This is a genomic window from Nonomuraea sp. JJY05, from assembly GCF_043496855.1.
In the GTDB taxonomy this organism is placed as follows: Bacteria; Actinomycetota; Actinomycetes; order Streptosporangiales; family Streptosporangiaceae; genus Nonomuraea.
This window is the reverse complement of the sequence record NZ_JBIEIS010000017.1, coordinates 1-57,056: the sequence shown is the minus strand read 5'-3', so window position 1 is coordinate 57,056 and position 57,056 is coordinate 1. Positions and strand designations below refer to the sequence as shown.

The 57,056-nt window shown below is 70.4% G+C and carries 51 protein-coding genes (1 of these 51 running past the window's edge); 23 read left to right on the top strand and 28 right to left on the bottom strand.

Going from position 1 to position 57,056, the window contains the following annotated elements; all coding sequences use genetic code 11:
* The 3 genes from ACFKCF_RS26840 to ACFKCF_RS26830 form a co-directional block, all read right to left on the bottom strand.
* Positions 1-297, bottom strand: the start of a protein-coding gene (locus tag ACFKCF_RS26840; protein WP_394497726.1) for a hypothetical protein. The gene continues 927 nt to the left of window position 1, outside the view; the window shows 297 of its 1,224 coding nt (coding positions 1-297); it begins with the start codon at positions 295-297; its stop codon lies beyond the left edge, outside the window.
* The gene (locus tag ACFKCF_RS26835; RefSeq protein WP_394497724.1) at positions 294-809 is read right to left on the bottom strand and encodes a SigE family RNA polymerase sigma factor; all 516 of its coding nucleotides are present in this window, start codon (positions 807-809) and stop codon (positions 294-296) included. Before ACFKCF_RS26835 ends, ACFKCF_RS26840 begins: the two co-directional genes overlap by 4 nt.
* Before the next feature lie 121 nt (positions 810-930).
* Positions 931-2,400 (bottom strand): IucA/IucC family C-terminal-domain containing protein, encoded by a 1,470-nt coding sequence (locus ACFKCF_RS26830; RefSeq protein WP_394497723.1) that lies wholly within the window; start codon positions 2,398-2,400, stop codon positions 931-933.
* A 147-nt stretch (positions 2,401-2,547) separates the two neighbouring features.
* On the opposite strand from ACFKCF_RS26830, the gene ACFKCF_RS26825 reads away from it, so the two are divergent.
* Positions 2,548-4,059, top strand: a complete 1,512-nt coding sequence (locus ACFKCF_RS26825; protein ID WP_394497721.1) for an IucA/IucC family protein — start codon at positions 2,548-2,550, stop codon at positions 4,057-4,059.
* Between the two features lie 19 nt (positions 4,060-4,078).
* Here ACFKCF_RS26825 and ACFKCF_RS26820 read toward each other — a convergent pair whose 3' ends face one another.
* Complete coding sequence (locus ACFKCF_RS26820; RefSeq protein WP_394497720.1) at positions 4,079-5,167, bottom strand: exo-alpha-sialidase; 1,089 nt, start codon at positions 5,165-5,167, stop codon at positions 4,079-4,081.
* A gap of 167 nt (positions 5,168-5,334) precedes the next feature.
* Between ACFKCF_RS26820 and ACFKCF_RS26815 the strand changes: the two genes are divergently transcribed.
* Positions 5,335-6,741 carry a dihydrolipoyl dehydrogenase family protein gene (locus tag ACFKCF_RS26815; protein ID WP_394497718.1) on the top strand — a complete coding sequence of 469 codons (1,407 nt, stop codon included), beginning with the start codon at positions 5,335-5,337 and terminating at the stop codon, positions 6,739-6,741.
* Between the two features lie 27 nt (positions 6,742-6,768).
* On the opposite strand, the gene ACFKCF_RS26810 is transcribed toward ACFKCF_RS26815, so the two are convergent.
* From ACFKCF_RS26810 to ACFKCF_RS26795, 4 genes are read right to left on the bottom strand one after another with little or no spacing between them, the layout of a single operon-like run.
* Positions 6,769-7,170 carry an STAS domain-containing protein gene (locus ACFKCF_RS26810; protein WP_394497716.1) on the bottom strand — a complete coding sequence of 134 codons (402 nt, stop codon included), beginning with the start codon at positions 7,168-7,170 and terminating at the stop codon, positions 6,769-6,771.
* Between the two features lie 42 nt (positions 7,171-7,212).
* Entirely contained in the window at positions 7,213-7,734 is a 522-nt protein-coding gene (locus ACFKCF_RS26805) for a MarR family winged helix-turn-helix transcriptional regulator (protein ID WP_394497715.1), read from the bottom strand.
* 41 nt (positions 7,735-7,775) lie between these two features.
* The gene (locus ACFKCF_RS26800; protein ID WP_394497714.1) at positions 7,776-8,774 is read right to left on the bottom strand and encodes a hypothetical protein; all 999 of its coding nucleotides are present in this window, start codon (positions 8,772-8,774) and stop codon (positions 7,776-7,778) included.
* A complete protein-coding gene (locus tag ACFKCF_RS26795; protein ID WP_394497713.1) occupies positions 8,771-10,027 on the bottom strand; it encodes a hypothetical protein in 1,257 nt (418 codons plus the stop codon). The genes ACFKCF_RS26800 and ACFKCF_RS26795 overlap by 4 nt, the downstream gene beginning before the upstream one ends.
* A gap of 333 nt (positions 10,028-10,360) precedes the next feature.
* Between ACFKCF_RS26795 and ACFKCF_RS26790 the strand changes: the two genes are divergently transcribed.
* The 5 genes from ACFKCF_RS26790 to ACFKCF_RS26770 all read left to right on the top strand — a co-directional run bounded on the left by ACFKCF_RS26790 (position 10,361) and on the right by ACFKCF_RS26770 (position 16,761).
* A complete protein-coding gene (locus ACFKCF_RS26790; RefSeq protein ID WP_394497712.1) occupies positions 10,361-12,502 on the top strand; it encodes a transglycosylase domain-containing protein in 2,142 nt (713 codons plus the stop codon).
* 202 nt (positions 12,503-12,704) lie between these two features.
* On the top strand, positions 12,705-13,676 hold the full coding sequence (locus ACFKCF_RS26785) for a LacI family DNA-binding transcriptional regulator (protein WP_394497710.1): 972 nt from the start codon (positions 12,705-12,707) through the stop codon (positions 13,674-13,676).
* Entirely contained in the window at positions 13,663-14,925 is a 1,263-nt protein-coding gene (locus ACFKCF_RS26780; protein WP_394497709.1) for a serine/threonine-protein kinase, read from the top strand. Before ACFKCF_RS26785 ends, ACFKCF_RS26780 begins: the two co-directional genes overlap by 14 nt.
* Before the next feature lie 244 nt (positions 14,926-15,169).
* A complete protein-coding gene (locus ACFKCF_RS26775) occupies positions 15,170-16,237 on the top strand; it encodes a lytic polysaccharide monooxygenase (RefSeq protein WP_394497707.1) in 1,068 nt (355 codons plus the stop codon).
* Positions 16,234-16,761 carry a hypothetical protein gene (locus ACFKCF_RS26770; protein WP_394497705.1) on the top strand — a complete coding sequence of 176 codons (528 nt, stop codon included), beginning with the start codon at positions 16,234-16,236 and terminating at the stop codon, positions 16,759-16,761. Before ACFKCF_RS26775 ends, ACFKCF_RS26770 begins: the two co-directional genes overlap by 4 nt.
* Before the next feature lie 300 nt (positions 16,762-17,061).
* On the opposite strand, the gene ACFKCF_RS26765 is transcribed toward ACFKCF_RS26770, so the two are convergent.
* From ACFKCF_RS26765 to ACFKCF_RS26755, 3 genes are all read right to left on the bottom strand, one after another.
* The gene (locus ACFKCF_RS26765; RefSeq protein ID WP_394497704.1) at positions 17,062-18,645 is read right to left on the bottom strand and encodes a cellulase family glycosylhydrolase; all 1,584 of its coding nucleotides are present in this window, start codon (positions 18,643-18,645) and stop codon (positions 17,062-17,064) included.
* A 66-nt stretch (positions 18,646-18,711) separates the two neighbouring features.
* Positions 18,712-21,273 (bottom strand): glycoside hydrolase family 9 protein, encoded by a 2,562-nt coding sequence (locus ACFKCF_RS26760; RefSeq protein ID WP_394497987.1) that lies wholly within the window; start codon positions 21,271-21,273, stop codon positions 18,712-18,714.
* Complete coding sequence (locus ACFKCF_RS26755; protein WP_394497702.1) at positions 21,216-24,089, bottom strand: glycoside hydrolase family 48 protein; 2,874 nt, start codon at positions 24,087-24,089, stop codon at positions 21,216-21,218. The genes ACFKCF_RS26760 and ACFKCF_RS26755 overlap by 58 nt, the downstream gene beginning before the upstream one ends.
* A gap of 339 nt (positions 24,090-24,428) precedes the next feature.
* Here ACFKCF_RS26755 and ACFKCF_RS26750 point away from each other — a divergent pair, with 339 nt between their 5' ends.
* Complete coding sequence (locus ACFKCF_RS26750) at positions 24,429-26,777, top strand: glycoside hydrolase family 6 protein (RefSeq protein ID WP_394497700.1); 2,349 nt, start codon at positions 24,429-24,431, stop codon at positions 26,775-26,777.
* A 134-nt stretch (positions 26,778-26,911) separates the two neighbouring features.
* On the opposite strand, the gene ACFKCF_RS26745 is transcribed toward ACFKCF_RS26750, so the two are convergent.
* The 5 genes from ACFKCF_RS26745 to ACFKCF_RS26725 all read right to left on the bottom strand — a co-directional run bounded on the left by ACFKCF_RS26745 (position 26,912) and on the right by ACFKCF_RS26725 (position 31,107).
* Positions 26,912-27,307, bottom strand: a complete 396-nt coding sequence (locus tag ACFKCF_RS26745; protein ID WP_394497698.1) for a DUF1992 domain-containing protein — start codon at positions 27,305-27,307, stop codon at positions 26,912-26,914.
* A 10-nt stretch (positions 27,308-27,317) separates the two neighbouring features.
* On the bottom strand, positions 27,318-28,217 hold the full coding sequence (gene folP, locus ACFKCF_RS26740; protein ID WP_394497697.1) for a dihydropteroate synthase: 900 nt from the start codon (positions 28,215-28,217) through the stop codon (positions 27,318-27,320).
* A 45-nt stretch (positions 28,218-28,262) separates the two neighbouring features.
* Positions 28,263-28,733, bottom strand: coding sequence for an ATP-binding protein (locus ACFKCF_RS26735; protein WP_394497695.1), 471 nt, complete (start codon positions 28,731-28,733; stop codon positions 28,263-28,265).
* Between the two features lie 84 nt (positions 28,734-28,817).
* Positions 28,818-29,873: an NAD-dependent epimerase/dehydratase family protein gene (locus ACFKCF_RS26730; protein WP_394497693.1), complete on the bottom strand. Its 1,056-nt coding sequence runs from the start codon at positions 29,871-29,873 to the stop codon at positions 28,818-28,820.
* A 52-nt stretch (positions 29,874-29,925) separates the two neighbouring features.
* Entirely contained in the window at positions 29,926-31,107 is a 1,182-nt protein-coding gene (locus ACFKCF_RS26725; protein WP_394497691.1) for a zinc-dependent alcohol dehydrogenase, read from the bottom strand.
* 194 nt (positions 31,108-31,301) lie between these two features.
* Here ACFKCF_RS26725 and ACFKCF_RS26720 point away from each other — a divergent pair, with 194 nt between their 5' ends.
* From ACFKCF_RS26720 to ACFKCF_RS26705, 4 genes are all read left to right on the top strand, one after another.
* Positions 31,302-32,351, top strand: coding sequence for a polyprenyl synthetase family protein (locus ACFKCF_RS26720; RefSeq protein WP_394497689.1), 1,050 nt, complete (start codon positions 31,302-31,304; stop codon positions 32,349-32,351).
* 11 nt (positions 32,352-32,362) lie between these two features.
* Entirely contained in the window at positions 32,363-33,304 is a 942-nt protein-coding gene (locus tag ACFKCF_RS26715) for a 4-hydroxy-3-methylbut-2-enyl diphosphate reductase (protein ID WP_394497687.1), read from the top strand.
* A 30-nt stretch (positions 33,305-33,334) separates the two neighbouring features.
* Positions 33,335-34,753, top strand: coding sequence for a family 2B encapsulin nanocompartment shell protein (locus ACFKCF_RS26710; RefSeq protein WP_394497685.1), 1,419 nt, complete (start codon positions 33,335-33,337; stop codon positions 34,751-34,753).
* A gap of 68 nt (positions 34,754-34,821) precedes the next feature.
* Positions 34,822-36,969: a germacradienol/geosmin synthase gene (locus ACFKCF_RS26705; RefSeq protein ID WP_394497683.1), complete on the top strand. Its 2,148-nt coding sequence runs from the start codon at positions 34,822-34,824 to the stop codon at positions 36,967-36,969.
* On the opposite strand, the gene ACFKCF_RS26700 is transcribed toward ACFKCF_RS26705, so the two are convergent.
* Both ACFKCF_RS26700 and ACFKCF_RS26695 read right to left on the bottom strand, forming a co-directional pair.
* A complete protein-coding gene (locus ACFKCF_RS26700; protein WP_394497681.1) occupies positions 36,954-37,295 on the bottom strand; it encodes an STAS domain-containing protein in 342 nt (113 codons plus the stop codon). The two genes, ACFKCF_RS26705 and ACFKCF_RS26700, sit on opposite strands and share 16 nt — an antisense overlap.
* 271 nt (positions 37,296-37,566) lie before the next feature.
* Positions 37,567-37,833, bottom strand: a complete 267-nt coding sequence (locus tag ACFKCF_RS26695; RefSeq protein ID WP_394497680.1) for a hypothetical protein — start codon at positions 37,831-37,833, stop codon at positions 37,567-37,569.
* Positions 37,834-38,261: 428 nt separating this feature from the next.
* On the opposite strand from ACFKCF_RS26695, the gene ACFKCF_RS26690 reads away from it, so the two are divergent.
* Positions 38,262-38,783: a C40 family peptidase gene (locus tag ACFKCF_RS26690; protein ID WP_394497678.1), complete on the top strand. Its 522-nt coding sequence runs from the start codon at positions 38,262-38,264 to the stop codon at positions 38,781-38,783.
* A gap of 179 nt (positions 38,784-38,962) precedes the next feature.
* Here the strand turns inward: ACFKCF_RS26690 and ACFKCF_RS26685 are convergent, their stop codons facing one another.
* Positions 38,963-39,229: a hypothetical protein gene (locus ACFKCF_RS26685; RefSeq protein ID WP_394497676.1), complete on the bottom strand. Its 267-nt coding sequence runs from the start codon at positions 39,227-39,229 to the stop codon at positions 38,963-38,965.
* A gap of 406 nt (positions 39,230-39,635) precedes the next feature.
* Between ACFKCF_RS26685 and ACFKCF_RS26680 the strand changes: the two genes are divergently transcribed.
* On the top strand, positions 39,636-40,100 hold the full coding sequence (locus ACFKCF_RS26680) for a hypothetical protein (RefSeq protein WP_394497675.1): 465 nt from the start codon (positions 39,636-39,638) through the stop codon (positions 40,098-40,100).
* Positions 40,101-40,312: 212 nt separating this feature from the next.
* On the opposite strand, the gene ACFKCF_RS26675 is transcribed toward ACFKCF_RS26680, so the two are convergent.
* Positions 40,313-40,759 (bottom strand): MarR family winged helix-turn-helix transcriptional regulator, encoded by a 447-nt coding sequence (locus tag ACFKCF_RS26675; protein WP_394497674.1) that lies wholly within the window; start codon positions 40,757-40,759, stop codon positions 40,313-40,315.
* Positions 40,756-41,373: a type 1 glutamine amidotransferase family protein gene (locus ACFKCF_RS26670; RefSeq protein WP_394497672.1), complete on the bottom strand. Its 618-nt coding sequence runs from the start codon at positions 41,371-41,373 to the stop codon at positions 40,756-40,758. Before ACFKCF_RS26670 ends, ACFKCF_RS26675 begins: the two co-directional genes overlap by 4 nt.
* A 61-nt stretch (positions 41,374-41,434) precedes the next feature.
* Between ACFKCF_RS26670 and ACFKCF_RS26665 the strand changes: the two genes are divergently transcribed.
* Complete coding sequence (locus ACFKCF_RS26665; protein ID WP_394497671.1) at positions 41,435-42,781, top strand: NERD domain-containing protein; 1,347 nt, start codon at positions 41,435-41,437, stop codon at positions 42,779-42,781.
* Positions 42,778-43,296 carry a GNAT family N-acetyltransferase gene (locus tag ACFKCF_RS26660; RefSeq protein WP_394497669.1) on the top strand — a complete coding sequence of 173 codons (519 nt, stop codon included), beginning with the start codon at positions 42,778-42,780 and terminating at the stop codon, positions 43,294-43,296. Before ACFKCF_RS26665 ends, ACFKCF_RS26660 begins: the two co-directional genes overlap by 4 nt.
* On the opposite strand, the gene ACFKCF_RS26655 is transcribed toward ACFKCF_RS26660, so the two are convergent.
* Positions 43,293-45,995, bottom strand: coding sequence for a BTAD domain-containing putative transcriptional regulator (locus ACFKCF_RS26655; RefSeq protein WP_394497667.1), 2,703 nt, complete (start codon positions 45,993-45,995; stop codon positions 43,293-43,295). The genes ACFKCF_RS26660 and ACFKCF_RS26655 overlap by 4 nt on opposite strands.
* Positions 45,996-46,103: 108 nt before the next feature.
* On the opposite strand from ACFKCF_RS26655, the gene ACFKCF_RS26650 reads away from it, so the two are divergent.
* Complete coding sequence (locus ACFKCF_RS26650; protein WP_394497665.1) at positions 46,104-47,000, top strand: M23 family metallopeptidase; 897 nt, start codon at positions 46,104-46,106, stop codon at positions 46,998-47,000.
* Positions 47,001-47,034: 34 nt separating this feature from the next.
* On the opposite strand, the gene ACFKCF_RS26645 is transcribed toward ACFKCF_RS26650, so the two are convergent.
* Positions 47,035-47,841, bottom strand: a complete 807-nt coding sequence (locus ACFKCF_RS26645; RefSeq protein ID WP_394497664.1) for an FKBP-type peptidyl-prolyl cis-trans isomerase — start codon at positions 47,839-47,841, stop codon at positions 47,035-47,037.
* A 114-nt stretch (positions 47,842-47,955) separates the two neighbouring features.
* Between ACFKCF_RS26645 and ACFKCF_RS26640 the strand changes: the two genes are divergently transcribed.
* Together ACFKCF_RS26640 and ACFKCF_RS26635 are read left to right on the top strand one after the other, a co-directional pair.
* Entirely contained in the window at positions 47,956-48,990 is a 1,035-nt protein-coding gene (locus tag ACFKCF_RS26640) for a DUF2293 domain-containing protein (protein WP_394497662.1), read from the top strand.
* The gene (locus tag ACFKCF_RS26635; protein WP_394497660.1) at positions 48,987-49,367 is read left to right on the top strand and encodes an MmcQ/YjbR family DNA-binding protein; all 381 of its coding nucleotides are present in this window, start codon (positions 48,987-48,989) and stop codon (positions 49,365-49,367) included. Before ACFKCF_RS26640 ends, ACFKCF_RS26635 begins: the two co-directional genes overlap by 4 nt.
* Here the strand turns inward: ACFKCF_RS26635 and kynU are convergent.
* Genes kynU through ACFKCF_RS26610 form a run of 5 tightly spaced genes read right to left on the bottom strand, consistent with a single transcriptional unit; the run spans position 49,360 to position 54,305 of the window.
* A complete protein-coding gene (kynU, locus tag ACFKCF_RS26630; protein ID WP_394497985.1) occupies positions 49,360-50,571 on the bottom strand; it encodes a kynureninase in 1,212 nt (403 codons plus the stop codon). The two genes, ACFKCF_RS26635 and kynU, sit on opposite strands and share 8 nt — an antisense overlap.
* On the bottom strand, positions 50,572-51,660 hold the full coding sequence (locus ACFKCF_RS26625; protein ID WP_394497659.1) for an ABC transporter substrate-binding protein: 1,089 nt from the start codon (positions 51,658-51,660) through the stop codon (positions 50,572-50,574).
* 17 nt (positions 51,661-51,677) lie between these two features.
* The gene (locus tag ACFKCF_RS26620) at positions 51,678-52,109 is read right to left on the bottom strand and encodes a RidA family protein (protein ID WP_394497657.1); all 432 of its coding nucleotides are present in this window, start codon (positions 52,107-52,109) and stop codon (positions 51,678-51,680) included.
* Positions 52,106-52,903 carry a 2-keto-4-pentenoate hydratase gene (locus tag ACFKCF_RS26615; protein ID WP_394497655.1) on the bottom strand — a complete coding sequence of 266 codons (798 nt, stop codon included), beginning with the start codon at positions 52,901-52,903 and terminating at the stop codon, positions 52,106-52,108. Before ACFKCF_RS26615 ends, ACFKCF_RS26620 begins: the two co-directional genes overlap by 4 nt.
* Positions 52,896-54,305: an aldehyde dehydrogenase family protein gene (locus ACFKCF_RS26610; RefSeq protein ID WP_394497653.1), complete on the bottom strand. Its 1,410-nt coding sequence runs from the start codon at positions 54,303-54,305 to the stop codon at positions 52,896-52,898. Before ACFKCF_RS26610 ends, ACFKCF_RS26615 begins: the two co-directional genes overlap by 8 nt.
* Positions 54,306-54,429: 124 nt before the next feature.
* Between ACFKCF_RS26610 and ACFKCF_RS26605 the strand changes: the two genes are divergently transcribed.
* The 4 genes from ACFKCF_RS26605 to ACFKCF_RS26590 all read left to right on the top strand — a co-directional run bounded on the left by ACFKCF_RS26605 (position 54,430) and on the right by ACFKCF_RS26590 (position 56,981).
* The gene (locus ACFKCF_RS26605) at positions 54,430-55,143 is read left to right on the top strand and encodes a dienelactone hydrolase family protein (protein ID WP_394497651.1); all 714 of its coding nucleotides are present in this window, start codon (positions 54,430-54,432) and stop codon (positions 55,141-55,143) included.
* A gap of 40 nt (positions 55,144-55,183) precedes the next feature.
* On the top strand, positions 55,184-55,726 hold the full coding sequence (locus ACFKCF_RS26600; protein WP_394497650.1) for a VanZ family protein: 543 nt from the start codon (positions 55,184-55,186) through the stop codon (positions 55,724-55,726).
* Positions 55,727-55,878: 152 nt separating this feature from the next.
* The gene (locus ACFKCF_RS26595; RefSeq protein ID WP_394497648.1) at positions 55,879-56,631 is read left to right on the top strand and encodes a GntR family transcriptional regulator; all 753 of its coding nucleotides are present in this window, start codon (positions 55,879-55,881) and stop codon (positions 56,629-56,631) included.
* Positions 56,632-56,741: 110 nt separating this feature from the next.
* Positions 56,742-56,981: a hypothetical protein gene (locus tag ACFKCF_RS26590; RefSeq protein WP_394497647.1), complete on the top strand. Its 240-nt coding sequence runs from the start codon at positions 56,742-56,744 to the stop codon at positions 56,979-56,981.
* Positions 56,982-57,056: the final 75 nt, after the last annotated feature.

Here is a 57,056-nt window from a genome sequence, read left to right as displayed (position 1 = left end):
CTTGACCGGCGGGCTGTGCTCCGTGTCGGTCCGCACGTCGCTCGGCGCGGGCGACGGGCGAGGGGGCAGCGTGACGCCGGTGGCCGCGTGCATGGTGGCCTGAGGGTCGCGAAGGGCGGGTGCCGCGCCGCGCAGGCCCACGGCGAACACGGTGATCGCCGCCACCAGCCCCGCGGCCAGCACCACCATGCCGACGGGCTTCCAGGCGCGCCTCCGTAGCGCCCGGTCCGCCAGATCGTGCGGCACCCTCGTCTCGTCGGCCCACTCCTGCAGCGTGTCCCGAAGCAAACGGGTCATTTGGCCACCTCCAGTTCCCTGGCCAGTTCGGGGGCGATCTCGCGGAGGCGGGCCAGCGACCTGTGCGCCGTGCTCCTGACGGTTCCGACGGAGCAGCCCAGCGCCCGCGCGACCTCCTGCTCGGGCAGGTCCTCGAAATACCGCAGCACCAGCACGGTGCGCTGCCGCGCCGTGAGCCGCGCCAGCGCCGACCGCAACACCATGCGCAGCTCGCTCTGGTGGTGGCGGTCCCGGTCCGCCAGCTCGGGCGGCGCCGCCTGCACGACCTCGCCGCGCCGCGTGCTCGCCCGCCACCAGCTGATCTGCTGGCGGTACATGATCTGTTTGGCGTACGCCTCAGGCGCCTCCACCCGCCGCCACCGGCTCGCCAGCTTCGCCAGCGCGGTCTGCACCAGGTCCTCGGCCGCGTGCTGGTCACCACCGGTGAGCAGGAACCCGAGTCGCATGAGTGCGGGGGAGCGCGCAGAGACGAACTCGCGGAAACGTTGCTCGTCCGCGGCGTCCACGATCACCTCCAGGGGATAGTCGTCACCCTCTCAGACGCCTCCCCGCCACCCCGCTATGCGCCCCCGCCCGCCTTCCGTGGAAAAGATCCCGCAGCGCCGCTGTAGGGGGCGGGCGCCCGGCGTCGGGTCACTGGGCCAGGGGGTTGGGGACGGCCACGCCTCGCATGTCGCCGCCCCCGGCGTTCAGCCAGCGCAGGAGCAGGTTGGCCTTGGCCGGGATGTGGGTGGCGGCCAGCAGATCGCGTAGCTCGTCCGGATCCCCGTGATCCTTGCCGCACCCCGTGAACACCGTCCTGGCCCGTGCCCACAGCTCGCCCCGCAGTCCCGGATGGCGCTCGGCCAGGGCTCCCGCGATCTCGCAGAGGTTGTTGGTCACCAGGCAGTACACCAGCCGCTCCCACGCCCGCGCGCTCCCGACGCCCTTCAGCGACGGGTGCCGCTCCGCGACGAGCTTGACCCCCTCGTGGTCGCGGAAGACGGCCTGCGCGGGAAGCCCGCGCTCGTCCACCGCGATCAGCACGTTCTGCAGGTGGCACTCCAGCACGACCCCATGGCGGAAATAGGCGTGCAGGAGCGGGGGCACCACGTGGTCGAGGTACCGTTCCCACCACACCAGCGCCAGTTCCTCGCCCAGCCCGTCGAGCGGGTTGCCGGGGAAACCCTCGCTGATTCCCGCCGCGAGCAGCACCGTCAGCCCCGGGCGCACGTGTTCGCGCAACCCGTCGCGGACGATCACCGCCAGCGCCTCCCCGCCGTCCCCGTCCAGCTCGGCGCTGCGGTAGCCGCGGTCGCGCAGCACGGCGGGCCGCGCCACGTGGTCAGGCAGGTCGTCGAACGCCTGTCCGACGACCTCGGCGACCACGGCCAGCCTGTTGAGGTCGCGCAGCCACAGCCGCCGGATGTCGTTCGTGATCCGCACGTCCAGGCTGAACTTGCAGAACAGGTCCAGCTCGGGCAGGTACACCGTACGGATCGACGAGGTCGGCGCCGCGAGGACCCGGGCGACGCCCACGTGGCGCAGCGGCGGGCCGCCCAGCAGCTCCACCTGCCAGGGATGAGCGGGCAGCAGGGCCAGGCCGCCGCCGGGAGGCGGTCCCAGCCGGTCGAGGGCGCCGGCCTCCCCCACCTCCACCAGCTGCTCGGCCGGCACGCCGAACAGCGGCAGCGCGAACCTCGCGTACGCCTCCGGAGAGTACGGGAGCCAGGCCCCGGGACCGGACCCGCCGCGGGCCTTGGGTGCGGGGTGGTAGCGATGGCCCGCGACCAGAGCCTGTTCGGAACGCAGGAAGAGGTCCGCGGGCGGCGTCGCGGCCCGCCTGGCGGCCAGCAGGGCGGCCATGACGTCCCGGCTGTGCATGATCTCGGCGGGCAGCGTGTCATTGTCGACCCCTGTCCCCGCGCGCAGTTCGGCGGCGGTCAGCGCGACCAGGTCGTCCAGGGAGAGCGGGCGCCAGCCGCCGGGAGTCCGCTGCTCGGCCCGGTCCGGGAACCGCCCGCCGGCGACGCGGAGGAGCTGGGCGGTCGCGGGCAGCAGGAAGGCGCCGGCGCACGCGGGCCGGGCCACTTCGCGGATCAGGCAGTTGAGCAGTGCCGTCATCGCGAGGTCCGCGGCGTCTGTCCATGCCTCTCGCGGGAGAGGAAGAAGGCCGTCGGTAGGTGCCATGGCGACCTTATCCCTACCCTTTGTCCCTATTGGTGCCAACAGGGTAGCCACTGGGCGTGTTTTCTGGAAATGGTGGGAATTATGAGGCGTTGGGAGGCGGAATTCGCGGCCGACCTTTCCCTGGTGCGCCCGGATCTGTCGGCGGCGTACCTCGCGGCCCTCCCGGACGCGCGGGCCGCCGTCCTCGGCCGCCTCTGGCGCAGCCTCCTGCACGAACCGCTCCCCGGGCTCGCGGGCAGGCGGGGACAGGCCCGCGTCGCGCTGGCGGACGGCCGCGTGCTCACCGGGCGGGCGCGGGAGCCGTACGACCTCGGCGGCGAGCCGGCGCTCTGGCTGGACGGCCATCCCCACACCCACCCCGCCGAGCTGCTGGCCGCCCTCGGCCTGCCCGGCACCGCCGGGCTGGTCGAGGACCTGGACAACAGCGTGGCCTCGCTGGCGCTGTCCCGCGCGGAGCCCGCCCGCGTCCCGGCCACCCCGGAGGAGTACGAGCAGAGCGTGGTGGACGGCCATCCGTACCACCCTGGCTGCCGCAGCCGCCCCGGCGTCTCCGTGGCTGAGCAGCTCGCCTACATGCCGGAGCACCGCGCCGTCGTCCACCTGGACCTGCTCGCGCTGCCCGCCGCGAACTGCCTGGTCTCGGGCCCGTGGCCGGCCGCACTCACGGACGGCGACCGGCTGCTGCTGCCCGTGCACCCCTGGCAGAGCGCCCACGTCCTGCCCGCGCTGGGCCTGCGACCGCACGTCACGGCCGCCGTCCCGGCCCGCCCGCTGATGTCCGTACGCACCCTCGCCCCCCTCGACGGCGGCCCGCACGTCAAGACGGCGTTCAGCACCCGGATGACCTCCGGCGTCAGGGACATCTCCCCCGGCTCGGTCCGCGACTGCGTCCACCTGTCGGACCTGCTCTCCACCCTGTCCGCCCGGCTGGGCGGGCGGCTCGGCATCGCCCGCTACCTGGCCGGCGCCGCCGGGAAGGTCGACGGCGAGCACAGCCCCGACGTGTCGGCCATGCTCCGCGAGCCGGCCGGGGGCGCGATCCCCGTCGGCGCCGTCACCCGCGCGACGGTGCGGGACCCGGCGGCCTGGCTGGCCGCGTTCGCCCGCCTGGTCTGGAGGGACACCCTGGGCCTGCTGGCGCTCGGCGTGGCGCTCGAGGCGCACGGCCAGAACCTGCTGGTCGAGCTCGACCGGGACGGCCTCCCGTGCCGGCTGGTCTACCGGGACCTGGCCGACGTCCGGATCAGCCCCGCCAGGCTCGCCCGCCACGGGATCGAGGTCCCGCCGGTCAGCGCCCGGCTGCTCACCGACGACCCCGGGACGCTGCACGCCAAGCTCTTCGGCGGGCTCGTCGGCACCACGTTCGGCAGCCTGATCGCGCTGTTCTGCCAGGGCGACCGGGCCGCCGAGTCCCGCCTCTGGGACCTCGTGGCCGCCGCCGCGCGCGACGCGTCCGGCGAGCTCGTGTGCGCCGAGGACCGCGGGGTCCTGTTCGGCCCGCACCTCACGGTCAAGGCGCACCTGCTCAGCCGCTTGGAGGGCGCGCCGCCCGGCGACAGCTGGACCAGGCTGCCCAACCCGCTCGGCGCGTGACGGCTCAGCGCTTGTCGGATCAGGGGGCGAGTTCGGCGACGGGGAGGCGGCGGAAGGCGATGCTCTCGTACGGGCCGAAGTCGCCGGTCTCGAACAGCAGGCCCACCGTGTCCCCGTCCACCCGGACCAGGTCGGAGTAGGCCGCCGGCAGCCCCGACACCGTGTGCGCGACCCGCCAGGTCACGCCCAGGTCGTCGCTGGCGCGTACCGTCATCAGCGCCCGCGCGTCCGGAGCGGCCGGCCCCGAGAACAGCAGCACGTCCGGCGACGAGCACCACAGCGTGCTGCCCTCCACCACCGGCCCCGTCAGCCCCGCCTGGGGCCTGAAGGGCAGCAGGAGGGTCTGGCCGCCGTCGGCCGAGTAGGCGTCGGCCCTGGTGCCGGGGGCCGTGGACTCGGTGCGCGTGTTGAGGTAGAGGCGCCCGTCCGGCAGCTCGGTGGCCGTGGTCTCGTTGACGTTGACGTAGCCGTCCGGATTGTCGTCGACGTAGCCGATGCGCCAGGTCTGGCCGCCGTCGTCGCTCAGCAGCCCGTGGCCTCCGTTGTACTTGCCTTCAGTCCCGTTGTCGGACCCGCCGGGCGGCAGCGAGTGGTTGGCGGGCACCACGATCCGCCCGCTGCGCAGCGCGACGGCGTGCCCGGGAGCGGTCGCGTACCAGCGCCACTCGGCGCGCTTCACGCTGCCGGTGATCTCGCGCGGCGCCTGCCACGTGACCCCGTCGTCCGAGCTGACCTGCACGAACACCCGCCGCCCGTCGGCCGCCGCCACCTGGCCGCGCCGGATCTTGTCCTCGGTGGCCTGCGGTCCCTGCCTGACGAAGACCAGCACGACCCGCCCGTCGGCCAGCGCCACGGGCGCGGGGTTGCCCGCGGTGCCCCGGCGCGGCTCCGTGGCGATCACCTGCAGCGCGCCCCAGGTCCTGCCGCCGTCCGTGGAACGCCTGAGCACGACGTCGATGTGGCCGGAGTCCCCGGCAGAGGCGTGCCGCCCCTCCGCGAACGCCAGCACGGTGCCCGCCTTCGTCACCACCGCCGCCGGGATCCGGTACGTGTGGTAGCCGTCCGTCCGCTGCCGGTACGGCACCGACGTCGGGTAACGATCCGCCATGCGGGCACGCTACGGCCGCCGGGTGAACGAGACGTGAAGACGAGTGTGACGGGCGGTGGAGGAGGGATGTAAGCGACAGAGGGGCCGCCCGACCGGCCTGGTCCCGGCATGGCCGGGCGGGCGGCATGAAAGAGTTCACCTCATAGGCGAGTGCTTCTGGAGGCGTGGTGGCTGACGAGTTCGATGTCATCGTGATCGGTGCCGGTCCCGCCGGTGAGAACGTCGTGGACCGGGCCGTCCGCGGCGGTCTGACCGCGGCGATCGTCGAGGAGCGGCTGGCCGGCGGCGAGTGCTCCTACTGGGCGTGCGTCCCGAGCAAGGCGCTGCTGCGGCCGGTCGACCTGATGGGCGAGGTGGCGCGGGTCCCCGGGCTGACGCTGGGGCCCGTCGACGTGGAGGCCGTGCTGGCCCGGCGCGACGAGGCCGTCTCCAACTACAACGACTCCGGGCAGGTGGGGTGGGTCGAGGGCGTGCCGGCCGAGTTCGTACGCGGGCACGGGCGGCTCGACGGCCCCAAGCGCGTCCGCGTCACCACCGAGGACGGCGGCGAACGGGTGCTGACGGCCCGGCAGGCCGTCGTCCTGGCCACCGGCAGCACGGCGGCGCTCCCCCCGGTCCCCGGACTGGTCGAGGCGGAGCCCTGGACCAGTCATGAGGTGACCGCCGCGCGCTCCGTCCCCGAGCGGCTGGCGGTGCTCGGCGGGGGCGTGGTCGCCTGTGAGATGGCCCAGGCCATGCACGGGCTCGGCGCGCGGCAGACGACCGTGCTGGTACGCGGCGGCGGGCTGCTGGCCAGGATGGAGCCGTTCGCGGGAGAGCTGCTGGCCGAGTCGTTCGCGGAGGCGGGCATCGAGGTGCGCACCCGCACCGACGCCGCCAGGATCGAGCGCCCCGAACGCGGCGGGAAGGTGACGGTCCACCTGTCCGAGGGACCCCCGGTGGAGGCCGACGAGCTGCTGGTCGCGACCGGCCGCCGGCCCGCGACCGGCGACCTCGGGCTGGGCACGGTCGGCCTGGCCGACGGGAAGTACGTCGAGGTGGACGACAGCATGCGGGCGACCGGCGTGGCCGACGGCTGGCTGTACGCGGTCGGCGACGTCAACGGGCGCGTGCTGCTCACCCACATGGGCAAGTACCAGGCCAGGGTCTGCGGTGACGTGATCGCCGCGCGGGCGCGTGGCGACGAGCTGCCCGCGATGCGGGACCTGGCGGGCGGGTTCGGCGCGCCGCAGGTCGTCTTCACCGACCCGCAGGTCTGCGCGGTCGGCAGGACCGAGGCGGCGGCCCGGGAGGACGGGTTCCGGGTGCGCGTGGTGGACTACGAGCTGGGGTCGGTCACCGGGGCTTACCTGCTGGGCGACGGCTACCGGGGCCGGGCCAGGGCCGTGGTGGACGAGGACAGGAAGGTGCTGCTCGGCGTCACGTTCGTCGGGCCGGGCACGGCCGAGCTGCTGCACGGCGCCACGATCGCGGTGACGGCCGAGGTGCCGCTGGAGCGCCTCTGGCACGCGGTCCCGTCCTTCCCGACGGTCAGCGAGGTGTGGCTGCGCCTGCTCGAGGCGTACGGCCTCTGATCCCCGCGCCACCGGGAGCGGGTGGGGTCAGGGGCGGGGACCGGGGGTCGAGAAGCGCGGGTGCGGGGAGCCGCGGGCTGCGTCGTGCAGCATCAGCTCCGCCACCGTCTCCTCGACGCTCTCCCGCAGCTCCACCCGCGACAGCAGGTCGGTCAGCCGCAGCACCGACAGCAGGTGGTCCGAAGGCCGGACCAGGATGATCCGGCCACTCCCCTGCTCCTCCATCCGCTGCATCGCCATCGCCAGCACCCCAATGACGGACGAGTCGTAAAAATCCAGATCAGCAAGATCGAATACGAGCACAGGACCCACGCTCCAGTCCCACACCGCTTTGATGCAGGCGCTGAAGCGAACCCGGCCCGCGTGGTCGAGCTCGCCCCCGGCGCGCAAGACCGTGCAATGGAGGTGCCGGATCGTCTCGATGTACAAGCCGTTCCTCACCTAAGGACGACTGCCCTCTGAGCGGCGATATCACGGATTATCGCTATTTTTTAGGAGCTCCGGCTGACCGAGCGGCCCGTCCAGCAGCTTGCGCAGGATCGCGGCGAGCGTCTCGGTGTCCTCGGGGGTGAGCGGAGAGGCCAGGTGGGCCAGGTTGGCGGCGTGCTCGGTGAGCGTCTCGTCGATGGTCCGCAGGCCCTCGTCGGTCAGCCGGACGTGGAAGCTGCGCCGATCGGCGGGGTCGAGGCTGCGCTCGACCAGCCCCGCCGCCTCCAGCCGGTCGAGCCGGTTGGTCATGCCGGCCCGGGACATCATCAGCACCGCCGACAGCTCCGACGGGATCAGCGTGTACGGCGGCCCGGCCCGGCGCAGCGCCGCCAGCACGTCGAACTCCCCCTGCCGCAGCCCGCGCTCGGTGAGAACCCGGTCGACCCGCGGCTCCAGGACGCGCATCACCTGGGCAAGCCGCCCGAAAACGCCCATGGCCGTCAGGTCGAGGTCAGGCCGCTCGCGTCGCCACTCCTCGATGATCCTCTCGACCGCGTCGCCCATGACCCCGCAGTTTATTCGAGCAGGGATAGTTCACACCCGTACTAGTGCGCGACGCCCGACTCCAGCGTCGGCACCGCGCCCAGGCACTGCCCCATGACCACCAGGTACGGAGAGTTCGTGGGGCTGGGCAGCGTGAGCTCGGTGATGTTGCCGTCCGTGCGCTGCTCGGGCAGCCCCACGTCCCCGTCCCTGATGCTGAAGACGCGCTCCACCGGCGGCGCCGCGATGCCCAGCAGCTTCCTGGTCGCGTGGCGCATCCAGCGCAGCTCGCTGTTGACCCGCCGCCACGTCGCGGGAATGAGGCTGGCCGGCTCCGCCTTCGTGCCCAGCCTGAGCGTGACGCGGCCGCTCGACCCGAACGTGTCCTTCAGCACCGGGTTGACCACGAACATGCCCGCGCGCAGCACGCGCGTGCCCTGCCGGCCGCGGTTGGCCAGGCCGCCCGCGCTGATCAGCGAGGACACCTCGCAGCGCAACCCGTCGAGCGTGTCGGGGTCGAAGTCCACCGCCGGCGGCTCCTCGAACACCACCTTGTCCAGCCGCAGCCCGGCCACACCGTCGGCCACGACGTGCCCCGACACGGCCTGGCGCACCTCCTCGGAGACCCCGTCGCCCTCCATGATGTCGAGCACCTCGACGCAGATCAGCCCGTCGTCGGGGATCTCCTCCGCCGTCAGGTCGAAGGCCACCTGGGCGTGCGCCCGCCGCCCCTTGAGCAGCACGCACTGGCGCAGCCGCCCCTGGGAGCGCACCTGAACCAGGCGCGGCTGCGGGACGACCACGTCGGTCTTGCCGGCGCACCAGCCGCTCGCGGACCGCTCGTCGGTCGACAGCGACACCAGCACCCGCAGCGGGCGCCCCTGCGCCGAGACCTTGAACCCGGCCAGCCCCGAGGTCTCGAACCTGCCCACGATCGAGCTGCCCCGCTGCAGCCTGTCGGTCACCTGCAGCGCGGCGATCTGGCCGCTGCGCACGTGGACGGGCGGGATCGCGGGGAGGATCAGCTGGTCCAGCTCGGTGGCGGATCCTGGGGTGCTCATGGGGTACTCCTCGTGAATGACGACTCTTCCGGCTCGTGGAAGCTGCTCATGGGGTCTTCGTCGTGACGGACGACATCGCCGAACCGCGGGAACCGATCAAAGGTGTTCCTGATGAACGGCCCCGCCGGGTCGTGGAAGTCGAACCGCGTGAGCATGGGTTCGCGCCTGGTCCACATGCGGGCGACCGCGCTGTAGAGAGGGTCGCCGTCGCGCTCCACGTGCCACAGGTTGACGGCCAGCGCCCGCGCGTAGTCGACGCCGTACTCCCAGTGCGGCAGGAGCTGGGTGGGCACGTCCGCGCCGCAGCGACGCAGCCAGAGCCACAGGCGGGCGCGGTCGCGCTGCTCGGGCTCGAGGATGGACTCGCCCTTCTCGTGCTTGGCGATGGCCTCGTCCAGCCACAGGCGGATGTCCGACGGGTCGCGTGCCACGTACGTGCCGCCGCAGGCGCTCCCCACCGACCAGCCCGCCTGGACGACCGGGATGCCGAACGCGGGCAGGTCGCTGTCGCCGAACGTGACGCACACGTCCGCCATGCTCCACAGGAGGTTCGTGGACAGGGCGCCCGTCACGCAGCGCACGCGGGAGTGCGGGTAGCCGACGGGGTCGAGGAACAGCCAGTTCGCCGACGGGTCCGACGAGGCGAAGTCCACCGTCGACTGGAACAGCTCGGTGTCCTCCCCCGGCGTGTGGCCGAAGACCGCGATGGTCGGCCGCTTCGGGTCCAGGCCCAGGCGGGCGCAGCCGTAGTCGCGCAGCTGGCGGCGCTCGGTCTCCGTGCGGATCTGGTAGCCGCTCTTGGCCCGCCAGGCCGTCCGCTCCGCGCCCGGCCTGATCGTGTCCCGGTACGGCCAGACGTGCCGCTCGAAGAACGCGCCCACCCTGGCGGGCAGCTCCTCGCGGAAGGAGCAGGGCCCCTGGTCGGGGAAGATCGCGTACGCCTTCAGCGACCCCGTCCCGTGGACGTGCACGACCGGGATGTCCCTGGTGACGTACGGATCCGCCCGGCTGGTGACCAGGGCGGCCGGCGGCACCCGCGGCCGCCCGTCCCCCTCGGCCCCGAACATCTCCGCCAGCCTCCGCCATTCCGGCTCGACCAGCGCGAACAGCCGCGCAGAGAGCAGCTCGCAAACCGCCTTCGCGACCATGAGCGTCCGTACCACGACTCTGATGTCCTGGTCGAACGCCTCGGCCACGACGCAGCTCTCACCGCTGGGGCTCTCGCCCCAATATGTCCTCGCAGCGGCGAGCAACCGATCGAAATGCTCGCCATCTCCGACACGACGCATAAGTCCCCCCACCACGACCGGCAGGAAACAGACATTGCCAGACGGGCGGACGCCCACCCCCGCGTCAACACGCTTCTTTGCCCGCACCTGGCAGAAACTGAAGATCGTCACACGTGCCACAGGCGCCCCACCCAGCACGATCCGGCGTTACGAGGCCAGAGCCGGAAAAATCCCGCTTCCCGCGCGAACAAAACCGCCTCAAGCGGCGTCCAAGCTTTTACCGAGAGCACGTCATGGCGGGGTTTAGGATGCACCCTAATGCCACGAGGGGGAGGTTTTACCACCATGGGTTCCCGTATGTCGAGTATCGCGCGCCTGACCGGGGCGGCGGCAGCGGCTGGTGTAGTGGCCGCGGCCATCGCGCTGCCCGCGGTCGGAGGCACCGGAGCGATGTTCGTCTCGGCATCTGAGGACCTGGGCCTCAAAGCGCGGGACCTCAAGGAGCCGCCCCTCGCGGAGAAGACGACGGTGCTCGACGTCAAGGGCAAGCCGATCGCGACGTTCTACGAGGAGTACCGCGAGAACGTCAAGCTCGACGACATCGCCGAGATCATGAAGACGGCCATCATCTCGATCGAGGACTACCGCTTCTACGAGCACGGCCCGATCGACATCGAGGGCACCATCCGCGCCCTGGCCAAGAACCTCACCTCGGGCGGCATCGCCCAGGGAGGCTCGTCCATCACCCAGCAGTACGTCAAGCAGGTGCTGCTCAACTCGGCCAGCACCACCAAGGAGAAGAACGCGGCCCTCGAGGCCAGCTACGCCCGCAAGCTCAACGAGCTGCGGTACGCGATGGCGATCGAGGAGAAGTACACCAAGAACGAGATCCTCGAGAAATACCTGAACATCGCGTACTTCGGCGCCCGGGCCTACGGCATCGAGGCGGCCGCCAAGCGCTTCTTCGGAGTGAAGGCCGCCGACCTGACCCTGCCCCAGGCCGCCACCTTGGCCGGCGCCGTGCAGGACCCGCTCCAGACCGACCCCAGCCGCGGCAAGGAGTTCAAGGAGCGGCTGCTGTCCCGGCGCAACGTCGTGCTCGACCGGATGGCCGAGCTGAAGAAGATCACGCCGGAGCAGGCCACCGAGGCCAAGGCCACCAAGCTCGGCTACAAGGGCACCCCGCTGCCGGGCGGCTGCGAGGCCAGCGACTACCCGTACTTCTGCATGTACGTCCGCAACGAGATCCTCAGCAACTCGGACTTCGGCAAGACGAAGAAGGCCAGGACCCAGTTCCTCAACCGGGGCGGCCTGACCATCCAGACCACGATCGACCCGAAGATGCAGAAGGCCGCCGAGCAGGCCATCAAGAAGCACGTGCACGCCTCCGACAACCCGGTCGCCTCCGAGGCGCTCGTCCAGCCGGGCACGGGCGCGATCAAGGCCATGGCCGCCAGCCGCAAGTACGGCACCAACAAGCGCAAGAACGAGATGTCCTACAACCTCGTCGCCAACGCGGTGCACGGCGGCGGCACCGGCTTCCAGGCGGGCTCGACGTTCAAGACGTTCACCCTGCTCACCGCCCTCAAGCAGGGCATGAAGATCAATGACGGGATCTCGGTGGGCAGCGGCTACCGCGCCCCCGCCTACTGGTCGTTCAAGAACTGCAAGGGCCAGAACATGGGCGAGCCCAGCTTCACCGTCACCAACGCCGAGGGCGGCGGCGGTGGCTTCAAGTCGCTGGCCACCGGCACCTGGGGCTCGGTCAACACCTTCTTCATGGCGCTGGAGCAGAAGGTGGGCCTGTGCAACGTGGTCAAGACGGCCAAGTCACTGGGCATCGAGCGCTCCGACGGGCTGCCCCTGCAGGAGTACGAGACGTTCACGCTCGGCATCAACGAGATGGACCCGGTGACCGTGGCCAACGCGTACGCCGCGATCGGCGCGCGCGGCAAATACTGCGAGCCGATGGCCATCTCCTCGATCAAGGACCGTGACGGCAAGGTCACGAACTACAAGCCCAAGTGCAAGCAGGCGCTCGACCCGGAGGTCGCCGACGCCGCCTCCAGCATCCTTTCCGGCGTGTTCACCAAGGGCACGATGAAGGGCGTCGGCGGCATCGGCCGGCCGGCCGCCGGCAAGACCGGCACCACGGACGAGCAGTCCACCGCCTGGTTCGCCGGGTTCACCCCCGACCTCGCGGGAGCGGTCAGCATCGGCGACCCGCGCGGCGCGGTGACGCACAAGCTGAACAACATCACCATCGGCGGCCGATACTACAGCTCGGTCTTCGGGGCCTCCATCCCCGGGCCGATCTGGAAGGACACCATGCTGTCCGCGCTCAAGGGCATCCCGGCGACGGACTTCACCCCGGTGAACACCGCGCGCTTCGGCGGCTGCGGGTCGAGCTGCCAGCCCCAGCAGCCGGTGCGCCCCCAGCCGGACGACACGGACGGCGGACTCGACGAGGCGCAGATCGGCACAACGGTGACCCAATGACCGGATACGGCGAAAACAGACACGCAAATATTGCGTGATCAACGTTCGGCACAAAAACAACTGTCGGTTAACAGGGCCTCTAGCTGAGCAAATTCGGAGTGCGTCCGTACAGTGGGACGCACTCCCAGCAAAGGCCCTATTAACAGCGACGAAACATTGGTAACGTGGGAGCGCTCCCAGGATCTTTTCCGCGAGGTGCTCCATGACCGAGCAGCCCACACTGGCACAGGTGGCGGCCGCTGCAGGGGTTTCCCCCGCGACCGCATCTCGAGTCCTCACGGGCTCGGTGCGGGTCAGTACCTCGACCCGCCGGCAAGTCTACGACGCCGTGTCCCGAATGGGATACGTCCGCCAACGAGCCCCCCGGGGAACGGCCGCCAAGACCATGGCCGACGGCGTCACGGTGGTGATCTGCGACCACCTCCCACGCCTGTTCTCCGAGCCCTACTACGCACGTCTCCTGTCCGCCGCAGGAGCCGTGATCGCCGAACACGGCACCCACCTCATGGTGACCACTGTCACGCCCACGTCGTCCGTACTGCCCGTGTTGTCCGGTGCGGTGCTGATCGTGGGCGCGCGTGAGCGCCATCCGCTGGCGATCAAGTTGTCCACCTCGGGCGTCCCGGTCCGCAACATCGGCCGCCCGCCACACGACCTCAAACTCCCGTACGCCGACGTGGACAACCTCGACGGCGGCCGCCAGGCGGCGGAGCACTTCCTGTTATCCGGCCGCCGAAACGTCGCCGCCATCGGCGGGCCACCGTCCTTACCCGGCGCGCGCGACCGATTAGAGGGCCTGGTACGCACCCTGCAGGCGGCCGGCGCGCCCGACGTGCCCGTGGCCTACGGGGACTTCACCGCGGCCTCCGGCACCCACGCCATGCAGTGGCTGTTACGCCACGCCCCAGGTCTGGACGCCGTCTTCGTCGCCTCGGACCTGATGGCGGCAGGCGCGATCCAGGCACTGCGCAGGGCCGGGCGCAAGGTGCCGGCGGACGTGGCGGTGATCGGGTTCGACGACGCCCCGGTCGCCAGGCACACCGTCCCGGCTCTGACCACCATCCGCCAGCCCGTCGAGGAGCTCGCCACCGTCGCCACCCGGCTGCTCCTGACGGGGGCCGCGGGGATCGACCCCGTACTCCCTACGGAACTGGTCGTCCGTGAGTCGGCTTGAGCCGGGGGACATACTGGCCCGCAGGTATCTGTTGCTGGATCCGCTGGCCCGCGGGGGCATGTCGGTCATCTGGCGTGCCTTCGACCAGTCGCTGCACCGGATGATCGCCGTCAAGGTGCTCACCGCCTCACTTCATGCCGGCGGCTGCGAGCGCATCAGCGCCCGCAGCGAGGCGCGCGCCGCCGCCCGGTTCATCCATCCCGACTCCATCGACATCTACGACTACGGCGAGACCGTCACCACGAACGGCGGTGTCGCCGCCTACGTGGTGATGCCGCTGCTCGACGGCACGCCGCTGGCCGAGCGCATCGAGCAGGGGCCGCTGCCGTGGACCGAGGCCGCGGCCATCGCGCTTCGGCTGGCCCGGGTCCTGATGGCCGGGCACGCCCGCGGCCTGGTCCACAGGGACGTCACGGCCGAGAACGTGCTGCTCACCGCCGACGGGCCCAAGCTGCTCGACTTCGGCATCGCGGCCTGGGCCGGTGACCCCGACGACGACCGCGGCACCCCTCCCTACGTCGCCCCCGAACGGCTGCTCGGCGCGCCGACCCATCCCGCGGTCGACGTGTACGCCCTCGGCGTGCTGCTGCACGCCATGCTCACCGGGCGAACGCCGTACCCAGAGACGACGTGGGAGGAGATCGAGGCGGCGCGCAGGACGTATCCCCCGCCGCGCGTCGCCGGCGTGCCGTACTCCGTGGCCTCGCTCTGCCAGCGCTGCCTGGCGGACCGGCCGGAACGGCGGCCGACCGCGGCCGAGATCGTCTCGGCGCTCACCTCCGCGCTCGGTGCGGCGAGCCTCGGGCGGCACGTGAGACGCGGCCTCACGGTCGCCGGTTCGGCGGCCGTCGCGCTCTCGGCCCTGCTGTGGTTCCAGCAGACGGGGCTCCAGCAGCAGCAACAACCGCCACAGCAGCCGCTGCCGGAGGTGGCGGTCAAGACGTCGCCGACCGCCAGGCTGATCGAGAGCACGCCGGCCACGGCGAGCACCATCGAGCAGGCCGTGAACGGCTTCAATACGGTGCTGGAGGCCAGGACGCCGTGCGGCGCGACCGACGCCGACGTGGTGCTGGACCTCAAACAGGTGCTGCACGCCGCGGTGGGACCGCACGGCCCGTCGGTGTCGCGGACGGACAACCTGCGGCAGAAGCTGTCCGACCGCTTCGGCGAGGGACGCCTCGCGCCCGCCTGCCTGAGCGAGCTGCAGGCCAGGCTGGACGACATCGACGCCGCGCTGGACCGGGATTGAGGAGGGGTACGGCAGCACCCGCCGTACCCCTCTAAGACGCGGTCCGTACCCCTCGCAAAGCACGCCGCGTGCCACATCCCCTGATGGGAGCGCTCCCAGCGTAGCGCCTGCACCGGCTACGACCAAGATCGAATGAAACTTTCACGGCCCGTTGTCGAGGTCGTGCGGCGCGTGATTCAATGCGCAGGCCGGGCGGGCTGCTCGTGGGGCAGGTTTCCTCAGTCGTCAGCGCAAGGGAATCCCCATGAGGTTATTCAAGTCGGCGGCGATCACCGCCGTCATGGTTCTGATCACGACTGTCTTGATGGTGCCCACGCAGGCACTGGCGCACGGGGTGTCGATGTTCCCCGGCGCGAGGACGTTCCTGTGCTGGCAGGACGGCCTGCGGGAGAACGGCCAGATCATCCCCTACAACCCCGCGTGCGCGGCGGCCGTCTCGCAGAGCGGCACGACCCCGCTGTACAACTGGTTCGCGGTGCTGCGCTCCGACGGCGCCGGCCGTACCTCCGGATTCATCCCCGACGGGCAGCTGTGCAGCGGCGGCACCGGCGGCCCCTACGACTTCTCGGCCTACAACGCGGTGCGCAGCGACTGGCCGCTGACGCACCTGACCGCAGGCGCGACCATCCAGATGCGGCACAGCAACTGGGCCAAGCACCCCGGCGCCTTCAACTACTACATCACCAAGAACGGCTGGAACCCCAACGGGCCGCTGAAGTGGTCCGACCTGGAGCCGTTCGGCAGCGTCACCAACCCGCCCGACACCGGCCCCGCCGGCGCGCTCAACTACTACTACTGGAACGCCCAGCTCCCGTCCGGCAAGACCGGCCGGCACATCATCTACACGCACTGGGTCCGCGCCGACAGCAACGAGAACTTCTACAGCTGCTCCGACGTCGTCTTCGACGGCGGCAAGGGTGAGGTCACCGGCGTCGGCCCGGGCCAGAGCACACCCACCGCCACCCCGACCGTGACCCCGACCGTGACGCCCACGGCCAACCCGGGCGCCTGCACCGCCACCTGGAAGGCCACCGACACCGGCTGGGCCGGCCACTTCCAGGGCGAGGTGACCGTGAAGAACACGAGCACCTCCTCGATCAACGGCTGGACCGTCAAGTGGACCTACTCCGGCGGCCAGGGCTTCGACGGCTCGCCATGGAACGGCGTGCTGTCCGGGCAGCCGCCCAACGTGGTGGTCAAGAACGCCAACTACAACGGGCAACTCGCGCCGAACGCGACCACCACGTTCGGCTTCAACGCCACCGGTTCGATCCCCAACCCGGCCCCGGCCCTGACCTGCACCAGCCCGTGATCAAGTCACGTCGCGGGCTTGCCGCGGCACTCGTCACCCTGGCCGGCCTGACCCTGGCCGGGGTGATGTTTTTCGCCGCCCGCCAGCCGTCGTCCCAGCTGAACCAGGAGCTCGCCGCCCAGGTGACGCTCATCCTCGAGCAGTCCTCGCCCGACGAGCACCACGCGCACGGGCACGACTTCGACTCGCGCGTCGTGTGCGCCGTGGAGCCCTTCGGGTTCGATCCGCCCGACGCCACCTCCCTCGTCCAGGTGCAGTGGGTGTACGCGCACCACATGTGCGCGGTCACCGGGGCGGGCACCGACTGGGCCACCTCCGTACGGGCCGCGGGCCCGATCGCGGTGCGCGTCGGCATCCCTCCCCTGATCAGGGTGCCGGAGCCGGGCGTGGGCTATCCCGACCGCGTCAAGCGGCTCATCCCGGCCCGCTACCACGAGGCCGCCTTCGCCGAGTTCCAGGACGAATCCGCCATCGACGCCGCCCGCCAACGCTTCGCGGAGGCCGTGAAAAGCCAAGCCAAGTAAGCTCCGGCGCCTGGTCTTGGCGAGGAAGCGCCGTTGCCTGGACTGAGGAGCGCAGGGAGCGTAGCGACCGGAGCGACGAGGGAAGGCGACGGCTCGGAGCGACCGAGCCCGCCTCTGCGGAGCAGAGGCCATAGACACGCTCGGAGCGACCGAGCCCGCCTCTGCGGAGCAGAGGCCATAGACACGGACGCGGCCGGCTGGAGGTACCGGCCGCGTCCGTCCCATCCGGGCGGGATGGTGTCGTTAGGCAGGGTGGATGTTTCGCCTCACCTCCTCATACGCAGCGATACGACGGGCGGTTCAGTTGGCACATGTGTAGCCCGACGGCACGGACGTGTTGCCGCTCGGCCGGCTCGCCTGCACCCCGAAGCTCGTGCTCGCGTTGGGCGCCAGCGTGCCGTTGTAGCTCAGGTTTTTGGCCGTCACGGTCTGGCCGCTGACCGTCACCGCGGCGTTCCAGGAGCCGGTGAGCGTGTGGCCGGCCGGCAGCGTGAAGGTCACCGTCCAGCTCGACTTGGTGGAGGTGCCGGTGTTGGTCACGGTCACGGGCTGCACGACGTACCCGGTGCCCCACTGGCTCTGCACGGTGCCGGTGGCCGTGCAGCCGCCGCCGGTGCCGCCGCCGCTGAGCGTGGTGAACGACGCCGTCGGCGACGCGGCGGACTGGTTGCCGGCCGCGTCCCTGGCCTTGACGTACACCTGGTACGTGGTCGCCGGCGACAGCCCGGTCAGCGTGATCGAGTTCGTCGCGGTCGAGCCGAGCGAGGTCCCGGTCGAGGTGTAGACGTCGTAGCCGGTCACGCCCACGTTGTCCGTGGAGGCCGTCCAGGACAGGTTCGCCCCCGACGAGGTGATGCCGGACGCCGACGGGGTGCCGGGCGTGCTCGGCGGGGTCGGGTCGGTGGTGCCGCCGCCGTAGATCGAGGCCTGCCTGGAGGTGGCGGCGATGCCGTTGGCGCCGTTGAACAGCCGCCGGCCCCAATCCGTGAGCTGGGTGACGTCGAAGTTGGTGACCTGGTCGAGGTATTCGACGCCGCCGCCGTTGCCGCTCCACGACCAGCCCAGGTAGCCGAGGCCGCGGCTCACGGCCTGGGCCATGATCGTGTCCTCGTCCGGGTTGCCGTCGGAGTGGTTGAAGCCGAACTCGCCGACGATCAGCGGCAGCTCCGCGGTCTTGAACGCGTCCATGTACGCGTTGATCTCCGCGGCCGTGTCGAAGACGCCGTACATGTGGATGGAGAAGATCGTGTTCTTGGCCGGGTCGCTGTCGAAGACCGCCCGCGCGTTGTCGCGCATGCCGAACTGCCAGTCCTGACCCCAGTTGGGCGCGTCCACCATCAGCGCGTGCTGGAAGCCGTTGCTGCGCAGCTTCTGGATCGCGGCCGTGGTCGCGGCGGCCCAGCCCGGGGTGACGGCGTTGTTGCCGATCGGCTCGTTGCCGATGTTGACGATGACGTAGTCCTCCTGGCCCACCAGGGCGGACTTGACGCTGATCCAGTAGTTGGCGGCCTGGTCGAGGGTATAGGCGCCGCTCTGCTCGCCGTAGCCGGTGGTGTCGTGGTTCTCCAGCACGCAGATGAGCTTGTTCTGCTTGCAGAGGGAGACGACGTTGGCCACGTCGGAGACGCTGTTGGCAGTCCAGCGGCCGCCGCTCAGCACGACCCGGACGGTGTTGGCCTTCAGCGACTTGATGTCCGCGAACGCCTTGGTCTGCGACGCGTACCACGTGTGCGCGTGGCTGGTGCCGCGCATGACGAAATCCTGGCCGTTGGCCTCGACGATCTTCGCACCGCTCACGTGAATGCCGACGGCTGCGTTCGCGGGGGCGACGGGGGCGACGAAGAAGGCGAGAAGGCAGGCCAGCGCGGTGATCAGTGATCTCATGTGCTGCCTTTCACTGAGCTGTGGAACCGCCCCCGCCGCTACTGCGGCGGGGGCGGGGTCTTTCACTCAGGCGGGAGTGCAGGTGATGGGGTCGGGGACGGTGGGTGTGCCGTTGGCGATGAAACCGAACGTGGCGGAGGCGCCCGGGGCGAGCGCCCCGTTGTACGCCTCGTTCTTGACGGTGACGCCGGACCCCGACTGGGTGTGCCTGCCGCCCCAGAGCTGGGTGATCTGGTTCGCCGACGTCCAGGCGACCGTCCATCCGGTGGTCGCCGAGGTGCCGTTGTTCTTCACCGTCACCTCGGCCTGGAAGGCGCCGCCCCACGAGCTCGTCACCTTGTACGTCGCCCCGCACCCGCCGGTGGGCATCGGCGTCGTGTTCGTCGTGGTGAACGCGGTGCCGTCGGACGACGCCGAGGCGTTGCCGGCCGCGTCCCGCGCCACCACGGAGGCGGTGTAGGAGGTGTTCGGGGTGAGCCCGCTCAGGCTGAAGGACGCGCTCGTGGCCGTGCCCACCTTTTGGGACCCCAGGTAGACGTCATAGCCGCTCACGCCCACGTTGTCCGTGGAGGCGGTCCAGCTCAGCTTCGCCGTCGAGCCCGTGATCTCGGAGACCGCGGGCTTGCCCGGCTTGCTGGGAGCTGTCGTGTCCTGCTCCTCCGGACCCGGGGGCTCACCCCAGATCTTGGTCGCGCCGCTGTAGAGAGTGATGTTCCCGGTGCGCACCGGCGTCGCGCCGGGCGTGGTGGGGATGTTCCGGTACGACCAGTCGTTCGCCGGGTCCCACGTGCCCGCGCTGGCGATCCTGAACTGCACCTCCCTGCGGTGCTGCGACTGCCCGGCCGGGGCGATGGCCTGCCCGGAGCAGTCGATGTTCACGTAGTACGTGGTGCCACTCGTCTGGTGCAGCGTGGGCGCCTTGCACTGCGTGTAGGCCGACGACACGGTGATCTGCGAGGCCGTCGTCGTGCCGTCGAGCGTGAAGTAGTAGCGGAACGAGCCGTCGGACAGGACCCTGGCGGGCCAGGCCGACTGGTTGCGGACGATGGCCTTGATCTCCGTGAAGTTGGTGCCCGAGGCGTTCACGCCCGCCTCGACGAAGAGCTCGGGACCGTCCGGGGTCTCCGCCACCGGGAAGTTCGCCGCGGGCGCGCCGCCGTACTCCTTGTAGAGCCGGGCCAAGGCGCTGGTGAAGCCGGCGTTGTAGTCGGTGGCGACCTCGTTCATGACGTAGTCGTCGCGCTTGTCGGTGTAGGCGTCGTTCGGGTCGGGCGGTCCGCCGACGAGCGCGCCGTACAGGGTGTGGCGGGTCTGCTCGGGGTTGGTGATCTGGTCGGTCCACGAGCCGTGCGCCGTGCGGTGGTGCGGGTTCTTGGGCGGGTTGGCGCCGAACCCGATCAGGTACGAGGAGTTGCGCGGGTTGTCACCGAGCGCGTAGTTGATCTGCCGCACCGCGAAGTCGTGGTAGCGGGCCTTGCGAGTGGCGTCGGTGATGGTGTCGCTGTGCACGAAGGCCGCGAACGAGGTGTTGGCCGCGTACCGCAGCGAGCCCCACCGGTCGAGCACGGCCTGGCCGCCCGGCGAGTACGCCACCTTCGCGCCGTTCACGCCGACCGTCCACCAGTCGAGCCAGCGGTTGGCGTCGTCCAGGTAGCGCTGCTTGCCGGTCAGCTTGTACAGCAGCACGTACGCGCCGTACGACTTGTCGTCCCACGCGATCGTCCACTTGTACGACTTGGTGGTGGTCTGCGGCTCGTTGCCGAGGTTGTCGTACCCGGTCTCGGCCTTGGCCAGGTAGGAGGCGTCGTTCGTGGCCCGGTAGAGCCAGATCGCGCCCCACACCAGCTCGTCGTTGTAGCCGCTCCACGAGTTGTAGTAGCCCTGCGCGTCGGTGATGCAGTCGGTGTACTTCTTCCTGACGGTGTCGGCGAAGGAGTACAGCTGCTTGGCGTGCGCCAGCAGCGTGTCAGCATAAGTCGGATTTGTCGGGCGGAAGACGATCGAGGAGGCGGCCATCGCCGCCGCCGTCTCGCCCGCCAGGTCCGACCCGCCGCAGGACGCGTCGATCTTGTACGCGGGCCGCGTCATCTGCATGGCCTCGGCCGGGCCCCACCAGGCGTGGTCCGTGCCGCCGTTGCCGACCTGGCCGTAGAGCACGTTCGCCGACGGGTGGGCCTTGATGAAGTAGTCGTTGACGAACTTGAGGTTGTTGAGCAGGTGCGTGAGCTGGCCGGAGTTCGCGTACGCGTCGCGGTACTCGACCGCGCCCCAGGCCAGCATGGTCGTGGAGAACGCCATCGGGAAGCCGAACTTGACGTGGTCGCCCGCGTCGTACCAGCCGCCCGTGAGGTCCACGCCGACGTCCTTGCCGTCGTTCATGCCGGAGTCGCCGCGCCAGCCGACGCGGTTCCAGCTCGGCAGGTCGCCCGACTGCTGGGCCTCGTAGAACCACAGCGCCTTCTGCAGCGCCTCACCGTACGCGAACGCCGGTGCGGCGGCGTGGGCCGCCGGCCCCGCCCCCATCGAAATGAGGGGCAGGACCAGCGACGCCACGGCGATCAGTGCTTTTCTCACGGGAAGAGCCGCCCGTACTCGGCCAGGGCGACGGCGACGTCCACCTGCGCCCAGAAACGGTGGTAGTTGAAGACCGGCGCGGGGCCCGTGCCCTTCAGGAAGGCGTCGACCTTCGGCCAGTCGGGGTCGTTCTTGTAGAAGGACCTGATCGAGATGAACGTCGAGCTGGAGTTGACCGTGTCGCCGTTGGGCATCTTGCCGCTCCAGCCGGACGGCACGTAGACCGGGTCGTCCACGCGGTTGTAGTCGGTCTTGGTCTCGGGGACCGACACGCCCTTGGCGTCACGGTTCTTCCACACGCCGTCGAGCAGTGCCTTGGCCATGTTCTTGGCCGCCGTGTTGTTCGCCTTGGCCGCGTAGTACATGAGCGCCTTGGCGTACGCGCCGGCCACGCCCACGTCGTTCGTGTAGTCGGCGATCGTCACGTGCAGGCCGGGGTTGGCCGGAGGCATCCCGGAGGGGGCGCTGAAGTCACCGACGGGCTGACCGGTCCACCGCAGCGTGGACGGGACCTGGTACGTGCCGTCCGCGTTGATCGTGGTGTTGGCCATCGCCCAGGCGACCCACTTGTCGAGCACCGCCTTGGCGTCGGTGTTGCCCGAGGCGTAGTACAGCTCGGCCACCCGCTCCATCGTCCACGCCTGGAAGCCGAACCACTGGTTCGACGGCGGGTCGTGGTAGACGGGCTGCCAGTCGTAGGTCAGGCCGTGGAACTTCGGCAGGCCGCTCGGCGGAGAGGCGTAGTGACCCTCCCAGCTGTTGGTCGCGCCACCGGCGATGGCGCCCTCGGCCGACTGCAGCCAGCCGTAGAACTGCAGCTGCCGGGTGAGGCTGGTGCTCCAGTCGGCCACGCCGGTGCTGCTCTTGGGCTTCAGCTCGGTCACGTTCGCCAGCGCCCAGGCCGCGAGCGGGTTCTGGTAGCCGGAGTGGTTGTGGCTGGAGCCGATGCGCCATGCCCAGCCGGCGCTGGTGTCGGTCGCGCCGCCCCAGGCGTAGTACCAGCTCATCAGGTAGTTGGAGGCGTCCTTGCCGGTGCCGGCCGCGCACTGCGGGCTCGTGCAGCCGGGCTTCTTGAAGTACTTGTCGTACATCGCGTAGCGCAGGTAGTCGCCCATCTTCGCGGCCTTGGCGACCGAACCGGAGATCTGCGACTCCTTGCCCTGCGCCTTGGCCCACGTCTGCGCCCAGTACGCGGCCTGCACGGCGCGCGCGTCGGCGTCGGGGGCGTTGGTGTACCTCCACTGCTTGGCGTAGGAGCTGTCCTTGATGAACAGGTCCAGGAACCCGTTGGGGCCGCCGTGCTTGAAGGTGTCGCAGGACGGCTGCGGGATCGTCTCGAAGACCGACTCCTCCGGGCCGCGCTGGTAGGTGTTGATGTAGGCGGGCTTGGTGGTGCCGTCGCCGCAGCGGCCGAAGCCGTAGGTGTTGTCGACGTCGAGCAGCCAGTGCATGCCGTAGATGTCGCGGGTGCCGTACGCGCTCTGCAGCTCGTTCGCGATCGGGTCGACGCCGGGCGTGACGCCGGAGTCGAGCGCGGTCGGGTAGTTGCTGATCTGGTTCCACTCCGGCGCGTACGTGGCCGGCTTGTTCGGCGTGTAGAAGGAGTTCGTCGGCTGGTCGGCCGTGGCCGGGATGATGTACTTCTCCATCGAGGCCCACGCGTTGTTGAACTTCGACCAGTCGCCGGTGACCTGCCCGTAGACCGCCTCCAGCCACAGGTAGTAGCTGTAGGCCTCGGACGTGGTCTCGTGCCCGTGGTCCGGTGCCTCGACCATGAACGTCTCGACCGAGTGGTACGGCACGCCCTCGGGCGAGAAGTAGCCGTTGGCCGGGTCGTGGAGCTCGTTGTACATCTCGACGAAGCGCTGGACGTAGGGGTTGTTGCCGCCGACGTCGTCGTCCGCCTCGCTGGCGGTGACGTCGACCGCGGTGTAGCCGGTGGCGCTCACCCGGAACACGCCGTTGCCGGCGGTGGTGTCGCTGTCGTTGGCCGCCGCGAGCGTGACGTTCTGCGCCGTGTTCCAGTTGGCCGGCGTGAAGATCAGGCTGGCGCCGCTCGAGACGGTCAGGTCGGTGTCACCGCTGGTGCGTGACGTGGTGACGGTCACGTTGGCCGAGGGCGCCTGCGACAGCTTCACGCTGAAGCTCGCGGTCCCCGCCTCCGGCACGGACAGGCTCGTCGGGCTCACCACGAGCGCGGGACCCGTGTTCGGGGAGACCGTGATCCCGACCGGCGCCGAGGTGGTGGTCAGGCCGCCGTTGTCGGTGGCCCGCGCGGTGATCGAGTAGCTGCCGGCCGCCACGTTCGTCCAGCTGTAGCTGTACGGCGCCGAGGTGTCGGTGCCCAGCAGCGTGGAGCCCTGGTAGAAGTCGACCTTCGAGACCGTGCCGTCGGAGTCGGACGCGTTCGCCGCGATCGGCACGGTGGCCGGGGCGGTGAACGTCTGCCCCGGCGTCGGTGAGGTCAGCGCCACCGTGGGCGCGACGTTGGAGCCGCCGCAGGTGACCCCGTTCACGGTGAACGTGGTCGGGCTCGGGTTGCTGCCGGTCCAGCTGCCGTTGAAGCCGATGGACACGGACGCGCCGGTGCCCAGGCTGCCGTTGTAGGACATGTTGGTGCCCGTGACGCGCGTGCCCGACTGGCTCCAGTTGGCGCCCCAGCCCGTCGGGGTGTACTTCTGACCCGTGGTCGGGAAGTCGAAGCCCAGGTTCCACGACGTGATGGGGTCACCGGTGTTCTTCAACGTGATGCTCGCGGTGAAACCGCCCTGGCCGGGGCTGCTCGTCCACGAGTTGGCCGTGTACGTCACGTCGCACGCCACGGCCGCCTGCGCGGGTCCGGCCGACACGGCCGAGGTCACACCCGCCACAAGGACAAGGGTCGCGGCCACCGCCAGCCGCCGCGATAAGCGGGAGAGAAGGGAAGGAGGTCTGTACTTCACGGGGTCTCCATGGGAGTAGAGGAGTGGGAGCGCTCCCAAACGGGATTGTGGGTGCCCCAACGCGTATGTCAACGGAATGGCGGTTCGGTAACCCCCGTGTTTCCTCTCACCAGGGTGCCCGGGATGAAAGTTTCATCCGCGTTCCGGGGCATTCAACGAGCATGCGGGGTGGCGGACACCTCCGCGAGGATCGCCCTCTGTACACGGATGGAACCACGGCAGACCATGGGAGCGCTCCCAGCCCTCTAACACTGGAGATGATCGCTCGTGAGACTCCAACGCGGCCTCCGCAAATGGGCCGTGACCGTGACCGCCGCGAGTGTCGCGGCCTTAGGGCTCGTCGCCGGCCAGAGCACGGCCGCCAACGCCGCCGTCGCCTGCGACGTGACCTACTCTGCCAACTCGTGGACGAGCAGCCCCGGCCAGGGCGGTTTCACCGCGAACATCACGTTGAAGAACACCGGTGACCCCATCACGTCGTGGAACCTGGGCTTCGACTTCCCGACCACGGGTCAGAAGTACACCCCGACGGGCTGGGGGGCCAACTGGAGCCAGTCGGGCACGCGGGTGACCGGGACGAACATGTCGTACAACGGCAGCCTGAGCACCGGCGGCTCGGTCTCCATCGGCTTCAACGGCAGCTGGACCGGCAGCAACCCGAGCCCGACCACGTTCACCGTGAACGGGGTCACCTGCGGCGGCGGCAACCCGGCCACCCCGTCGGTGGTCACCTCGGCCAGCTCGGTCGCGGTGAACGAGGGCGGCACGGCCACGTTCACGGCCAAGCTCTCCTCCGCGCCGTCCGCCAACGTGACCGTCACCACGACGCGGGCCAGCGGTGACACGGACCTGTCCGTCAGCTCGGGCGGCTCGCTGACCTTCACCCCGTCCAACTGGAACACCGCCCAGACCGTCACCCTGGCCGCGGCCCAGGACTCCGACACGACCGCGGGCACCGCCTCCTTCACCGTCGGCGGCACCGGCGTCACCCCGGCCACGGTCTCGGCCACCGAGGTGGACGACGACGCCGTGGTGGAGCAGTCGATCATCGTGACGCCGACCGCGGTGACCGTGCCCGAAGGCGCCAGCGCCACGTACACCGTGCGCCTGGCCGCCGCGCCGACCTCGAACGTGACCGTCACCTCGACGGCGGGCACCGGCGACACCAACATCACCGTCTCCAGCGGCGGCAGCCTCACCTTCACGCCGTCCAACTGGAACACCCCGCAGACGGTCACCCTGGCCGCCTCCGAGGACTCCGACACGGCCAACGGCAGCCGCACGATCACCGTCACCTCGACCGGTCTGACCTCCAGGACGGTCACCGCCACCGAGGCCGACAACGACGGCGGCACCCCCGGCGGCCACGTCGAGAACCCGTACGCCGGCGCCACCGGCTACGTCAACCCCGACTGGAAGGCCAAGGCCCAGGCCGAGCCCGGCGGCTCCGCGGTGGCCAACACCTCCACCGCCGTCTGGATGGACCGCATCGCGGCCATCGCCGGCTCCTCCTCCGTCATGGGCCTGCGCGCCCACCTGGACGAGGCCGTCAGGCAGGACGCCGCCAACGGCTCCACGCCGCTGACCGTCCAGTTCGTCATCTACGACCTGCCCAACCGCGACTGCTCGGCGCTGGCCTCCAACGGCGAGCTGCTCGTCGCCGAGAACGGGCTCAACCGCTACAAGACCGAGTACATCGACCCGATCGCGGCGATCATGAGCGACTCCGCGTACTCGAACCTGCGCATCGTCACGATCATCGAGCCCGACTCGCTGCCCAACCTGGTCACCAACCTCAGCTTCCCCAAGTGCGCCGAGGCCAACTCGACCGGCGCCTACGTCGACGGCGTCCGCTACGCGCTCAACAAGCTGCACGCCATCACCAACGTCTACACCTACATCGACGCCGCCCACCACGCCTGGCTCGGCTGGGACTCGAACTTCAACCCGACGGTCAATCTCTTCTACAACACCGTGGCCGGCGCCACCGCCGGTGTGGACAGCGTGGACGGCTTCATCGTCAACACCGCCAACTACGGCGCGACCACCGAGCCGTACTTCACCATCAACACGATGGTGAACAACACCTCGGTCCGGCAGTCCAAGTGGATCGACTGGAACTGGTACGTCGACGAGCAGTCGTTCGCCACCGCCCTGCGCAGCGCCCTCATCTCCAAGGGCTTCAGGAACGGGCTCGGCATGCTGATCGACACCTCGCGCAACGGCTGGGGCGGCACCGCCCGCCCGAGCGGGCCGAGCACCTCGACCAACGTGGACGAGTTCGTCAACCAGTCGCGTACGGACCGTCGCATCCACGCCGGCAACTGGTGCAACCAGAGCGGTGCCGGTCTGGGCGCGCGGCCGACCGCCAGCCCGGCGGCCGGGTTCGACGCCTACGTCTGGATCAAGCCTCCGGGCGAGTCGGACGGCGCCAGCTCGGACATCCCGAACGACGAGGGCAAGAAGTTCGACCGGATGTGCGACCCGACTTACCACGGCAACAGCCTCAACGGCAACAACCTGAGCGGCGCGCTGCCCAACTCGCCACTGTCGGGACGCTGGTTCTCGGCGCAGTTCCAGGAGCTGCTGAGGAACGCCTACCCGCCCGTCAACTGACGACAGTCAGGGCCGGGGACCATCGCCCCCGGCATGAGCCCGAGGGACCCGCCTGACCCGGGTCTCTCGGAGGGACCCGCCTGACCCGGGTCCCTCGAACACCAGAAGGGGCCCCGTCCGCGGGGCCCCTTCACCTACTTCTGAGCCCTGCGCCACTCCGAGACGATCTTGTCGACGTCGAACGGCATCAGGTTGAGCGGCGGGCCGGACAGCCCCGTCCTGATCGCGTCGCGGATCTTCTGGTTGATCTCGTCGAGGATCCGCCGCACCTCGGTCTCCGACCTGGCCCCGCGCGCGTCGGCCAGCGCCTCCTCCGCCTGCTTGCGCAGCGCGAGGGTGGGCGGCAGGGGCATCGACAGCCCCTCGCTCTCGATCTTCTGCTTGATCCACCACATGTCGTCGTGCGGCCGGTCCGGCAGCGGCTCCCCGGCCCCCGGTAGGTCGTCGAACTCGCCGCGCTCCTGCGCCTCCCGGATCTGCCGGTCGATCCAGCTCTCGAACGGCATGCCCACGGGTTTGCGCTCGGTCAAGACGGCCTCCTCAGGCCAGGTTGTGACTCGGGGTCAGCGGGCCACGCCAGCCGAGCATGGCCTCGGTCATGCGTACGGACGCGACCGTGGCGGCCACGTCATGCACCCGCAGGATGCGGGCGCCCTTGACGATCGAGAAGACGTTGGCGGCGATCGTGCCCTCCGTCCGCTCCCCCTGGGGCCGGTCGAGCGTCTCGCCGATGAAATCCTTGTTGGACAGGGCCACCAGCGTCGGGTAGCCGATCGCGGTGATCTCCTCCAGCCGCCGGGTGAGCTCGAGGGAGTGGAAGGTGTTCTTGTTCAGGTCGTGGCCGGGGTCGATGATGATCCTGTCAGGGGCGATCCCGGCCTCCAGCGCGTACTGGACCCGCTCGCGCAGATAGCCGGCCACCTCGGAGACGACGTCCTGGTAGCTCGGCCGGAAGACGCGCCTGCCCGGGCCGCCGAGGCTGTGCGTGACGATCACGCTGACGCCGGACTTGGCGGCGAACTCCGCCATCCCGGGCTCGCGCAGGCCGTTGGTGTCGTTGATCACGTCCGCGCCCGCCTCGACCGCCGCCCGCGCCACCTCGGGCCGGTGGGTGTCGACGGAGATGACGGCGTCGGTGGCCTTCCTGACCTCGGCGATGACCGGGGCGACCCGGTCGATCTCCTCGTCCGGGCCGATCTGCGCCTGAGCCGCGCTGAAGGCGAACCCGCCGATGTCCACCCAGTCGGCCCCGTCGTCCACGGCCCGGCACGCGGCCGCCACGGCGCTGTCGAGCTCGAACGTACGACCCTGGTCGTGGAAGGAGTTGGGCGTCCTGTTGACGATGGCCATGATGGCGACCTGGCGCGCGAAGTCGAACTCCCGCCGCCCGATGCGCCGGACGGGCGAGATGATCCCGGGGGAAAGCGCTTCGCCGCTCACGTAGTGAGCCTACCTGCCCCTCAACCGCCCGGGGCGGAGCGGGGGTCAGGCGGTGAAGCGGCCGAAGGGGCGGCAGCCGGCCATCACGCGGGTGCGTTTCATGGCCTCGTGGGTCGCGCGATCGGGCCCGCTCGGCAGCCGCATCGTGAGCAGGACCGTCGTCCCCTCAGGACCGGTGTCGAAGTCGGCCGTGTCGCACAGCCGGCGGATGAGGTAGATCCCCCTGCCGCCCTGGGCGAGGTCGAGCGGGCTGGTGCTGCCGTTGACGTACCCGTCGGGGATGCCCACCCCCTCGTCGGACGTCTCCGAGCGGATGACGCCGTTCACTGTCCACAGCTTGAAGTACCCATGCCCGCCCCCGTGCTCCACGGCGTTGACGACGCTCTCGTGCACGGCCAGGACGAAGTCGTCCAGCCGAGGGCTGCTCAGCCCGCAGCCCCTGGCGTACTCGGCCACGGCGCGGCGCAGCCTGGTGACGTCGTCGAGGGTGAAGGGCTGGGCCATCAGGGTCCGCATGCGCTCCCTCCGTGTCGTCCGACAGGGCGGCTTTCGCGCTTCAGGACCTCGCGCCGTGTGTCACGTTCCCCCGGAGGAGACGACTTACACCCCGGACGTCCCACCGACGCCGGCGGCGAGCTCCTTGACGCGGCCTACGGGACCGCCGTCGGGGGCCAGCGGCGCGGTGTCCATGCCGGCCCCGTCGTGCAGCCCCTCGAACAGCTCCCGCATGGCCTCCCACGACGGGTGCCGCGGCGTCCACCCCAGCACGTCCCTGGCGCGGTCGGTCTTCATGATCGGGGCCCGCAGGACGAGGTCCAGCAGGCCGGGCGCGGCCGGCAGGAGCCGCATGTGCCAGGCCGCCGCCATGACCGTCCTGGCCACGGTGGGCGAGACCGGCACCGTACGGGTGCCGAGCAGCTTGGCCAGGTCGGGCGGGTCGAGCACGGGCGCGGCGGCGAGGTTGAACGCGCCCCGCACCTCCTTGGTGACGGCCAGCCGGTACGCCTGCGCCGCGTCCTCCGCGTGCAGCGCCTGCAGCCGCAGGCCCGGGATGTCCGGCACGAACGGGACCCGCCCCTCCTTGATCAGCCATCCCGGCACGAACGGCCCGCCGAACAGCCTGCGCTGCTCGGTGGCGGCCACCCGCTGGAAGATGAACCCCGGCCGCATCCGCACCACCCGGATGCTCGGGTGATCGTGCTCGAAGACGTCGAGCACCCGCTCGACGTACGCCTTCTCCCGCCCGTACGCGGCCCCGGGCCAGCCGTGCGTGGGCCAGCTCTCGTCCACCGCCCGGTCCTTGGGCCCGGGTGAGTACGCGCCCACGGAAGAGGCGTGGACGAGCGCGGGCACTCCCGCCTCGGCGACGGCGCGGAAGACGCGCATGCTGCCGAGCACGTTCGCCCGCCAGGTCGTCGCCGGGTCCCTGGTGGGCTGGAACAGCCACGCGAGATGGACGACGGCGTCCGCCCCGTCGAAGATCCGTGTCAGATCCCCGGTCGCGACGTCCGCCTGCCGCCAGTCGGTGCGGTCGATCCGCCACCCGGGCAGCCGACGGGCGACCCCGACGATCGAGGTCACGCCGTCGTCGGCGGCCAGCGCACGCACCACGCTGGTGCCGACGTTCCCGGTTGCCCCCACCACGACGACTCTCATGGGTGCTTCGCTGCCCGCCGATCGGGCAGCGAAACCCCTATGACCTGCCAGATTATGGCTGGAGCAGGATCTTGACGGCTCCGTCGGACTTCTTCTGGAACATCTCGTACGCCATGGGCGCCTGTTCCAGGGGCATCCGATGGGTGGCGAGGTCCATCACTCCGAGCGGATCGGACTCGTCGGTCACCAGCGGCATCAACGCGCTGGTCCACCGCCGGACATGGGCCTGCCCCATCCGCATCGTGATGCCTTTGTCGAACATGCGCAGCATGGGCATGGGGTCCGTCATGCCCCCGTAAGTGCCGATGACGGAGATGACGCCGCCCCGCCGTACGCAGTCGATGGCCTGGTTGAGCGCGGAGAGGCGGTCGACGCCCGTGTGCGACATGAGCGGCGCGGCCACCGCGCCCGGCAGCATCGTGGTGAGCGTCTGCGCGAGTTTGGCGGCCGGGGAGCCGTGGGCCTCCATGCCGACCGCGTCGATGACGGAGTCCGTCCCCCGCCCGGAGGTCCGCAGGCGGACCTCCTCGGGGACGTCGGTGATCTCGCTCGCGTCGATGACCTCGGCTCCGTGGCGGCGGGCCATCTCCAGGCGCTGCGTGACACCGTCCACGCCGATCACCCGGTAGCCGAGGTGGCGGGCGATGCGGCAGCACATCTGGCCGATCGGGCCGAGGCCGAAGACCGTGACGCTGCCGCCCTCGGGCAGCTCCGCGTACTCGACGGCCTGCCAGGCGGTCGGCAGCACGTCGGACAGGTAGATGAAGCGCTCGTCCGGTGGCCCCTCGGGCACCTTGATCGGGCCGAACTGCGCCTCGGGCACCCGCAGGTACTGGGCCTGCCCGCCGGGCACCTGGCCGTAGAGCTTGGTGTAGCCGTACAGGGCCGCTCCCGTGCCGTGCTCGCGCAGCTGCGTGGTCTCGCACTGCGCGTAGAGCTGCATGCCGCACATGTGGCAGTGCCCGCAGGAGATGTTGAACGGGATGACCACGCGGTCGCCCGGCTTGATGTTCTCGATCGCGGAGCCGACCTCTTCGACGACGCCCATGGGCTCGTGCCCGAGAATGTCGCCCTCGGCCATGAACGGCCCCAGCACCTCGTACAGGTGCAGGTCGGAGCCGCAGATCCCGGCGCTGGTGACCCTGATGACCGCGTCGTTGGGCTCCTTGATGACCGGGTCGGGAACCTCCTCGACCCGTACGTCGCGCTTGCCGTGCCAGGTGACTGCCTTCATGGTGTCTCCTTACGGAATGGGCACAAATGCCGCATACCCCTGCATAAGCCCTCAAACCGGCGGCTGCTCTTGGCAGCCTCCCGACACGCCTGGATCGCGGCAAAGGGCGAAGGCTCCATGCCAAAGTGCTTTACACGCTCCGTATTGGGTGAGTAACTATTGGTAGCTGACGCCTGACAGAAGGAGCCGCGCGCATGCCGGTGAGCTTCACTCAGCACAACGTTGGATCACGCATCGACCGCCGCCTGGCCGGTTTCCTCGAGACCTGGCGCGCTCCCGTCGACGACCCCGACGTCGAGGCGGCGTACCAGCTGCTCACCGACTTCGTCCTCAACGGCGGCAAGCGCATCAGGCCGCAGCTGTGCTACTGGGGCTGGCGGGGCGCCGGCGGGGGTGACGGCGAGGAGATCATCACCGCCGCCGCGTCCTTGGAGCTGTGCCACGCCGGCCTGCTCATCCACGACGACATCATGGACGGCAGCGAGCTGCGGCGCGGCCGGGCCACCGTGCACAGGAGCCTGGCCGGGCTGCACCGCGGCCCGGGCTCGGACGCGTTCGGGCAGGCGGGCGGCATCCTGCTCGGCACGCTGAGCCTGGCCTGGTCCGACACCATGCTGTCGTCGTGCGGCGTGGAGCCGCACCGGCTGCGGGCCGCGCACCACGTGTTCGACACCATGCGCACCGAGGTCATCAGCGGCCAGTACCTCGACGTCCTGGCCCAGCTCCGCTCGGGCGCGAGCGTGGACGAGGCGCTCACCGTGATCCGGTTCAAGACCGCCAAGTACACCGTCGAGCGGCCGCTGCAGATCGGTGGCGCGCTGGCCGGGGCCTCGATGGAGCTGCTGGAGTCCTACTCGCGCTTCGGCCTGCCGCTGGGCGAGGCCTTCCAGCTGCGCGACGACGTGCTCGGCACGTTCGGCCAGGAGTCGGAGACCGGCAAGTCGGCCCTGGACGACCTGCGCGAGGGCAAGCACACCGTGCTCGTCGCGCACGCCGTACGGCGGGCCACGCCCGCCCAGCTCGCCCATCTCAGGAGCTGGCACGGCAACCCGGAGCTGACCGAGGAGCGCGCCGAGGAGGTGCGGCAGATCCTGCGCGACACAGGAGCGCTGGCCGAGGTCGAGGAAATGATCGAAGACCGCGTGCGCGAGGCCGTGACGGCGCTGGCCGCGGCGCGGATGGAGCCGGAGGCGGCCAGAGCGCTGGCCGTGCTGGCCGACCAGCTCGCGCACCGCACCAAGTAGGGGGTTCCCCGATGGGACAGGTACTTCTCGCGGCCCCGCGCGGCTTCTGCGCGGGCGTCGAGCGTGCGATCAGCACCGTCGAAGAGGCGTTGAGCCGCTTCGGTCCGCCGGTCTACGTGCGCAAACAGATCGTCCACAACACGTACGTGGTCGACGACCTCACCCGGCGCGGCGCGATCTTCGTCGAGGAGCTCGACGAGGTCCCCGACGGCTCGCTGGTCGTCTTCTCCGCCCACGGCGTCGCCCCGGCGGTGAAGGACGAGGCGGGGCTGCGCGGCCTGCGGACGATCGACGCCACCTGCCCGCTGGTCACCAAGGTCCACAAAGAGGCCGTACGGATGGCCGGGGCGGGCTACGAGATCGTGCTCATCGGCCACGCCGAGCACGAGGAGGTCGAGGGCACGTTCGGCGAGGCCCCCGACCGCATCCACGTCGTGGACCCGGCCAGGCCCGACGAGGTGACGGCGAGCGGCTCGCGCCCGATGAGCTGGCTGTCGCAGACCACGCTGGCCGTCGACGAGACCATGCAGGCCGTCGCCGAGCTGCGCAAACGCTTCCCCCAGCTGGTCGACCCGCCCAGCGACGACATCTGCTACGCCAGCCAGAACCGCCAGGAGGCGATCGCCAGGATCGCCCCGCGGTGCGAGCTGGTCATCGTCGTCGGCTCCGCCAACTCGTCCAACTCGCGGCGGCTGGTCGAAGTGGCCCTCGGCGCGGGCGCGGGCGCGGCGTACCTGGTCGACCGGGCCGCCGACGCCGACGAGCGCTGGCTCGACGGCGTGCGGACCGTCGGGGTCAGCTCCGGCGCCTCCGTCCCCGAGCGGCTGGTCGTGGACCTGCTCGGCTGGCTCGCCGCCCACGGATACGACGACGTGGAGCCGGTGACCGTGACCGAGGAGACCCTCACGTTCTCCCTGCCGCTCGAAATCCGATCCACCCGCAACCCCGGCTAGGTCCCAAACCCAGATTGGTGGTGCAGCACGATGACCGAAACGACGAACCCGACCACACCCGAGGCCGTCAACGGCAACGGACAGCTCAGCCTCAGCACCGAGGCCGCCAGACAGCTCTCGACCACGACCAAGACGGCGCCGCAGATGCAGGAGATCACCTCCCGCTGGCTGCTGCGGCTGTTGCCGTGGGTGCAGTGCTCGGGCGGTGTGTTCAGGGTCAACCGGCGGCTGACGTACGAGCTGGGTGACGGTCGCATCACGTTCAGCACGACCGGTTCGGACGTGCGGGTCATCCCTGCGGAGCTGACCGAGCTGCCCATGCTGCGCGGCTTCGACGACATGGAGGTGCTGGGGGCGCTGGCCGACCGCTTCGCCCAGCGTGAGGTGGAGGCGGGCGAGGAGATCGTCTCCGAGGGCCGCCCCGTTGACCGGCTGGTGCTGATCGCCCACGGCCGGGTGGCCAAGGTGAGCCGCGGCGCGTACGGCGACGAGCAGAACCTCGGCGTCCTGGCCGACGGCGACCATCTCGGTGAGGCGACGCTGACGGAGGGCGGCCGTTTCGACTTCACCGCGCGGGCCAAGACCAAGACCACCGTTCTCACGCTGTCCCGGCAGGACTTCGAGCAGCTCGTCGAGCAGGCGCCCGGCCTGCGCGAGCACCTGGACCGGTGGCTTTCCGCGAGCGGGGAGCACGCCCACAACGACTACGGCGAGGCCGCGATCGACATGGCGGCCGGCCACAGTGGCGAGCCCGTGCTGCCCGGCACGTTCGTGGACTATGAGCAGAGCCCCCGCGAATATGAGCTGAGTGTGGCGCAGACGGTCCTGCGGGTGCACACCCGGGTCTCCGACCTGTACAACCAGCCGATGAGCCAGCTCGACCAGCAGCTCCGCCTCACCATCGAGGCCCTGCGCGAGCGGCAGGAACACGAGATGATCAACAACAAGGAGTTCGGCCTGCTCCACAACGCCGACTTCAGCCAGCGCATCCGCACCCGCTCCGGCCGCCCCACCCCCGACGACCTCGACGACCTGCTGGCCACCGTGTGGAAGGACCCGGCGTTCTTCCTGGCGCACCCGCAGGCCATCGCGGCCTTCGGCCGGGAGTGCAGCAAGCGCGGCGTCTACCCGCAGTCCATCGAGGCCTTCGGGCACAAGGTGCCGGCCTGGCGGGGCATCCCGATCTTCCCGTGCAACAAGATCCCGGTCTCCTCCACGTACACGACCTCGTTCCTGCTCATGCGTACCGGCCAGGAGAACCAGGGCGTCGTCGGCCTGCACCAGACCGGCATCCCCGACGAGTACCAGCCGAGCCTGTCGGTCCGGTTCATGAACATCAACGAGAAGGCGGTCATCTCCTACCTCGTGAGCGCGTACTACTCGCTGGCGGTGCTCGTGCCTGACGCGCTCGGCGTGCTGGAGGACGTCGAGGTCGGCAGGAACGGCTGAGCGAGAGACCGGACGGCCGGCACCGCCTGCGCGCGGTGCCGGCCGAGTACTTACCTGAGGGAGTTGCCATGAGCCAGCCGTTCGAACTGCCGGACTTCTACATGCCGTATCCGGCGCGGCTGAACCCGCATCTCGAAGAGGCTCGCGCGCACTCCAGGCAGTGGGCGCGCGAGCTGGGCATGTCCGAAGGCTCCGGCATCTGGGAGGAGGCCGATCTCGACGCCCACGACTACGCGCTGCTGTGCTCGTACACGCATCCCGACTGCGACGCCGTCGAGCTCTGCCTGATCACCGACTGGTACGTGTGGGTCTTCTTCTTCGACGACCACTTCCTGGAGGTCTTCAAGCGCACCGGCGACCTGGCGGGCGGCAAGGCCTACCTCGACCGGATCGCCCGGTTCATGCCGATGGGCGATGACCTGACCATGCCCGAGCCGACCAACCCGGTCGAGGCGGGCCTGGCCGACCTGTGGGTGCGTACGGTGCCCAGCAGGTCCGCGGACTGGCGGGCGCGCTTCGCCGAGAGCACCAGACACCTGCTGAACGAGTCCCTCTGGGAGCTGGCCAACATCAACCGGGGGCGGGTGGCCAACCCGGTCGAGTACATCGAGATGCGCCGCAAGGTCGGCGGGGCTCCCTGGTCGGCCGGGCTCGTCGAGCACGCGGTGGGCGCCGAGGTGCCCGCCCGCCTCGCCGGGACGCGGCCGCTGCGGGTGCTGAAGGACGCCTTCTCGGACGCGGTCCACCTGCGTAACGACCTGTTCTCCTACGAGCGGGAGGTCGGCGACGAGGGTGAGCTGAGCAACGGCGTGCTGGTGCTGGAGAGGTTCCTGGGGTGCGGCACGCAGGAGGCCGCGGACGCGGTCAACGACCTGCTGACCTCGCGGCTGCAGCAGTTCGAGCACACGGCGCTGGGCGAGCTGGGCCCGCTGTTCGTGGAGTACGGCGTCGACCCGCTCACCGCGGCCGGCGTGCTGGCCTACGTCAAGGGGCTGCAGGACTGGCAGTCGGGCGGGCACGAGTGGCACCTGCGCTCCAGCCGGTACATGAACCGGCGGGTCGCCGCCCGCAAGCCGCTCGGCATGCCGTCGATCGTCAACCTGCTGGGGGCCAAGCGGCTGCGTACCTTCACGTACATGCCGTACCAGCGGGTGGGGCCCTCGCGGATCCCCGACCTGCGCATGCCCTTCCAGGTGCGGCTGTCACCCCATCTCGACGCCGCCCGGCGCAACACCGTGGCCTGGTGCGGGGAGATGGGGATGCTCGACTCGAGCGTGTGGGACGAGGGCCGGCTGGTCGACCTCGACCTGCCTCTGTGCGTCGCGGGCATGCATCCCGACGGCAGTCCCGAGGAGCTGGATTTGGGGTCGTACTGGATGGCGTGGGGCACGTACGCGGACGACTACTTCCCGGCCGTCTTCGGCCGGTCACGCAACCTCGCGGCGGCCAGGATCGCGGTGGAGCGCTTCTCGGCGTTCATGCCGCTGGACGGCTCGCCCGCGCCGCCGCCCGCGAGCGTCCTGGAGCGGGGCCTGGCCGATGTCTGGGCGCGTACGGTGGGGCCGATGCCGCCGGAGGGGCGCCGCGAGCTGCGCGAGGCGGTCGAGAGCACGTGCCTCGCCTGGCTGTGGGAGCTGGGCAACCAGTTCGCCAACCGCATCCCCGACCCCGTCGACTTCATAGAGATGCGCAGGCAGGCCGCCGGCAGCGATCTGACCATGGGTTTCACCCGGCTACGGCACGGCCGGCGGCTCCCCCGTGAGCTGCGCGAGAGCGGGCCGATCCGGTCGCTGGAGAACACCGTCGCCGACTGCGGGACGCTGATCAACGACGTCTTCTCCTACCAGAAGGAGATCGAGTTCGAGGGGGACCTGCACAACGGCATCCTGGTGGTGCAGCACTTCTTCGACTGTGACTATCCGACGGCGCTCGGCATCGTGACCGACCTGCTGGACTCGCGGATGGGCCAGTTCCAGCACATCGTCGAGCAGGAGCTGCCGGTCTTGTCCGAGGACCTCGGCCTCGACGCGGACGCCCGGCAGGACCTCGACGCGTTCGTGGACGGGCTGCGCAACTGGGTGGCCGGGGTGTTCCACTGGCACCACAACTGCTCCCGGTTCGACGAGGACTCGCTGCGCCGCCACAACCGGGTGCCCGAGCGGCGGCTGGGCGGGCCGACGGGCCTCGGCACCTCGGGGGCCTACGCGGGCAGGTGATGGGCACGGGGCTCGTAGAACCAGCCCATCATGCGGAGCAGCCGGCGCTGGTACGGCGTGACGTTGTGCAGGCGGATCCACCGTTCCGCGGGCGGCAGCGTGGGCATGACGAGCACCCGCAGGCCGGAGACGTCGATGAAGGTCAGCTCGCCGGTGTCGACGACGATGTACGCGCCCTGGCGGCAACCCTCCAGGGCGCCGGCCACCGCGGGACTGTTGGAGGCGTCGATCTCGCCGACCAGCGCGACAGACGGCGGTCCGGGCGCCGCGCGCACCGTGATCGTCAGCTGCCCATCCTGGTAGAGCAACCGCTCTTGGACGCTCACGCTCTTCGCCCCCCAACACGCACGCTCTGGGGGTGTAATCCTGCTCTGGCAAATAACCAAAACCCAGGTTACACGAAGTATGTTTGGCTATGTAATTTTCGCCGGAAAATGACCGGATTGCGGGGAAATTATGAAGGGCACGGCATGGCCGTGCCCTTCACTGCTGCGGATGATCCGACTCGGACGGTGCTTCGCCGGCCCGGGAGCGCTCCGGCAAGGTGCCGCCACGGGGCCGTGGCTACCTGAGCGCCCTCACGTCAGGCGTGCGCGCTCAGTTGTTGTCGCCCACGTTGGACTGGTTGTTGAGCAGGTTGATGTCGAGGTCCTGCAGGTGACCGATGGTCGCGGCGTCGATGTACTTCACGGAGTCGTTGAGGACGTCGTTGGCCAGCGTGAGGTCGTCGAGCAGGCTCAGCTGGCTGAGGATCTGCTGCTTCTTGTTGAACGCGTTGGGGCCGACGTCGGCGGAGGCGCTCGTTGCCGAGAACCCGAGCAGGCAACCCGCGATCGCTGCACCAGCGAGAATGCGACGCATCATTTCTTGTTTCTCCTTCGTCGGAATTGGCGCGGGATGCGCGTCATCGTGAATCACTCGCACCGGGCTGCGAGATTCCAGGAATAACATTCTCGCGACGCCTCGACGGGCCGCAACCCGACTGTGCTAAGCCGGAGTCAAATACGCGCAGCATTTCCTTGATTGTTGATCATGGATCGTCCGGATATATACGACTAGCTCGGATTTGCCCTGGGGTGGTGTGGGGGCAGTTTTTCAGCTTATGGCCATACGGACACCCCGTATGGCCAAAGTCCGTTTTATCGCCATAGAGAAGGAGGAATGTTATCGGGTGAACGGGCCGGCGGAGGCGCGTCGACGGGAGCGCTGAATATGTCATGAATGGAACACGGCGACTGCTGCCAATAGCACTCGCAGCGGCGATTCTGTGCGCCGTTCCGGCCATTCCCGCGGTGGCCCGGCGATCGGCGGGCGGATCGATCGCGGTACGTGCGGCGATAGAGATGATCGGCGTCCCGTACTCGTGGGGCGGCGGCGGGGTGAACGGTCCCGGGCTCGGCACCGGAAGAGGCGCCAAGACGTGGGGATTCGACTGTTCCGGGCTCACGGAATACGCGTGGGCGCGGGCGGGGGTGTCGATCGGCTCGACCACGCGGGAGCAGTGGCGCTCCGGGATCCGGATACCCAAGGAGCGGGCGGAGCCGGGGGATCTGATCTTCTTCGACAACGACTCTCACAGTCCCGGGCCTGAGCACGTCGGCATCGTCGTGGACGCGACGCGGATGGTGCACGCCCCGTACACCGGGCAGTCCGTCCGGGTGGACCCGCTCGGCAGGCGCACCGTCCTCGGCGTGGTCCGGCCGAGCAACGCCGGGATGAACGGCCACGCGCTGAGCTCCGCGGCCACCGACGACGGTGCCGCCCCGAGCTCCGCCGCCGTGAACGGCCACGCGGCCCAGGTCGTCCTGCAGTGATCGACCTGGGCCGCGGGACGGTGAGCTCGGTGCGCACCAGGCCCGTGCCGTGGGCTCGCGAGCGTCCACGGCCCGTTTTCGCGGTTCACCTCAAGGCACCAGGAAGACGACCTTGGCCGGGCGGAATCCCCTCCAGGGAACCGCCGATCGGCTTCCTGCCTACGCCACGAGAGGAGCCGTCAGTTGTTGTCGCCCGTGTTCTCCTGGTTGTTCAGGATGTTGGCATCGATGTCCTGCAGGTGGAGGAGGGTCAGGATGTCGACGTACTTCACGGAGTCGTTGAGGACGTCGTTGAGCGCGGTCAGGTCGTCGAGTGCGCTCAGCTGACTCAGGATGGACTGCCCGCTGTTGTGCGGGTTGGGGCCGACGCTGGCCGATGCTCCCGTTGCGGAGAAGCCGAACGCGGCGGCCGCGATTGCTGCACCGACCAGAATGCGACGGATCATGTGTGCTTTCCTCCATGGAACGGCGCCGGAATTCCAGCGCCTAGTCGTTTGTGCAGGGCTGTGAGGTGCCGGAAATAACCATCGCGGCAGGCGGCCCCGACTGCAACTCAAAAAGCCCTCCTCGTGGCCAACGCGGCACCTCGTTTTCTTGGCCCGGGTTTTTCACGCCCGTCGACGGAACGCGACTCACGCGCGAAGTTCGGAGTCCTTTCGGCGGGATACATTTGGGCTCTTCCCGCACCTGACGGGCCGATCCTGCACTGCCGTTTAGGAAACGATCGTCCGAAACTTGAGAAGCGCTCCTACGCCTCCGGGCGTACCCGGAGAGCCCTCCGGAGGCTGACGTGCCGGGTGAACAATGCGGCGAGGATGGCGGACGAGTTCGCTCAATGCGGAGGTGAGATCGATGCGGCCGCGTATCCGCAAGACGGTCCTGGTTATCCATGTCGTCGCGTCCGTCGCGCTGGCCGGCGAGGTGTGGGGCCTGGTCGTGCTGAATACGGCGGCGGCCCTGACAAAGGACGCCGGGCTGGCGCACGCGGCCTATCGGCTGATGCCCGCCTTGGTCTTCGCGGGCGGCATACCGCTCAGCCTCATCGCATTGATCAGCGGCGTCACGCTGGGGTTGACCAGCCATTGGGGGCTGTTTCGCTATTACTGGGTGGCGGCCAAGCTCGTACTCCTGGTGGCCGTGATCTGCGTGGGCATGTTCCTGTTCGACCCCGAGGGAATGGTGGCCGCCACCGAAGGCGGCGCCGCCGCCCCCGCCGCTCGCCAGTGGGGGCAGGTGGCCGCGCTGGGGACGCAGATCGCCATGCTGATGACCGCGACCACGCTCTCGGTCGTCAAACCCCGCCGCAAACTCCGGTGACGGCCGGGTGGGTGGCGGGACACAAAAACGACCATGAATTCCACCCCGCCGCGGCTCGTCACCGCCGTCCTCGATCACGCCGCGGACTTCGCCTACTCCTGCGACCCCGCCGTCGGCCGCCTCCTCGCCACCGCCGCGCACCGCCCGGAGCCCCGGGTGTGGCCCGCACCGCGGTCCCCAAGCGGCGCACCGGCCGTCGGTGAGCAGCCCGGTTACGAGGGGGTGGTGAGGTGGTCGAGGGCGGTGGAGAGGCGGTGGAGGGCGGCGAGGCAGTCGCGGGCCACGTCCGCCCCCAGCTCCTCCACCAGCCGATCGGCGAAGGCCTGGTGACCGGGGTTGATCTTGGCGATGGCCTCGCGCCCGGCGGCCGTGGGCTGGAGGAGCTTGGCGCGCCGGTGCGCCGGGTTGGGCCGGTATTCGGCCAGCCCCCGCTCCACCAGCAGGTCGGCGATCCGCTGCACCCCTTGCCTGGTCATCCCCATGACGCGAGCCACCCCCGCCACGGGGAGCGGCTCCCGCAGGACCGCCCCGAGCACCTGCCACCAGGCCGCCGTCATCCCCGCCGGGCGGGCCAGCCCCTCCGCCACCTGCAGGAACTGCCCGTTGAGCCGGAACGAGCCCAGCGCCAGCCCCGAGAGCAGCTCCCCCGTCTCCGTCATGCCGCCATCAACACCTCGAACGCCGACGCGTCGCTGCTCCCGAACAGCCGGAACCACGCGTCCAGCACCTCCGGCCGGTAGATGTCGAGCCGGCGGAAGATCTCCCGCGCGAACGCCACCGGCTCCGTGGGACCCGCCGTGATCAGGTCGCCCCCGAGCACCGCGTCCCGGTCGAGGTAGTGCCCGGCGCCCGCGTAACCCTCCTGCGCCTGCAGATACTGCACCACCGCGCTCGTGTGGTCGCGCGAGTCCAAAAGCCCTTCGCGGGCTAGCCCGGCGGTGGCGCCGCAGATGGCCGCCACCGGCACTCCCGCGTCCAGGAACTCACCCGCCTTGGCGGCGAACGGCGTCAGCGACGCGCCCATGTCCCACAGGTCGGCCCCGGGCAGGATGAGCAGCGCGCTGGAGTCGGGCGAGAGCTGGTCGAGCGTCAGGTCCGGAGTGACGCGCAGCCCGCCCATGCTGACGACGGGGTCCGCGGTCAGGCCCACGGTGACGATCTCATAGCCGCCCGGCTCGCGCTGGTAGCGCCCGTTGCGCAGGTGCGCGGTGGCGTGACCGGTCTCCCAGTCGGCGAACGTGTCGTAGACGGCGTGGTGCACGATTTCCTTCATGACAACATCTTGTCATTTCGACAACATACTGTCAATGCGCAATCGTGGGAGGATACTTCCCATGGCAGAGATCGTCGGCGGGGGACGTCCGGTCAACGACGCCGAACGGCGGGTGATCGCTTATCTGCGCGACCACGCGCCGGCCGACTGGCTGCTGCTGCACAACATCGAGGTTCCGCGCGGCCACGACGTGTTCGAGGTCGACCTGATCGTGCTGACCGGCCACTCGATCGTGATCGTCGACGTCAAGGGCACCAGGGGCCGCATCGAGGTGTCGGGCACGCGCTGGTTCCCGCCGCGCAGGGAGGCGTTCGGCTCCCCCGTGGCCAAGCTGCGGGGCACCGCCAAGGCGCTGAAGGGCCTGCTGGTGTCCAAGGCGACCCAGCTGGAGCGGGTGTACGTCGACAGCCTGGTCGTGCTCTCCTCGCCCGACGCCGAGCTGATCGACCCGGCAGGGCGCGACGCGATCAACGTCACCGACCTGCCCGGCCTGCTCGCCACGCTGAGCGACGTCTCCAGGGTCAGGCGCGGCTGCAGCCCGGACACCAAGCCGTACCTCACCTCGATCCTCGACGCCCTCAACCAGACCGTACGCCGCAGCACCGCGCCGCCGAGGTTCGGCAACTGGGAGGTCGAGGAGCAGCTCGGCGGCGACACCAAGATCACCGAATACCGCGCGTTCAACGCCACGCTGCCGGGCAGCGAGACCGTGCTGCTGCGGGTCTACCAGGCCGACCCGCTGGCCGACCACCACGCGCGGGCGGCCGAGCGGCAGCGCATCGCCAACGCGTACCAGACCCTGGCCAGGATCCCCCCGCACCCGTGCGTGGTGCGCTCGCGCGACTTCTTCGCCATCGACGACGAGAGCCGGTTCGTGCTGGTGCTGGACGACGTGCACGGCGAGACGCTGCAGCTGTCGCTGGGCAAGGGCGCCCGGCTGGGCGTGATCCAGGACCTGCTGCGCGGGCTGGCGCACGCCCACGCCCACGGCGTCGTCCACCGGGCGCTGACCCCCGCCTCCGTCCTGGTCACCGACGACGGGCACGCGGTGCTCACCGGGTTCGACTACGCCAAGCCGGGCCCGCGCAACTACACCGTGGCCCACGAGCTGGGCAACGTGCTCGACGCGCACTACGTGGCGCCCGAGTGCCAGGAGCGGCCCGACCTCATGACGACCGCCTCCGACGTCTACGCGGCCGGCGCGATCGCCTACCAGCTCCTCACCGGCCAGTTCCCGACCAGCGCCGACGCCCACGGTCCCGACGTGCCGGAGGTCGTACGCAGGATGCTCGACCACTCCCCGGCCAAGCGCCCGACCGCCGCGGAGGCCCTTGACGCCCTGGAGAGCGCGCCGCTCCAGGAGTCCCGCCTCAAGCGACTGGTACGTCGTCTAGTGTCCCGATCATGACGATTCGCCTGCGTCCCGTCGAAGAGGACGACCTGCCTTTCCTGCACCGGCTCATGAGCGACCCCGGCAGCACCGGCGAGTTCCAGTGGTACGGCTTCCAGAACCCCCACCGCCTGCGCGGGCGCTGGCAGGAAAACGGCATGCTGAGCGATGACGGCGGCATCCTGATCATCGCGAACGGCGACGAGCGGATCGGCTTCATGTCGTGGAGCAAGCACGTCGCCACCCGCGCCAGCTACTACTGGGAGATGGGGCTGATCGTGGCGCCGGAGCACCGCGGCCAGGGCCACGGCACCGAGGCGCAGCGGCTGCTCGCGCGCTACCTGTTCGACCACTCGACGGTCAACAGGATCGAGGCGTCCACGGAGATCACGAATGTGGCCGAGCAGCGGGCGCTGGAGAAGGCGGGCTTCACCCGCGAGGGCGTCATCCGCGGCTCCGGCTTCCGCGCCGGGGAGTGGCACGACGGCGTGCGTTACAGCATGATCCGCGCCGACCTCGCCGGAAAGTCCTAGACAGGCAGGCTGCGGCGCAGCGCGCTGGCGTGGCTGAGATAGGTGCGCGCCAGCCCCGTGCGACCGGCCGAGCGGTACAGCTCGCCCAGGAGCTGCGTGGAGGAGGCCGCGCCGCTGAGGTCGCCGAGCTCCTGGAAGATCTCCAGCGACCGTTCGAGCCCGGTGGAGGCCCGCGTCAGGTCCCCGCGCGCCGCCTGCAGCCCGGCCAGGCTCTGCAGCGCGTACGCCCCGCAGTGCCGGTCCCCCAGCGACTCGAAGATCTCCAGGGCGTGCTGGTGGAACGACATCGCCTGGTGCAGGTGCCCCATCTGGAGGCACACGCAGCCCTCCCGGTGGGCGTCCCCGAGTTCCTGGGCCAGCCGCATGGCCTGGCCGAGCGACTCCGACGCCTGCTCCAGGTCCCCCGACTTCAGGCAGGCCCGGCCGATGGCCTGGCGGGCGAACGCCTCGCCGTGCCGGTCGCCGGTGGACACGAAGATGGACAGGGCGTCCCTGAAGTGGCCGAGCGAGTGCGCCGTCCGGCCTCTGAACTGGCTCACGGCACCGAGCCCGCAGATGGAGGTGGCCTCGGCCCTCCGGTCGCCCAGGTCGGCGAATATCCGGCGGGAGCGGGTGAAGCCCTCGGCCGCCTCCTCGTAGCGGTCCTGGTAGAGGCTGACCTGCGCCAGGCCCCTGAGCATGGCGGCCTCGCCGTACCTGTCGCCGGCCGCCCGGGCGGCGGCCAGGGCGGCCGTGTGGGTGCGCCGCCAGGTGCCGAGATGGCAGTGCAGGTCGAGGTACGGGACCATGGCCGCGGCCAGCCCCCACGCCGACTCCGCGAGGCCCGACCCGGCCGCCACGTCCACCGCCCCGGCCAGCGCCTCGTGCTCGGCCTCGAACCACGCGACCGGGTCGGACGTCAGCCGGTCGAGCGTGCGATCGGGCAGCCGCCAGCGCGGCGCCCGGGCGGCCGTGAGGCTGAACACGGTGGTCGGCAGCCGCGCCATGGCGTGCTCCGCGGTGGCCGTCCACGCCGCCAGCACCCTGGCCACCGCGTCGAGCCGGGGCCCGGCGCTCTCCCGTCCGAGCGGGAAAGCCGGAACGCGTTCGAGCGCGTGCCGGCCGATGAGGTCGGGGACGCGGTAGCGCGGCTGGCCCACCGCGTCGGTGCCGACCAGGTCCAGCAGGCTGACGTCCACCAGCAGGTCGGTCACGTCGTCGGCCCCGTGCCGCCCGAGCGCCGCGTCGACCACCCATCCGGGCTGCGCGGACGCGCCGAGCAGGCCGAACGTCGCGAGCGTACGAGCGGCCTCGGCGGGCAGGCGCGCGTATCCGTCGTCGAAGCTGGCCCGCACGTCCCGTAGCTCGCCGAGCCAGCCGTCCTCCAGCCGCTGCCTGAGCACCGACAGCGACCACCCGGGCCGGGCGGTCAGGCGCGTGCCCGCGTTCCTGACGGCCAGCGGCAGCCCGCCGCAGGAGGCCACGATGGCCAGTGCCGCCTCGCGCTCCCGGGCCACCCGGTCCCCGCCCGCGATGGAGCCGAGCAGGGACAGCGCCTCGTCGGGCGCCAGCGGTCCAAGCTGGACCAGCACCGCGCCGGGCAGCTCGGTGATGCGGCGCCGGCTGGTGACGATCACCGCGCTGCCGTTGCCGGGCAGCAGCGGGCGCACCTGGTCCGCGTCGCGGGCGTCGTCGAGCAGCACCAGCATCGGCCGTCCGGCGAGCAGCGACCTGAACAGCGCCGAGCGCTCGCCCACGGTCGGCGGCACGTCAGGAACGCCGAGCCCCCTGAGCGCCTCGGCCAGCAGGTCGCCCGGCTCCCGCAGGCCGAGCTCCAGGTGGAGCTGCCCGGAGGGGTAGTCGGCGCACAGCGCGTGCGCCGCGTGGACGGCCAGCGCCGACTTGCCCGAGCCCGGCGGCCCCGAGATCACCGCGACGGAGAACGGCCGGCCCAGCGCGGCCACCTCGCCGGCCCGGCCGGTGAAGTCGGGGAGGCGGGGCGGGAGCTGGCGGGGCACGGCGGGCAGAGCCTCGTCCGCCAGGATCAGCTCGTACGCGCCGCGCAGGTCGGCCCCCGGCTCGACGCCGAGCTCGTCCACGAGCTGGGCCCTGACCGTGGCGTAGGCACGCAGGGCCTCGGCCTTCCTGCCGCCGCTGTGCAGGGTCAGCACCAGCCGCCCCCACAGGTCCTCGCGGTACGGGTGCTCGGCCAGCAGCCCGCGCAGCTCGGACACGGCCCCGTCGTGGTCCCCGTGCCGGATGCGCCGGTCGATCAGCGCCTCCGCGGCACGCAGGCGTACCTGGTCGAGGGGTTCGAGGCGGCGGTCCCAGACGGGGCTGCCGGGCAGGTCGGACAGCGGCGCCCCGCGCCAGAGCGCGAGCGCCTCGGCGAACTCGCCCCGATCGACCAGGGCCTCGAACTCCAGCAGGTCGAGCTCGCCGTCCCCCACGTCGATCGCGTAACCGACCCCGGCGGCCCGCAGGAGCGAGGGTCCGAGGTCGGCGCGGAGCGAGCTGACGTACGTACGGAGGTTGGCCTGGGCCGAGCGGGGCGGGCGGTGCGGCCAGAGCACTTCGGCGAGCCGATCGGCGCCGACCACGTGGCCCGCGTCGAGCAGCAGCGTCGCCAGCAGCATGCGTGGCTTCCTGCCGGAGATCCGGACGGGACGGCCATCGCGACGGACCTCCAGCGGCCCGAGCACATGGAAGGTGACCGGCACATCGGCTCCTCTACGGAGGTCTGACAGCTTCCTGTATCGGTTCTGAACGATTCCTGTGCGCTTTGTCCAGACCCTGGTCTCAGAGATCCCACGGGAAAGGATCACCCCATGAAGCTCGGCGCAGCAATGGTCGCGGGCCTCGCCTTGTTACTCAGCCTCGGTACGACGTCAGTCGCCGCCGCCGACCCCGTACCGGGGACGGACGCGCAGATCCTGGCCACGAACTTCCAGCTCCCGTTCCCCTGCAACCAGACGTGGACGGGCAACTCCAGCAACAGCAGCGCGCACCAGTCGTGGGAGATCGACTTCAACCGGGGCAGCACCGCGGACGCCGACCTCGGCGACACAGTGGTGGCGGCCGCGGCGGGAACCGTGGCGATCTCCGCGCACCAGGGCTCGACCAACGGTTACGGCAACCTCGTCAAGATCGACCACGGCGGCGGCTGGACCACGTACTACGCCCACCTGAACACCCGTACGGTCAGCGAGGGCCAGTCGGTGTCGCAGGGCCAGCAGATCGGCACGGTCGGCAACACCAGCAAGCCGGGCAACAACATCAGCCCCCACCTGCACTACGAGGTGCGGCTGGGCACCAACTACCCGGACAACATCCAGAAGGCCGTCTTCAACGGCGTCACCTTCGGCTACCCGCAGCAGTCGGTGACCTCCAAGAACTGCGGCAACCCGCACACCCCGACGGAGGTGTGCGGCTCGGGCTACGACGTGATCGACTCGGCCACGCTCGGCAGCGACGGCGCCGTCTACCTGCTCTACAACTCCTCCAACGGCAACAACTGCGTGACCACGCTGAAGTACAAGAACGTCGGCACGGCCACCGCCACCACGGCCTACCTGGAAGTGGAGGGCAGTACGAGGAAGACGGACTCGGGCAACTTCGCCTACTACGCGGGGCCGGTCATCGCCTCGGCGGCCGGAAAGTGCGTCCGATGGGGCGGCAAGGCCGGCTCCTCGACCTACGACAGCCCGCTCGAACACTGCGACTGACAAGGCGGAGGGGCCGGGTGGGACCCGGCCCCTCTCATGCGTGGACCGTACCCAGCACGTCAATCACGTAGAGTGACGGCTCGTCACCCAGGCCGGAAACCGCTACCCGGCTCCCGACCTGCCGGCCCACGAGCGCGCCCAGCCAGCCGTCGGGCACATCCCCCTCCTTCAGCGTGAACGCGCTCGGCCCGCCCCTCCGGTAGGACGAGTCCACGACCGTCCGCTCGGGCCATGAGGCGGCCACGTACTGGACCACCACCTTCGAACCGGCGAGGACCTCCTCGCCGGAGCCGTCGATGAGCGTGCGGGGCGGCGAGCCGGGCGCGAGGTCCTTCGGGATCACCGGCAGGGTGCGGCCGACCAGCCGGGCGTCGGGCGGGTAGCCGCCCAGGACGTCGAAGACGAGCACCAGCGTGTCGGCGGGCGAGAGATCGGTCAGCGTGAGCGGCGCGTCCGGGCCGAGGGCCTCGCCCGCGGAGCTGACCAGCATGATCCGGCTGCCGGCGGGCCGGCCGATGAGCGCCTGCCGCCAGGTCTCCGACACCCGCCTGCCGTCGAAGACGACCGAGGTGGGCTGGTGACCGTCGTACGTGCTCAGGTACGGCTGGTTGCCCGACCAGCGCCGGATGTCCACGTCGGCGAGCACCACGTCGCCCGGCAGCGTGCGCCTCCCGCTGCCCATCGACAGCACGGTGATCCGCGGGGTGCGGCCCGGGCCGCCCTTGGGTATGGCCACGATCGGCTTGGTGCCGAACGCGCCCGTGACGACGGGCTGCGTGCCGTCCTCGGCCAGGCCGCATGAGGTGGCGAGCATGAGCACGGCCGGCAAGAACAGGCGCACGATATCCTCCATGGCCTCACGGCCGGTGGTCCGAACGTGTTACTTGCCGCGATGGGCAAAAGCAAAGCTGCCGGTCTCGCCATCTCACGACAAAGGCGCGGGAGACTGGAGCCCATGAGCAGCAAGCCCAACCTGGCACGCAGGGTCGCGGAGGCGGCCGAGATCGCGCTGACCACGCGGAAGTACGTGACGTTCATCGACGTGGTGACGGGCCTGCGCTGGCTGCACTCCAGGCACGTGGACACCTGGCGGCAGGGCCGGGCCGGCACGCTGGCGGAGCTGGCGGCCGTCGACGAGGACCGCCTGCTCACGACGGCCGGCCTGCTGCGGGAGTGGGCGCTGGCCAAGGGGCTCAAGCCGGTGGACACGCCGTACGTGGCCGGCACCCGCGACCGCCGCGAGCTGCGCTTCACCTCCGGGCCCGGGCAGGAGCCGTTCCGCGTGCACTGGCTCTCGCCCGATCTCAGCGAGGCCAGGGTCCGCAAGCTGACCGAGCCCAAGGTGCCCGACCTGGTGGCGGTGGCCCCGCTCGACGCCTGGACGTGCGCCTCCTGCGGCGACACCGGCCCCTACCTGATCATGGAGGAGGACCGGCCGCACTGCCTGACCTGCGCGGACATGGACCACCTGGCGTTCCTGCCGTCCGGCAACGCCGCGCTCAGCCGCCGGGCCAAGCAGGAGAGCGGCCTGTCGGCGGTGGTCGTGCGGTACAACCGGCGGCGCAAGGTCTACCAGCGCTTCGGCCTGCTGGTGGAGGAGGCCGCGCTGGCCGCCGCCGAGGAGCGGTGCCTGGCCGACGAGGAGGTACGCGAGCGCCGCCGCGAACGCGACCGAGTCCGCAGGGCCGAGCAGGACGTCGACTTCCAGGCCAGGATGGCGGCCGAGATCGCCAGGCTGTTCCCCGGCTGCCCCCGGGACCGGGCCCGGGAGATCGCCGAGCACGCCGCCCAGCGCGGCAGCGGCCGGGTGGGCAGGACGGCGGCGGCCAAGGCGCTCGACGAGAACGCCATCACGCTCGCCGTCATCGCCTCCATCAGGCACCTCGACACCGACTACGACCGCCTGCTCATGTCCGGCGTGCCCAGGATGGAGGCCAGGGACAGGATCAGGGAGAGCATCGAGCGCAAACTGGAGGAGTTCCGCGGATGAGCGACTGGCACGACGTACGGGAAGAGCTGCGCGCCTTCGCGCTCGGGCTGCCCGAGGCGCACGAGGACCACCCGTGGGGCGAGACCGTCATCAAGGCGAACAAGAAGGTCTTCCTCTTCCTCGGCATCGACGAGCAGACCGAGAAGTGGGACCCGATGTTCAGCGTGAAGCTGCTGTCGGAGGCGCACGGCCACGCGCTGACCGTCGAGGGGGCGGCGCCCACCGGCCACGGGCTCGGCAAGGCGGGGTGGGTGACGGTGCCGTTCCTGTCGGAGCTGCCCGAGACGGAGGTGCTGCTCGACTGGGTGGAGGAGAGCTACCGGACCATCGCGCCCAAGCGGGCGGTCAAGCAGCTGGACGACAACCCGGTCAGGTGACCGCGAGGCGGGTGGCGTACCTCTCGTCCCGCCACAGCTCCTTGCCCGTCGAGTCTGGCGCAAGCACTTCGAGCAGCGTGGCCGCCGCGTCGTAGACGTCGGCGTAGCCGATGTAGAGCGGCGCGAAGCCGAACCTGAGGATGTCCGGCGCGCGGAAGTCCCCGTGTACGCCCCGGTCGATCAGCGCCCGCATCACGGGGTAGCCGTGGGGGTGGCGGAAGCTCACCTGGCTGCCCCGGGCGGCGGCGTCGGCGGGCGAGACCAGCTCCAGCGCGTCGCCGACCAGGTCCACGAAGAGCGAGGTCAACGCCATGCTCTTGGCCCGCACCTGGTCCATCGGCACCCGCTCCCACACGTCGAGCGCCGCCTCCAGCGCCGCGAACGACAGCACGTGCGGGGTGCCCACCGCGAACCGCCGGACGCCCTCCGCCGGGCGGTAGCCGGTCTCGAACGCGAACGGCTCGGCGTGCCCGTGCCAGCCGGACAGCACGTTCTCGGCGGCGGCGTGGTGGCGCGGGTTGACGTAGAGGAAGGCGGGCGCGCCCGGCCCCGCGTTGAGGTACTTGTACGTGCACCCCACCGCGAAGTCGGCCCCCGAGACGTCCACGTCCATGGCCCCCACGCTGTGACACACGTCCCAGACCATCAGCGCGCCGGCCTCGTGCACGCGGGCGGTGACCGACGGCACGTCGTGGCGGGCGCCGGTGCGGTAGTCGACCTCCGACAGCAGCACCACGGCGGCGTCGTCGAAACGCCCCTGCGCGAAGTCGCGCACCTCGTAGCCGCCGAGCAGCCCGGCCAGCCCCTGGACCATGTAGTGGTCGGTGGGGAAGTTCCGGACGTCGGAGACGATCACCCGGCGGTCGGGACGCAGCCGCAGCGCCGCGGCCACCGCCTGGAAGACCGCGATCGAGGTGGTGTTGCCCACCACGACCTGCCCGGGGCCCGCGCCGATCAGCGGGGCCAGCCGGTCGCCCGCGGTCAGCGGCTGGGCGTACCAGCCGGCGTGGTTCCAGCCGCCGACGAGCTGCCCGCCCCACTCTTCCTCGACCGTCTGCCGCACCCGTTCGGCGGTACGGCGGGGCAGCGCGCCGAGCGAGTTGCCGACGAGGTAGACAACCCCTTCAGGCAGCACGAACTCGTCCTTGAAAGCCCGCAGCGGGTCGTTCGCGTCGAGGGCGAGGCACTGGTCGCGGTCCACGATTCACTCCTGTTGCGGGGGGATGGTGGCGACTATCCGGTTCACGCCATTCTGGTACTCGCGGACGTACCAGTTCTGCACCGGGTTGTGGGTCGCGTCCAGCCGGAACGTTCCTCGCGGCCCGTCCAGCTCGCCCACCGCCGCCATTCCGCCGTTCGCGGACAAGCCCCGGTCGATGAGCCGCATCGCGTCCCAGCCCTGGAGCGCGACCGCGGACGGGTTCCGGCCGGTCCTGGCCCGCCACCTGGCCACGAACGCGGCGTTGTCCGGGTTGTCCAGCGCGGGCGAGTACATGCCGACGGTGGGGATGCCCTCGGCCTCCCGGCCGACGGCCCGCAGCACGTCCTCGTCCGTGAGGTTCTGGCAGCCCAGTAACGCGATCTTGGAGGCGTGCTGCCGGTACCCCTTCAGGAACTCGACCGCCTCCGCGCCGGCGTAGAACGCGTACAGGAGCTTCGTCGCGGGCGGGATCTGCGCGAAGTACGGCTCCAGGTCGGTGACCCGGCCGTAGGGCGTCAGGATGCGTTTGAGGGGCTGCGCGCCGTATCCCTCGGCGAAGCCCCTGAGCGTTTCGACGCCCGCCGAGTAGTCGGAGGCCATGAGCACCACGCCCTCCTTGCCGTACCGCTCGGCGGCGTACCGGCCGGCCGCGTAGCCGTGGGCGTGGTTGGTGTAGGACACGCGGAAGACGTTCGGGCCGCCCAGCGCGTCGGCGCCCGCGTTGGCGATCACGACGGGCGTGCGGCCCGCCACCTTGACCACCGACTCGGCGACGGGCGAGGTGATCAGCCCGGTGAGCACGTTCACGCCCTCGTCCTCGATGAGCCGCCTGGCCTGCTTCTGGCCCTCCTCCGGGTTGCCCGCGTCGTCGGCCACGACCAGCCGGGCCGTCCGTCCGCCCAGGCGCCCGCCGTGGTCGTCCAGGTAGAGACGCATGGCGGCCTCCATGTCGTCACCGAGCGCGGCGTACACGCCGGTCTGCGAGATGATCGCGCCGACCTTGACCAGGGGATCGCCCTCGGCCAGGAGCGGCGTCGTCCCGCCGCAACCGGCGGCCATCAGCACCACCAGCCCCAGGACGGATACGCGCACGGCTCAACCCCGGGATGTCATGGCCGCTCCTGCGGACGGTAGGCCACGGCCTGCATCTCGATGAGCAGGTGCGGGTGCGGGAGCTGGTGCACCGCGACCGTGGCCCTCGTGGGCCCCTCTTCGTCGAAGAACTCGGCGTAGACCTCGTTGTAGCCGTTGAAGTCGTTCATGTTGACCAGATAGGTAGTGATCTGAACCAGGTCGCCGAGCGAGCCTCCGGCGGCCTTGAGGATGTCGCCGATGTTCTCGATGACCGCCCTGGTCTGAGCGCGGATGTCCAGGCTCGTCGCACCGTAGTTGTCCACTTCCACGCCCACGAAGGTGCCGTCGATGCGCCGGCAGTTCGTGCCCGAGACGTACAGGAGGTCGCCAGCCTGCTTGACGTGCGGGAACCTGCCTCGGGGAGCGGCCTTGCCGGGCACCAGGAGCCCTTTGGTGCGTTCGATCACTTGGAGAACACCGCCCGGACGGAGCCCAGCCCCTCGATGCGCGCCTCGAACTCGTCCTCCGGGCCGGCGGGCACGACCGGGCCAAGCGCGCCGGTCAGCACCACGTCTCCGGCGCGCAGCGCGTAGTCGGTGCGGCCGAGCCGGGTGGCGAGCCAGACGGCGGCGTTGAGCGGGTTGCCCATGACCAGCTCGCCGGAGCCGGTCGAGACCTCCTCGCCGCCCCGGGTCATCGTCATCCGGGCCGCCCGCAGGTCGAGGCCGGTCAGCGGGACGGGCGTGCCGCCCAGCACGAACGCGCCGGCCGAGGCGTTGTCCGCGACCGTGTCGGCCAGCGAGATGTCCCAGTCGGCGATCCGCGAGTCGGCGATCTCGATGGCGGGCAGCGCGAACTCCACCGCCCTGAGCACGTCGACGGCCGTGAACGGCCCGCCGGCCAGGTCCTTGCCAATCACTAGCGCGACCTCGGCCTCGGCCCGCGGCTGCAGGAAGGCGCCGATGGGCAAGGGGAGCCCGTCGCAGTAGGACATGTCCGCGAAGAGCATGCCGTAGTCCGGCTGGTCGATGCCGAACTGCCGCTGCAGCACGACGTTGGTCACGCCGATCTTCCTGCCGACCAGCCGCCGCCCCGCTCCGAGGGCCCGCCGCGTGTTGATCTCCTGAATGGCGTACGCCTCGGCCACCGTGCCGACCAGGTCCCTGATCGGCGGGCACGGTTTGCCGGAACTCGCGGCGTCGGCCAGCCGGTCGGCGACCTGGGACCGCGTGTCCACGGCCTCGGACCATTCGTCATGCATCGGGCTGCTCCAGTCTGATGGTGATCGTGGTGGGTTGAGAGTAGAAGTCGAGTGACTGGACGCCGCCCTCCCTGCCGATGCCCGACAGCTTCATGCCGCCGAACGGGGTGCGCAGGTCACGCAGATACCAAGTGTTCACCCAGACGAGCCCGGCCTCCAGCCGCTGCGCCACCCGGTGGGCGCGGTCGAGGTTACCCGTCCAGAGCGTCGCGGCCAGGCCGTACTCGCTGCCGTTGGCCAGATCGACCGCCTCGGCCTCGCTGTCGAAGGGCGCGACGTGGCACACGGGGCCGAAGATCTCTTCTCTGTTGAACCTCGACCACTCCGACAAGCCTGCCACCACCGTCGGTTCCACGAAATATCCGGAATCGCGGTTGTCGCCGAACGCGGGGACGCCACCACCCGTGAGCACCTTGGCTCCCTCCGAGCGGGCCAAGGCGTAGTAGGAGAGCACCTTCTCGCGGTGCTCCTTCGAGATCATGGGCTGCGGCTCGAACTCCTGCGCGCGGGCCGCCAGCCGGGCGCAGAACTCCTCGAAGATCGACCGCTGCACGTAGACCCGCTCGGTGCACAGGCACACCTGCCCGCCGTTGGTGAAGACCGACTTCGCGGTCCCGTCGACGGCCCGGTCGAGCCGGCAGTCCTCGAAGACCAGCCCCGCGTTCTTGCCGCCCAGCTCGAACGAGATCGGCTTGACCCGGTCGGCCACCGTGTTCATGATCGCCGTGCCGGTCCTGGTGGAGCCGGTGAACGTCACGGCGTCCACCCCCGGGTGCTCGACCAGGAGGTGGCCGGAGGAGCCGTACCCGAAGATGATGTTGACGACGCCCGCGGGCAGCCCGGCGTCGGCGCAGATCTCGGCGAAGACCGCCGCCGAGCCCGGCGTGTGCTCCGACGGCTTGACCACCACGGTGTTGCCCGCGACGAGGGCGGGCGCGAGCTTCCAGGTCATCAGCAGGAACGGCAGGTTCCACGGGACGATCACCGCGACCACGCCGAGCGGCCGGCGCACGGTGTAGCTGAGCACCCCGGACAGGTGGAAGGCGTCGTCCGGGCGCTGGGCGGCGATCTCGGCGAACGCGCGGAAGTTGACGATGCCACGCGGGACGTCTAGCGTGCGGGTCTGGTCGATCGGCTTGCCCGTGTCGGCGATCTCCGCGTCCACCAGGTCGTCGAAGCGGGACTCGATGCCCTCGGCCAGGCGCCGCATCCACCCGGCGCGCTCGCCGACGGGCATCGCCGCCCAGTCGCGGGCCGCCTCCCTGGCCGCGCGCACCGCCCGGTCCACGACTTCGGGGTCGGCCTCGTGCACCTGCCTGATCACCGCGCCCGTCACGGGGTCGTGGACGGGGAACGTCTTACCCGCGCCCACCGGCTCGCCACCGATGAAATGGGTCAGCACAACACTCTCCTCTTCCCCCCTGTATAGATCGCTGGGCGATGGGCGGACAACGGGTGCGCCGGGACCTTCCTGATCGCATCGTCTCCCCGGAACGCGGCCCGCGCTATGAGCGATGCTGTTGCACATGCGAACCAGAACCGATCAAGTGGCTGCCCACGACGGCAGCTTCGACGTCCATCTGTGGTTCCCCGAGGCCGGGACGGGACCCGGCATCCTGCTCGTCCAGGAGATCTACGGGGTGGGGCCGTACATCGAGAAGGTCGCGCTGGACCTGGCGGCGCGCGGCTACGTGGTGGCCGCGCCGGACCTGTTCTGGCGCCTGCACCCCGGCTGGCTGGGCGAGCACACCCCCGAGGGGACGGCGGCCGCGATCGAGCTGGCCGGCCGGTTCGACTTCGCGCAGGGGGTGGCCGACTGCGCGCTCACGGTGGCTCACCTGGGCGAGCTGCCCGAGGTCTCGGGCGGGGTCGGCGCGGTCGGGTTCTGCCTGGGCGGCTCGATCGACTACATGCTGGCCACGCAGGTGGAGCTGGCCGCGGTCCTGTCCTTCTACGGCTCCGCCGTGCCCGACTCGACCGGGCTCATGGAGCGCATCACCGCGCCGCTCCTGCTGGTCTTCGGCGGCAGCGACCCGTACATCCGGCGTGACCGGGTGGCCGTCGTCGAGCAGGCCGCCCAAGGCCATAAGAACGTGGTCATGCATGTCGAGGAGGAGGCCGGGCACGCCTTCCACAACAGCGAGGCACCGATGTTCCACCACCCGGAGGCGGCCGCGCGCACCTGGGAGGTGGCGCTCAGCTTCCTGTCCGAGCACCTCCCGGTGACCCTGTCCAGATAGACATCTTCCGGTACCCCTAGATCATCGCCATCATGGTCGGATGGCGCGGACGTGGGAATTGTGGGGAAACGTCATTATTGCTGGTACGTTTGCACTTCCCCTGGGCTTGCTAGCAATCTTGCTTCTCTCCCGTCACCGCGCCCGCGCCAGCCACCCGGCGCCGCTGCGCGCGTCGATCGCCGACGTCGGCATAGTGGTCGGCACGGCTCCGTGGATCTGGATGACCCTCACCCCGCGCAGCGGTCAGACCGGAGTCGGTCTCGTCCCGTTCGAAGATCTCATCGACCTGGTCAGCGCGCCGTGGGAGGCGGTGTTGGTGCAGGTCGGAGGCAATCTGCTGGTGTTCGCCGCGCTCGGCGCGCTGCTCCCGGTGCGCAGCCGCGCCATGTCCTCTCTCCCGCGCGTTGCGGCGGTCGCAGCCGCATTTTCGGTCATCGTCGAGGTCCTGCAGTACGCCTTGCGACTAGGCCGTTTCTCCTCCGTCGACGACGTGCTCCTGAACACGGCAGGTGCCGTGATCTTCGCTTTGGTTACTCGGCGCTGGTGGGCCGATCGAGTACCGGCCGGGACCGTTCCACGATAACGGTCTGCTAAAACTCACCGGAATTCACCACTCGGGCACGATCCGCTCAAAAGAAGGCCGCGACCTACCTTTCTATCTGTGCGATCGTGGACAAGACGGGGCAAGTTCTCTGGAGACGCCACAACCCGGTTGGTGACAGAGGGTGATCAAAGTTGTCTGAATCCCCGGTACCCCACGAGCCCCCTATCTATCGCCGCATCGCCGACGGCCTCCGCGCCCGGATCCTGTCCGGCGAACTGCGCGACGGGGACCGACTACCGGGCGAGAACGCGCTGATGGCCGAATACGCAATCGCACGAGCCACCGCCAGGCAGGCGCTTGCCGTACTGATCAACGAAGGGCTGGCGGTGCCCAAACGAGGTTCGGGGGTTTACGTGCGGCTGTTCAAACCGATCCGCAGGCACGGCTCACGCCGCCTGTCGAGAGAGCAGTGGGGTCAGGGGCGAGCCATCTGGGACGCCGACACGCGTGGCCGGCCTTTCACCGTGGACCGGGTGGAAGTGGTGTTGGAGCGAGCCAGCGAGGAGGTGGCGGGCGTCCTCGAGAGCGGCGAGGTATGGGTACGTCGCCGCCGCTACTCGGTCGACACCAGACCCGTGCAGCTGGCCACCTCGTATTTCCCGGCGCACCTGGTCGAAGGCAGCGCGATCACCCTCGCGGACACCGGACCGGGTGGCGTCTACGCCAGGCTGAGCGACCTGGGGCTCTCCCCCGCACACTTCACCGAGGAGGTGCGGGCGCGGATGCCGTCACCCCGCGAGATGGCGCTGCTCGACCTGCCGGGGGGCACGCCGGTGATCGTGATCGCCAGGACCGCCTACACCTCGGGAGGGGTGCCCGTCGAGCTCAACGAGATGGTGCTCGACTCCGCCGCGTACGTGCTCCAGTACGACTTCGATGCCTAGTTTGTCAAGGAAGGTGGACCTGTCCGGCACGATCATTGCGTTCTCTAGAGAAGTACCGCATCGTCGAAGGAGATGGAAACCTCGCCTGGGGCCGGGAAAGGCGAACAGCGATGTCCTTTGATCGGCATCTTGCCGAGATCGCCCGGGAGTATCCCCAGTGGACCATCTGGCGGAGCGACGCGGGCCGCTGGTGGGCCACGAGACACCGTCCGCTCAGCGCGGCGCAGCGCGATGCCGGATGTGCGATGACCATCGACGCGGACGACCCGGACGGCCTGCGCGGCCGGCTCCGGGACCAGGAGAGGCGGGCCGGCGGGCAGCACCCGCGGGCCGGCCCCGCACCTCCATGACGCCGGCCGTGGCGCGCCCCACGGCTGGCGCACCAAGAGCAGCCCGGTGCCGTGTCCAGCGTCTCGGCGGCCCCG

Bases quoted from the DNA above. Each gene is read 5' to 3' on its own strand.
- ACFKCF_RS26730 (WP_394497693.1), bottom strand. From the start codon at position 29,873: ATGAGAGTCGTCGTGGTGGGGGCAACCGGGAACGTCGGCACCAGCGTG.
- ACFKCF_RS26640 (WP_394497662.1), top strand. From the start codon at position 47,956: ATGAGCAGCAAGCCCAACCTGGCACGCAGGGTCGCGGAGGCGGCCGAG.
- ACFKCF_RS26615 (WP_394497655.1), bottom strand. From the start codon at position 52,903: ATGCATGACGAATGGTCCGAGGCCGTGGACACGCGGTCCCAGGTCGCC.
- ACFKCF_RS26775 (WP_394497707.1), top strand. From the start codon at position 15,170: ATGAGGTTATTCAAGTCGGCGGCGATCACCGCCGTCATGGTTCTGATC.
- ACFKCF_RS26790 (WP_394497712.1), top strand. From the start codon at position 10,361: ATGTCGAGTATCGCGCGCCTGACCGGGGCGGCGGCAGCGGCTGGTGTA.
- ACFKCF_RS26705 (WP_394497683.1), top strand. From the start codon at position 34,822: ATGAGCCAGCCGTTCGAACTGCCGGACTTCTACATGCCGTATCCGGCG.
- ACFKCF_RS26765 (WP_394497704.1), bottom strand. From the start codon at position 18,645: ATGAGATCACTGATCACCGCGCTGGCCTGCCTTCTCGCCTTCTTCGTC.
- ACFKCF_RS26820 (WP_394497720.1), bottom strand. From the start codon at position 5,167: ATGGCGGATCGTTACCCGACGTCGGTGCCGTACCGGCAGCGGACGGAC.
- ACFKCF_RS26650 (WP_394497665.1), top strand. From the start codon at position 46,104: ATGAAGCTCGGCGCAGCAATGGTCGCGGGCCTCGCCTTGTTACTCAGC.
- ACFKCF_RS26715 (WP_394497687.1), top strand. From the start codon at position 32,363: ATGGGACAGGTACTTCTCGCGGCCCCGCGCGGCTTCTGCGCGGGCGTC.
- ACFKCF_RS26685 (WP_394497676.1), bottom strand. From the start codon at position 39,229: ATGATCCGTCGCATTCTGGTCGGTGCAGCAATCGCGGCCGCCGCGTTC.
- ACFKCF_RS26675 (WP_394497674.1), bottom strand. From the start codon at position 40,759: ATGACGGAGACGGGGGAGCTGCTCTCGGGGCTGGCGCTGGGCTCGTTC.
- ACFKCF_RS26710 (WP_394497685.1), top strand. From the start codon at position 33,335: ATGACCGAAACGACGAACCCGACCACACCCGAGGCCGTCAACGGCAAC.
- ACFKCF_RS26800 (WP_394497714.1), bottom strand. From the start codon at position 8,774: ATGAGCACCCCAGGATCCGCCACCGAGCTGGACCAGCTGATCCTCCCC.
- ACFKCF_RS26725 (WP_394497691.1), bottom strand. From the start codon at position 31,107: ATGAAGGCAGTCACCTGGCACGGCAAGCGCGACGTACGGGTCGAGGAG.
- ACFKCF_RS26660 (WP_394497669.1), top strand. From the start codon at position 42,778: ATGACGATTCGCCTGCGTCCCGTCGAAGAGGACGACCTGCCTTTCCTG.
- ACFKCF_RS26735 (WP_394497695.1), bottom strand. From the start codon at position 28,733: ATGCGGACCCTGATGGCCCAGCCCTTCACCCTCGACGACGTCACCAGG.
- ACFKCF_RS26720 (WP_394497689.1), top strand. From the start codon at position 31,302: ATGCCGGTGAGCTTCACTCAGCACAACGTTGGATCACGCATCGACCGC.
- ACFKCF_RS26665 (WP_394497671.1), top strand. From the start codon at position 41,435: ATGGCAGAGATCGTCGGCGGGGGACGTCCGGTCAACGACGCCGAACGG.
- ACFKCF_RS26670 (WP_394497672.1), bottom strand. From the start codon at position 41,373: ATGAAGGAAATCGTGCACCACGCCGTCTACGACACGTTCGCCGACTGG.
- ACFKCF_RS26785 (WP_394497710.1), top strand. From the start codon at position 12,705: ATGACCGAGCAGCCCACACTGGCACAGGTGGCGGCCGCTGCAGGGGTT.
- ACFKCF_RS26635 (WP_394497660.1), top strand. From the start codon at position 48,987: ATGAGCGACTGGCACGACGTACGGGAAGAGCTGCGCGCCTTCGCGCTC.
- ACFKCF_RS26695 (WP_394497680.1), bottom strand. From the start codon at position 37,833: ATGATGCGTCGCATTCTCGCTGGTGCAGCGATCGCGGGTTGCCTGCTC.
- ACFKCF_RS26605 (WP_394497651.1), top strand. From the start codon at position 54,430: ATGCGAACCAGAACCGATCAAGTGGCTGCCCACGACGGCAGCTTCGAC.
- ACFKCF_RS26830 (WP_394497723.1), bottom strand. From the start codon at position 2,400: ATGACGGCACTGCTCAACTGCCTGATCCGCGAAGTGGCCCGGCCCGCG.
- ACFKCF_RS26805 (WP_394497715.1), bottom strand. From the start codon at position 7,734: ATGGGCGACGCGGTCGAGAGGATCATCGAGGAGTGGCGACGCGAGCGG.
- ACFKCF_RS26825 (WP_394497721.1), top strand. From the start codon at position 2,548: ATGAGGCGTTGGGAGGCGGAATTCGCGGCCGACCTTTCCCTGGTGCGC.
- ACFKCF_RS26600 (WP_394497650.1), top strand. From the start codon at position 55,184: ATGGCGCGGACGTGGGAATTGTGGGGAAACGTCATTATTGCTGGTACG.
- ACFKCF_RS26590 (WP_394497647.1), top strand. From the start codon at position 56,742: ATGTCCTTTGATCGGCATCTTGCCGAGATCGCCCGGGAGTATCCCCAG.
- ACFKCF_RS26680 (WP_394497675.1), top strand. From the start codon at position 39,636: ATGCGGCCGCGTATCCGCAAGACGGTCCTGGTTATCCATGTCGTCGCG.